Genomic DNA, 56,006 nt, shown 5'->3' with positions numbered 1-56,006 from the left:
CCGCAGCCCTGCTGACCAGCGAACTCGTCACCAACGCCTTCGTGCACGCGGGTACCGGCATCGAGATCGCGTGCCTCCCCGAAGGAGGAGAGGCGGCGGACTCGCCCGGACTGACCGGCGTGACGGTGGAGGTCACCGACAGCCAACCCACGAGCTCGGTTCCGCGGGAGCAGCCCGCCGGCGGCGAGGACCGCGGCTTCGGTCTCCGGATCGTCCACGCACTCGCCGAGTCCTGGGGCGTGACCTATCGGCGCACCTGCAAGAGCGTCTGGTTCCGGGTGACCGCCGCCCCCGACGAGTACGGGCCGGTGGCAGGAGCCGATCCCGAGAGCCTGCTGCGGGAACCGGTCGTGCGGGAGATGGCGGTCCGGGAGGAGCGCCGGGCGCCCAGGGAGTTCCTCCAGGGGCGGCGCGGCGCCTTCCTCGCCGAGGTGAGCGAGCTGCTGGCCGGGCAGCTCGACGAGGACATGGTGGCGGCCCTCGCCGGGCAGCTGCTGGTGCCCCGCCTCGCCGACTGGTGTGCCGTGTGGCTGACCGCCGCGCCCGCCCGCATGCGGCTCTCCCGCGTCTGGCACGTCGACGAGCACCGCATCGGCCCCCTCCGGAACGCGCTGCAGGGCGAGTCGCCGCTGACCGGGGCGAGCCCGGCCGGGACGCCCTGGCCCTGGCCGCAGGCGGCGGGCGACGGCGGGTCGGCCCTGGCGTTCCCGCTCGTCGCGGGCGGCGTGTCCCAGGGTGTGCTGGTGATCGGCGTCGGCGAACCGCACGAGATCACCGACCACGTCGCGCGGGCCGTGGAGGACATGGCGCGCCGTGTGGCCCAGGCACTGGTCACCGCGCGGATGTACACCCGCCAGACCACGATCAGCCGCACCCTGCAGCGCAAGCAGCTCCCGCCGTCGCTCGCCAGCATCCCCGGCGTCGAGTCGGCCATCGTCTACGAACCGCACGCCCGCGGCCAGACCGTCGGCGGCGACTTCTACGACCTCTTCCCCCTGGGCGACGACCGCTGGTGCTTCCTGCTCGGCGACGTCCAGGGGAAGGACGCCGAGGCGATGTCGGTCACGGGACTGACCCGGCACCTCGTCCGGCTGCTGGCCCGCGACGGCCGCGGAGTGGAGTCCGTCCTCGGCCGACTGAACGGCGCCATGGCCGAGGAGGGAGCCGAATCGGCGGCCCTCGGCGAGGACGCGGCCGGCCCGCGCTTCCTGAGCCTGGTGTACGGGGAACTGACGCCCGACGTCCGCCACGGCGGTGCCCACTGCACGCTGGCCAGCGCCGGACACCCGCCGCCGCTGCACCTCTCGGCGGCGGGCACCGTCACGCCGGCCGGTCGGCCGCAGCTGCTGCTGGGCATCGACGAGGACGCCGAGTTCACCGCCGACTCGTTCTTCCTCGCTCCGGGCGAGACCCTGCTCTGCGTCACCGACGGCGTGACGGAACGCCGCGCGGGCGACCGGCAGCTGGACGACGACGACGGACTCGCCCGCATCCTGCGGTCCTGCACCGCGATGGGCGCGATGGCCGTCGCCGAACGCATCCGCCGCGTCACGCACGACTTCAGCAGCGAACCCGTCGGCGACGACCTCGCCATCCTCGCCCTGCACGCCTCTCCCCGGTCCGACAGCGCGACCGGTCCGGGCCCGAACGGCTCCGGGCCCGGAGGGTGACGGACCGCCCCCTCGGCGGCCCCCGGACCGTCAGCCGGCGGACTGCCCCTCCTCCAGCCGGAAGCCGACCTTGAGCCCGACCTGGAAGTGCTCCACCCTGCCGTTCTCGATCTGGCCGCGGATCTCCTTCACCTCGAACCAGTCCAGGTGCCGCAGCGTCTCCGACGCCCGCCCGACGGCGTTCCGTATGGCGGCGTCCACGCCCTCGTGCGAGGTGCCGACGATTTCGGTGACCCGGTAGGTGTGCTCGCTCATGGCGTCTCTCCCGTGCGTCGGGGCGCCGTCCGGTGACGGTGGACGGCTCCGCTCCCCGGTTCCCGGATACGCCGCCGCTACGCCGGCGAAATCCGGCCGGGGGCGCGCCCCGGCCGCCGGGGGGCGGAGCGTGGAGAGCGCGCGGACCGTCAGGTGGCCGGCGCGCCCTCCACAGCGGTGAGCAGGGCGAGAGGAGCCGCCGCCGCCCAGGACTGCGGGGAGCACGAGTGCGGGTAGGAGACGGGTTCCGGGTGCTCGTCCCGGCCGTGGCCCGCCAGGACCTCCGGCAGCCGCCAGCCCAGCCGCTCCGCCGCGGCGAGGACGCCCTCCGCGACCCGGCGGACCTCGTCCTTCAGGCCGTACCGGGCCATGCCGAGCGCGATCACCGCGTTGTCGTGGGGCCAGACGCTGCCACGGTGGTAGGTGAGCGGGTGGTACGCCGCCTGACCCGCCGCGACGGTGCGCACCCCCCAGCCGCTGAAGAAGTCCGGCCGCAGCAGGCGCCGGGCCACCGCCGCCGCCTCGCGGTCGTCGAGGATGCCGGACCACAGCAGGTGGCCCGCGTCCGAGGCCAGCGCCGTGGCGTGCCGCCCCGCTCCGTCCAGGGCCAGGGCGGGGAAGTCCTCGTCGGCCATCCAGAAGTCCCGTCGGAACCGTGCGCGCAGCCGGGCCGCCGCGGTCTCCAGCCGTTCCGCCCAGGCCCCGTCCTGCCAGACGGTGCGCGCCAGGCGGGCGGTGCGGCGGAGCGCGTCGTAGGCGTAGCCCTGCACCTCGGCGACGGCCGGTGCCCCCGTGGCCGGGGTGCCGTCGGCCGAGCAGATCGCCCCGGGGGAGTCCTTCCAGTTCTGGTTGGCCAGTCCGCTGCCCGCGGCCGGCTCGTAGACGAGGTAGCCGCGGTCGTCGAGGCCGCCGTGGTGGAACATCCAGTCCACGGCGGCGCGGGCGTTGCCCTCCAGCCGCTGCGCGGTCGCCGTGTCGCCGGTCTCCTCGGTGAACGCGTCGAGCAGCACCAGGAACAGCGGTGTGGCGTCGACGGTGCCGTAGTAGCGGCCGAAGGGGACCTGGCCGAAGTGGGCGAGTTCGCCGTGCCGGACCTCGTGCACGATCTTGCCGGGCTGCGCGGCGCGCGACGGGTCGGTCGTGGTGGCCTGGGAGGCGGCCAGCGCGCCGAGTGTGGCCGAGGCGAGGGACGGCCGGTACGGCAGCGCGAACAGCGAGGTCAGCAGCGAGTCGCGGCCGAAGAGGTTCAGGAACCACGGCACGCCCGCCGCGGGGGCGAGGAGGCGTTCGCCGTCCGGCCCGGCCGAGGGCACCAGCAGGCCCGCGAGGTCCGCGAGGCCCTGGTCGCAGGCCTGCCGCAGTTCCGCCCAGTCGGTGTGCGCGTGGGGCGACGGCGCCGCGGCGACGAACTCGGCCACGGTCCGCGCGGTCCGGGCGCGGGCCGAGACGGCGTCCTCCCCGGTCGCCTCCCCGGACGGGGTGACGGGTTCCGCGTGCGGCCGGGCGGTCGCCCGCAGGTCCAGGTGTGCGCTGCCGTGTGCGGGGAGGGCGAGCGTCCACTCCAGTCGGTGGGTGCCGTCGTCCAGTGGGGTGACGGTGTCCGGGGCGGGCGAGGCGGACACCGCGGTGTGCGACTCCCACTCGCCCCGCCGGTAGGTGAACCGCGCACCGTCGGGACGGGCTTCGGACGTGACCGCGGCACCGGGCCGGTCGAACGCGTGGTCGCCGCGCAGCGCGAACAGGTCCGCGAAGTCGGCCCCCACGGTCAGTGCCACGCGCACGGTGGCGGCCCGTCCGACGGTCGTCGTCACCCGCAGCTGTTCCAGCAGCGCCCCGGCGGCGACCGTCTGCTCCCGGTGGACGGTGCAGTCCGGGGGGAGGTCCCGGCGGAAGGGCGGGCTCAGCACGGCCGCCCCGCCGCTGCCGTCGCTCCGCAGCGGCACCAGCACGTCGGGCGCGGCGCCGTCCAGGGTCAGCGACCAGCGGTGGAGGTGCCGGGCGTCCTGCAGGAACAGGCCGTCCGGGAAGGTGCCGTTCCGGCCGGTGATGTCACCGCTGTCGCCGAGCACGGCCAGGGTGCCGTCGTGGACGAGCAGACGGGAGTCCGACGAGTCGGGTGTCACGGGTTCTCCTTCGCGTTGCCCGGGCCGGCGGGTGCGCCGGCGAGCAGGTCCAGGGTGAGGGCGGCCGTCCAGCCGAAGTCGCGGGTGCCGCGTGCGTCTCCCGTGAAGGGGTCGACGTATTCGGCGAACCCCGAGGCTCCCGCCGTCTCCAGCACCGCGTGGCGCAGCCTGTCGGCGAGTGCGGTCCGTCCGTGCTGCCGCAGGCCGCGTTCGAGCAGCCAGTTGACGTTGAACCAGGCCGGTCCGCGCCAGTAGCGGTCCGGGTCGAAGGCGTCCCCGCGCAGGTCGTGGCTGGGGACCATCCGGACGCCTCCCCCCAGGCCGAAGTGGGGGCCGGTGAGGGTGTGGACCAGGGCCCGGGCCAGGTCGTCGGGCAGGGTAGGGGCGGCCAGCGGCAGCAGTCCGGCGGCGCCGCGTTCCGGCAGGAGCGTGTCGGCCCGCAGGTCGCGGCAGTGGAAGAGCTCGGTTGCCGGGTCCCACAGCCTGTCCACCATCGCCGCCGTGAGTTCCCGGGCGCGCCGCTGGTGGCGTGCAGGGTCGGCTCCGAGGTTGCCCCGGCCCGTGTCGCGAACCTCCCGCGCGATGTGGGCCAGGGCGTCCTCGGAGGCCGCGAGCAGCGCGTTGGTGCCGGGGTCCTCGACGGCGAAGGCGTGCCCGGGGCGTGCGCCGTCCGGGCGGGTGTCGCGGTAGCCGCGGTCCCGGTAGTCGGCGGCGAGCCGGACGTAGCGGCCGTAGTCGAGGTCGGTGGGCCGGTCCGACACCTCGCCGTGGTCCAGGTCGGCGCGGCGGAACGAGCGGAGGTCGACCGGTTCCACCCGGTGCAACGGGCCGTCCCAGGCGGGGCTGTTGTCCATGCCCGGCTCCCAGGGGTGGACCGCGGCGACCAGTCCGCCGCCGCCCAGGTCCCGGTGTTCGGCCAGGTAGCGGTGCCACGCTTCCAGGCGTGGGTGGAGCCGCTGGAGGAAGCCGCTGCGACGTGAGGACTCGGGGTCGGCCCGGTGGACCAGCCAGGCCGCCAGCGCATGCACGGGTGGCTGCACGATGCCGGACGTCTCGACCGTCCGCGGCGCTCCGCTGCCGGCACCTGCCGTGGAGGACTGCCAGAACTCGGGCCCGGGGAAGTAGGAGCCCTGCGGGACGGCGGGGTTGAAGACGATGTGGGGGATGCGGCCGTCGCCCCACTGCGCCGCCGTCAGCGTCTCGAGTTCGAGCCGGGCGCGCCGTACCGACAGGTGGCGGAGGCCGATCGCGATGAACGCGGAGTCCCAGCTCCACTGGTGCGGGTAGAGGCCGTGGGAGGGGACGGTCGAGGTGCCCGTCCAGTTGCGCAGCAGAACCCTCCGGGCTTCCTGCCGGAGCGCGGCACGGTCGGCCGCGGCGGGGAGCGGGGGAGGGGTGCTCGGGAGGACGCGTGGCACGGGAGCTCCGCTTCGTGGGGCCGGCTCGTGGGTCCGCGTCACTCTAGAGTTCTGTCTGCTCATAACGCAAAACCCTTGCGGTAACGTCTTTTCGTGAGACGGAACCGCGCGCCGCGTACGGCCAGGGCGGCGCGCGGGCGGACAGAGCGGGACGGGACCGGGGGTTCACGGGGACATGACGGAGAACCAGGCCAGCGCGGGACACCTGCTGCGGCTGATCCGTACCGGGGCGGCCACCACGCGCCGCGAGTTGCAGCGCACCACCGGTCTGTCCCGGTCCACCGTCGGTCACCGGCTCGACCGGCTGTTCGGCGCGGGCTGGATCCGCGAGGCGCCGCCTGGGGCGCCGACAGGCTCACGGTCCGGTGGACGCCCCTCCGTACGGCTGGAGTTCGACGGTTCGCACGCCGTCGTGCTCTCCGCCGATCTGGAGACCCGGTATGCCCGCGCGGCGGTGCTGGATCTCGACGGGACGGTGCTCGCCGAGCACCGCGGCGCCGTGCGGATCGAGGACGGCCCCGATGCGGTGCTCGACCGGCTGGGGGAGTGGTTCCGCGCCCTTCTCGACGGGGCGGCGATTCCGCAGGGGCGTGTGTGCGGGGTCGGGCTGTCCGTCCCCGGCCCCGTGGACTTCCTCTCCGGCAGGGTGGTCCAACCTCCCATCATGCCCGGCTGGGACGGCTGCCCCGTCCCGGAGCGGATGCGCCGGGCGTACGCCGCGCACGTCGGCGCCCCCACCGTGGCAGGTGGGGCGCCGCTGCCGGTGCTGGTCGACAACGACGCGAACCTCATGGCCTTCGCCGAACAGCGCGCAGGCCACCGGGAGTGCGCCGCGTTCCTGCTGGTCAAGGTCTCCACCGGGATCGGTGCGGGACTGGTCGTCGACGGCGGTGTGTACCGCGGCATCGACGGCGGCGCCGGGGACATCGGACACATCCGGCTGCACGAGGCGGCGGACGCGCTGTGCATGTGCGGCTCCCACGGCTGCCTGGCGGCCGTGGCGAGCGGACGTGCGCTCGCCGGGCAGCTCACCGCGGCCGGGGTGCCCACGGCCTCGGTCGCCGAGGCGGGAGCGCACCTTGCCGCCGGTCGCCCCCAGGCGGTGCGGCTGGCACGCGAGGCCGGCCGCCGACTGGGCGAAGTACTGGTCACGGTGGTGACGGTGCTCAACCCGGGGGTGCTGATGATCGCCGGAGAGCTGGCCGGAGCGCCGTTCCTGGCCGGCGTGCGCGAACTCCTCTACCGGCGGGCGATGCCGCGTACCACCGCGCACCTGGACGTCGTCACCCCGCGACTCGGGGAACGTGCCGGGCTCCTCGGCGCCGCCGCGATGGTCGTCGAGCACCTCTACGCGCCCGACCGGGCCGACGTCCGTCTGGAGGAATCGGGTCGGTGAGCGGAGCCGAGGGCGGTGCGCCCGCGGGTCCGCATCGTGGGATTCCGGCCGGCGACAGCGCGTGATTATCCCCACTTTGATAACAGGCTCGCTCAAATGAGCGCTCAAATGTGACCGTCACCTCTACAACGAGCAGTGCGCGACTTTGCCGATCCTTGATTCCGAAGTCGAATGCCGAACCTCCTTGAAGAGGATATGCATCACTTCAGGGTGATCTCCTGTGCGCGAAAAGTGGCTGATCGATTCAATCTTTGAATCATCGACCTCGAACACGCGTACTCGTGAGTCACTTTTGATCACTCGGCAAACGGGTGCCTGCACCCGCATGGCATACCGATGGACGTACTCCGAAGCCTTCGAAATGGGTACGCTCCCCGCCGTCAGGGCAACCGTTCGCGAGGAGTCGAGTCCTGTGTCGGAACACGCGGTGAACACACCACCCCAGCAGGGTCAGAAGCTCGTCTACGACTTCACCGAGGGCAACAGGAACCTCAAGGACCTCCTCGGCGGCAAGGGGGCCAACCTCGCCGAGATGACCAACCTCGGCCTCCCCGTGCCTCCCGGGTTCACGATCACCACCGAGGCCTGCAAGGTCTACCTCGACTCCGGCGAGGAGCCGCCCGCACTCCGCGACGAGGTCGGCGCCCACCTCCGGGCCCTCGAGGACCGGATGGGCAAGATGCTGGGCCAGGCCGACGACCCGCTGCTCGTCTCCGTCCGCTCCGGCGCCAAGTTCTCCATGCCCGGCATGATGGACACCGTCCTCAACATCGGCCTCTCCGACGACTCCGTGGAGGGCCTCGCGGCCCAGGCCGGCGACGAACGGTTCGCCTGGGACAGCTACCGCCGCCTCATCCAGATGTTCGGCGAGACCGTCCTCGGCATCGACGGCGAACTGTTCTCCGAGGCCCTGGAGCAGGCGAAGAAGGCCCACGGCGCCCGCACCGACGTCGACCTCCCGGCCTCCCGACTCGTCGCACTCGTCGACGAGTTCAAGGCCATCGTCGCCAAGGAGACGGGCCGCGACTTCCCGCAGGACCCCCGCGAGCAGATGGACCTCGCCGTCCGCGCGGTCTTCGACTCCTGGAACGGCGACCGCGCCAAGCTCTACCGCCGCCAGGAACGCATCCCCCACGACCTCGGCACCGCTGTCAACATCTGCTCCATGGTCTTCGGCAACCTCGGCCCCGACTCGGGCACCGGTGTCGCCTTCACCCGCGACCCGGCCAGCGGCCAGCAGGGCATCTACGGCGACTACCTGCAGAACGCGCAGGGCGAGGACGTCGTCGCCGGCATCCGCAACACCGTGCCGCTCGCCGACCTCGAACAGCTCGACAAGGCGTCGTACGACCAGCTGCTCCAGATCATGGAGAAGCTGGAGAACCACTACCTCGACCTCTGCGACATCGAGTTCACCATCGAGCGCGGCAAGCTGTGGATGCTGCAGACCCGCGTCGGCAAGCGCACCGCGGCCGCCGCGTTCCGCATCGCCACCCAGCTGGTCGACCAGGGCCTCATCGACGAGGCCGAGGCGCTGCGCCGCGTCAACGGCGCTCAGCTCGCCCAGCTGATGTTCCCCCGCTTCGCCGCCGACGTGCAGCTCGACACCCTCGGCCGCGGCATCGCCGCCTCCCCGGGCGCAGCCGTCGGCAAGGCCGTCTTCGACTCCTACACCGCCATCAAGTGGTCCCGTTCCGGCGAGAAGGTCATTCTGATCCGCCGCGAGACCAACCCCGACGACCTGGACGGCATGCTCGCCGCCGAGGGCATCCTCACCAGCCGCGGCGGCAAGACCTCGCACGCCGCCGTCGTCGCCCGCGGCATGGGCAAGACCTGCGTCTGCGGCGCGGAGGAACTCGAGGTCGACACCAAGCGCCGCCGCCTGACGACAGCCGCGGGCACCGTCGTCGAGGAGGGCGACGTCGTCTCCATCGACGGCTCCTCCGGCAAGGTGTATCTCGGAGAGGTGCCCGTGGTGCCGTCGCCCGTCGTGGAGTACTTCGAGGGCCGCATGCACGCCGGAGCGGACGACGCCGACGAACTGGTCAAGGCCGTGCACCGGATCATGGCCTACGCCGACCGGGTACGGCGGCTGCGCGTGCGGGCCAACGCGGACAACGCCGAGGACGCCGGCCGCGCCCGCCGCTTCGGCGCACAGGGCATCGGCCTGTGCCGCACCGAGCACATGTTCCTCGGCGAGCGCCGCGCCATGGTGGAGCGCCTCATCCTCGCCGACCACGAGAACGAGCGGGACGGCGCGCTCGCCGAACTCCTCCCGCTGCAGAAGAAGGACTTCGTCGAACTCTTCGAGTCCATGGACGGCCTGCCGGTGACGGTACGCCTGCTGGACCCGCCGCTCCACGAGTTCCTGCCGGACATCACCGAACTGTCCGTGCGCGTCGCGCTGGCGGAGTCCCGCAAGGACCACAACGAGAACGACCTGCGCCTCCTGCAGGCCGTGCACCGGCTGCACGAGCAGAACCCGATGCTCGGGCTGCGCGGCGTGCGCCTGGGCCTGGTCATCCCCGGCCTGTTCACGATGCAGATCCGCGCCATCGCGGAGGCCGCGGCCGAGCGGATGACCGTGGCCAAGGGCGACCCCCGCGCCGAGATCATGATCCCGCTCGTCGGCACGGTGCAGGAGCTGGAGATCGTCCGCGACGAGGCCGACCAGGTCATCGCGGAGGTCGAGCAGGCCTACGGCGTCAGCCTCGGCCTCACCATCGGCACCATGATCGAGCTGCCGCGGGCCGCACTGACCGCCGCTCAGATCGCGGAGTCCGCCGACTTCTTCTCCTTCGGCACGAACGACCTCACCCAGACGGTGTGGGGCTTCTCCCGCGACGACGTGGAGGCCAGCTTCTTCACCGCCTACCTGGAGAAGGGCATCTTCGGCGTCTCCCCGTTCGAGACCATCGACAAGGACGGCGTCGGGTCCCTGGTGCGCAGCGCGGTCGAGGCCGGCCGGGCCACCCGCCCGGACCTCAAGCTCGGGGTCTGCGGCGAGCACGGCGGCGACCCGGAGTCCGTGCACTTCTTCCACGAGGCGGGCCTGGACTACGTGTCCTGCTCCCCGTTCCGCATCCCGGTCGCCCGCCTGGAGGCGGGCCGCGCCGCCGCCAACGGCGGCTGACCGGCCGGGACTCCGGGACCGTCCGCCGCAACCCCTTCACCCTCACCCGCGGTGCACGGCGGTCCCGGACCGCGGAAGGGGGCGGTGCCTGTGCGGAGGCGCCGCCCCCCTTCGCACGTCCGGATGCTTCGCGGGGCGGCTCTCCGGAACGACCGTGCGGGGCAGGGGTTCAGGCCCCGACGACGTGCCAGTGCTCGGTGATGCGCCCGGCCCGCACGCGGTAGGTGTCGGAGAACGGCACCGGGCGCGGGCCCCCGTGGAGCGCCGACTGCACCACGACATACCCCGCTGCGGACACGGCCCGCACGGGACGGAAGGCACCGTCCGGCATCTGCTGCCACAGGGCCCGCAGCTTCGCCGCGACGCCGTCCCGGCCGGGTGGCCCGTCGGCGTCGTGGTCGACGAAGCCGGGAGCCAGGAAGCGGTCCACGGCCGAGACGTCGCGCGCCCCGCCGAGCACCGTCGCGAAGAAGTCCAGGACCAGTTCGGCGTCGCGGGTCGCGCCGTCCGTGTCGGCGAAGATCATGATGCGCACGGTACTCGTGCGGGTCTTCCCGGAGCCTGCAACCGGCCGGTCGCGTCGTCCCGCTCCGCACGAGTGGGTGGGGGCCGGACCCCTCGCGGACGGATCATCACACTGCGCAATGAGTGGTCGTCACACCGTCACATGCGGTGTACGCTGCCGACGGAAACGGGTTGCCCCATTCCGAACATGAGGCGGCCTCCGTCGGTGCTACCAACACCGGTCCGGAGGCCTACACCCCAGAGGACTTACAAGGAGTCCCTGAAATGCTCAGGCATGTTATCGCGCCTGCGCGGTCGTTCGCGCAGATCCCGCACGCCATCCTGCGTCATCCGCGCCTGTCGTCCGACGCAAAGAACCTGCTCGCCTGGCAACTCTCGCTCCCGCCGGGCGAGAAGCAGTGCCTGAGCGACACGGCCCGGCGAGCCGGGATCAAGAAGTGCGCCTTCCAGCGCGCCAAGCGGCAACTCCTCGACGAGGGCTATGTGCACCAGTGGACGGTCCAACGGGAGGGCGGCCGCTTCGCCACCGTCCAGCTCGTCTCCAACACCGTGCTCTCCGCGGCCGAGGCGCTCGCCGCCCGCGACGGACTCCGGCCCGCACCCGGTGCCACCCGCCTCACCGCAGCCGCGGACAGCGGCGGTGCACGACCGAGTGCCGCCGAACCGACCGCCGGTGAGCCGACCTGTCGGCCCGTCGGTCGTCAACCGGAAGAAGACACCGGGGAGAACACCACCCGACCAACCGGGCCCGCGCACCCGCCGGAGGACGGCCCACCGCCGGACGAACCCGCCGTGGACGGCGGAGAAGGCGTCGACGAGGCCACGTCGCGTCCCGGCTCCGGCGGTCTCCCGGACGCCGAGATGCTGCTGCTGTCCCTGCGCCGCGTCGACCCGCAACTGGCCATGCCCGTACGTACAGCACGCAACTGGGCACCCCTGGCCGCGAAGTGGCTGGACAGCGGACTGTCGCCGCTGCGCATCCGCCACACCCTCACCGAAGGCCTGGACAGCGCCCGCAGACCGCTCGGCGCCCTGCGGTGGCGCCTCGAACACGCGCTGCCCCAGGCGCCACCGCCTCCGCCGTCCGTGCCGCAGGCTCCCGCCCCCGTGCGGACTCCGCGGGTGCCGCGCATGCGCGAGTGCCGCACCCGCCACACCCAGCCCCGCCTCTTCACGCCGCTGCCCGGCAGCGACGAGGAGCACTGTCCCGACTGCCGTGCCCGGGCGGCCCGGGAGGCCGCGCCGGCACCGCCGGTGGAGAGCTCCGGCTACGCGGCGTTCGTCGCCGCACGCCGGGGGAAACACTCCTGAAACACTGCGAAAACCCGACCAATCGGGAGGAAACGGTCGGGCGGTGCGCACTCCGTGCTGCTCAACGCTCCCTTTCGGGGGCTCCTCAGCCGCCGGGTCGGTCCCTTAACATGAACGGCCGATGATGCGAAGTTGTTTTCGGTCATCCTTGACGGATCCGGTACGAAGGGCGGAAGCAGTGGTGACACCGGCCACGGCGCGCACAGCGGGGCCTGTGCCACCGAGGCGGTCGAGACCGGCCTGCGCCGCAGCGATGCTGCTCACCCGCGGCGGCGGCACGGACACCGCACGGGTGCAGCATGCAGTTCCCGGGTATGCCGCCAAGCTGTGCACGAGGGGCGCAGGTGTCCGGTTCCCCGATCCGGCCGCCGGTCTTCCCCGGTCGAGGGCCGCGCTCCACCGTCCCCACTGGCTGCCTGCAGGGCGCACCTCGCGTGCGGACCGGCGGCGCCACTACCCAGAACACAGAGGGCATCTCGTATGAATGCACTTCCGCTGCTGTTGATCGGCCTTGCGATGTTCGCGGGCGGATATCTCCTCTACTCGAAATTCCTGGGCAACCGGGTCTACAAACTCGACGCGTCCTTCGCGACCCCCGCGCACGAGATGAGGGACGGCGTGGACTACGTCCCCACCAACAAGTTCGTGCTGTGGGGCCACCACTTCACCTCGGTCGCGGGCGCAGCGCCGATCGTCGGCCCCGCTGTCGCCGTGATCTGGGGCTGGGTGCCCGCGTTCCTGTGGGTCACCCTCGGCACCGTGTTCTTCGCGGGCATGCACGACCTGGGTGCCCTGTGGGCCTCGGCGCGCAACAAGGGCCGCTCGATCGGCGCGCTCTCCAGCCGCTACATCGGCGGCCGGGGCGCGAACCTGTTCCTCGTCGTGATCTTCCTGCTGCTCCTGATGGTGGTCGCGGCCTTCGCGGTGGTCATCAAGAACCTGCTGATCTCCACCCCCTCCGCGGTGATCCCCGCCTGGGGCGCGGTCGTGGTGGCGCTGCTGGTCGGTCAGGCGGTCTACCGCTACCGGATGAGCCTCGGCCTGGTCACCGTGATCGGTGTCGCGGCGCTCTACAGCCTGATCCTCCTCGGCGACGCCTTCCCGGTGGAACTGCCCGACCCGATCCTGGGCATGTCCCCGGCCACCTTCTGGATCATCGCCCTCTTCGTCTACGCGGGCATAGCCTCCATGCTGCCCGTGTGGGTGCTGCTCCAGCCGCGTGACTACATCAACGGCGTCCAGCTCTTCGTCGGGCTCGGCGTCCTGTTCCTCTCGGTGCTGTTCAGCGCCCCGGCGATCGTCGCCCCCGCCGTCAACGACGCCGTGCCCGCGGGCACTCCGAGCCTCATGCCGCTGCTCTTCGTCACCATCGCCTGCGGCGCCATCTCCGGCTTCCACGGCATGGTCTCCTCGGGCACCAGCTCCAAGCAGCTCGACAAGGAGACCGACGCCCGCTTCGTCGGCTACTTCGGCGCGGTCGGCGAGGGCATGCTCGCGCTGGGCGCGATCATCGCCGCCACCGCGGGCTACCGCACGATGGCCGACTGGAAGGCCGTCTACAGCGCCTTCGGCGAGGGCGGCGTCGGGGCGTTCGTCGACGGCGGCGGCGCGATCCTCAACGGCGGTCTGGGCCTGCCGGTTTCGCTCAGTTCGACGGTCCTGGCCACCATGGCGATCCTGTTCGCCGCCACCACCATGGACACCGGCGTGCGCCTGCTGCGCTTCGTCGTCCAGGAGGCCGGCGACGTCGCCAACGTGAAGATCACCAACGGTGTCGGCACCCTCGTCGCGCTCGCCGTCGGCGTGGGGCTGACCTTCAGCCAGGGCGCCGGGGGCGACGGCGGCCTCCGCATCTGGCCGCTGTTCGGCACCAGCAACCAGCTGCTGGCCTCCCTGACGCTGTCCATCGTCGCGGTCATGCTGATCCGCAAGCGGCGCAACCCGATCCCGGCGCTGGTGCCGCTCGCGATCGTGTTCGTGATGGCGTTCTGGGCCGCCCTCGTGCAGCTCGGCGACTTCTACGACACGCAGGACTGGCTGCTGCTGGTCATCGACCTCGTCATCATCGTCGCCGCCCTCTGGGTCGCCTTCGAGGCGGTCGTCGCGATGCGGCGTGCCGCGCAGGAACCGCCGGAGGCGCTCGACGCCGACGTGACGGAGAAGGCGGAGTCGAAGGCGTGACACCGTCCCGCTGGGCCTCGTTCCGGGCCGGGTTGGAGGAGTTCTACGCCGGTCCCTACCGGCGTACCTTCGCCCGCGCCCGGCGCGAGGAGGACGACCTCTTCCGGATGGTCGTCCTCGCGGAGGCCCTGGGCGTGCCCGACCCGGCGGCGTACTACACCGCCGAGCTGATGCCCGCCCTCTACGAGGACTTCCACGCCTGGCACCGCCGGATGGGCATGGACCGCTCACCACTGGAGCATGTCGCGTGCTGCTAGACCTCCTCACCTCGCGCCGCGTCGTCTTCGTCGGCGGCAAGGGCGGCGTCGGCAAGACGTCCGTCGCCGCGGCGCTCGCCCTCGGCCGGGCCCGGGCGGGCGCCCGCGTGCTGCTCGTCTCCACCGACCCCGCCCACAACCTCGGCCACCTCTGGGACCGGAGCGTGGGCGACGAGCCGCAGCGCCTCGCCGGCCCCGAGGACCTCGCCCCCGGGGCAGGAGAGGCCGCGGGGCGCGCGGGCCGCGTCGACGGGCTGGAGATCGACCCGGAGCGCACGGTCGAACAGCACCTCTCCGCCGTCGCCGGAACCATGCGGCGACTCCTCCCCGAGCGGATGCACGCACCGGCCGCCCGCCACCTCGAGCTGGCCCGGCAGGCGCCCGGCACGCACGAGTCGGCCGTCCTGGAACGGATCGCCGAAGCCGTGGAGCTCGGCGAGCAGGCGTACGACCTCGTCGTCTTCGACACCGCGCCCTCCGGCCACACCCTGCGGCTGCTCGCTCTCCCCGAACAGCTCACCTCCTGGACCGAGACCCTGCTCGCCAACCGGGACCGGTCCGAACGGTTCGGCGCCGCGCTGCGCGGCCTCGGCGGCGACCAGGAGACCGACCGCGACGCCGAGCTGCGCCGGATCCTGCTGCGCCGCCGCGACCGCTTCGCCCGGCTGCGCCAGACGGTGACGGACCCGGAGCGGACCGGGTTCGTCGTCGTGCTCACCGCCGAACGTCTGCCGATCGCCGAGACCGTGGAGGTCTACGGGCAACTCACCGGCCTCGGCGTCGACGTGACCGCGCTCGTCGCCAACCGCCGTTCCCCCGCGGACGCCGGTGAGCTGCTCGCCCGGCGCCGGGAGCAGGAGGACGGGCACCTGGTGCGGCTGCGGCAGCAGGTCCCGGACGTGCCGCTGCTCGACGTGCCGCTGCTGCCGGGGGATCTGGTCGGCACGGAGGCGCTCACGGCGCTGGCCGACCGGCTCGGCCACGCCGGTCCCTGAGGGCGCGGAGCATCCGCCGCTGTCTGCGGGCTCGTTCACCGCCCTTGCGCGGTCGGCCGGACGGGCCGGACTGCGTGCGTGGCCCTCAGACAGCGACCACGTGCACATCCTTCGGTGCCAGGACCGTCAGGCAGGCGTGGATGTCGCCCGGGTCAGTGGTGAAGACGACCGCGCTTCCGTGCCGGGCCGCTGCCAGGGCCACCCAGGCGTCCACCGCGTCCGGCCGCTTCTTCGCCGGCAGGGCGGCCTGCCCCAGAGCGAAGCCGATGCGACGCCAGTCCGTAAGGTCCGGCCCGGTCGCGCAGGCCAGACACTCGGGACGGCCTGTCTTCGTCTTCCGCATGGGCGGCTCGGACGTACGGGACTGAGGGACCGTGCTGTCCTTCAGAACCCCGGACAGGGCGTGCACCAGCGCCGGGCGGGGCCGCCACACCTGGGCGAGGACCGGTCCGAGCACCAGCGCCCGGTGCGGGACCGAGCGCAGTCCCTCATGAAGAGCCACCGCCTTCGCCTTGCGGTCGGGACGACGTGCGTGTCGAGCAGGAGTCGCATCACTGCACCCCGAAGGCGTTCGCGATGTCCTCGGGGAGCTCGTCGAAGTCGTCCGCTATGCGGATCGCGCCACGGAGCGATCCCCGCCCCGTCCGCTTCACCTGCGGGCGCAGCGGGACGACCTTTGCCACCGGCTCTCCCGCCTTGCTGATCACGACCTCCTCGCCGGTCGCGACCTGCTCGAGAATCCGTGACAGATGTGTCTTCGCCTCGTGCACGTTGTACTGGTGTGCTGCTGCTTCCATAAGCGGCCTCATCGTGGCCCTGCCGGGATTCCCGGGAAGGACTAAGCGATGGACCAAGTCCACCCGGCCCATGGACGTCGCTCGCTTGCTCGGGTTCGGCGAGGCACGGCACAGGGAGCGGTGGACGTCGGCGACGTCACCGATCCGTAAGACGCCGGCGCCCCCGGAGCGCGGGCGGGCGATTATCGTCCGAGTACCGAACCGCGACCCCGGGAGTCCCCATGCACAGGCAGTTGTCCGCCCCGGCCCTGCTGGCCGCCGTCGCGCTGACCCTGGCAGGCTGCGGAGCGCCGCAGAACGCCGGCACGGACACCGGCAAAGGCGGCACGCCTTCCGCCACCGCGCCGAGCAGCAGCGTCCCCGCCGCGCCGGAGGGCGAGAAGGACGGCGACACGGCCGCCGTTCCGGAGACCCTGCGCTTCAACGGCACCACCGTCAGCGGCGCGCGGTTCGACGCCGCGAGGCTCGCGGGCAAGCCCACCGTGCTCTGGTTCTGGGCTCCCTGGTGCCCCAAGTGCAAGGCGCAGGGGCCCGCGACGGCCGACGTCGCCGAGAAGTTCGAGGGCCGCGCGAACGTTGTCGGCGTGGCGGGCCTGGACGGGCAGGCGGCCATGAAGGACTTCGTCGCCTCGGCCGGCGTCGACGGTTTCCCGAACCTGGCGGACGAGAGCGGCGACGTCTGGCGGAAGTTCGAGATCACCCAGCAGAGCACCTACGTGATCCTCGACGCGAACGGTGAGGAGGCCTTCACGGGCAACCTGCCCGCGGGCAAGGGGCTTTCCGCCGAGGTCGACAAGCTGGTCGGCTGATCGGCCGTGTCCGACCTGCCTCTGGCGCTCGCCCTGACGGCGGGCATGCTGGCCGCCGTCAACCCGTGCGGTTTCGCGCTGCTCCCCGCCTATCTCTCACTCCTGGTTCTCGGCGACGACAGCCCCGACCGCCCGGCGGCCGTGGCCCGCGCGCTCGCCGCCACCGCCGCCATGACCGCCGGGTTCGCCGCGGTTTTCGCTCTCTTCGGGCTGGCTGTCGCGCCGGTGGCGGGCCAGGTGCAGGAGCATCTGCCCTGGTTCACCGTGGTGTTCGGTGTGCTGCTCGTGCTGGTCGGCGGCCGGCTGGTCGCCGGTGGCACCCTTCCGTCCCTGCTTCCCAGGCTGCGACGCGCACCGGCGGTGAGCCGGTCGGCGGGCTCGATGGCGCTGTTCGGCGGGGCCTATGCCCTTGCCTCGCTGGGCTGCACCATCGCCCCGTTCCTCGCCATCGTGATCTCGGCGTTCCGCAGCGGCTCGACGTTCGGCGGCGTGCTGCTGTTCGCGGCCTACGCCCTCGGCATGGGTGTCGTCGTCGGTGCGGCGGCCCTGTCGGTGGCACTCACCCGCACCGCTTCGGTCGGCGGCCTGCGCAGGCTGGGACCGGTGGCCTCGCGACTCGGCGGCGCTCTGCTGCTCCTCGCCGGCGGCTACGTGGCCTACTACGGCTGGTACGAGATCCGGGTCCTCCGCGACCCCACCACCACCGACCCGGTGATCGACGCGGCGGGCGCGTTGCAGAGCGGCGCCGCCGACCTGCTGGACAGCGTCGGGTTCCCGGCGCTCGCGGCGCTCTGCACGGTGCTGCTGGGCGCCGCCCTCGTGGTGGCCCGCCGCCGTCGGCGGGTCTCCGGGCCGGACACCGCAACGGCGTCCGGCCCGGAGACCCGCTGAGCGCCGGTCCCTCGGCGTGAGGAGCCGGCCGCGGGTGTCAGCGCGTCACGGCGCCTGCCGGCGGTTCGTCACGGCGGGCACCGTGCTGAGCGCCAGCACGGCGAGGAGTGCGGCGAGCGCGAACGCGTAGAAGCCCCAGGGGTAGGCGATGCCTGCTGTCACCAGCGCGCCGCCCAGGAAGGGCCCGACGATCGCCCCGAGACGCCCCACCCCGGCGGACATGCCGAGCGCCGTGCCCCGGATCTCCGGCGGGTACAGCTGCCCGACGAAGGCGTAGACGAGCACCTGGGCGCTGAACACGAACATGCCGGCGAGCAGGACCGCCGCGTGGACGAGCAGCGAACTGTCCATCCTGACGCTGAGCACGGCCAGGAAGACGGCCGCGAGCCCGAACCACAGCAGGACGGTCGGCTTGTTGCCGCGCGAGTCGGAGATCAGCCCGGCGACCAGGAGTCCGATCACGGCACCGATGTTGAGGACCAGCAGAAGGGTCAGTCCCGCGTCGAGCGAGTAGCCGGCCTCCTCCATGATGGTCGGCAGCCAGGTGTTGAGGCCGTAGACGAGCAGCAGTCCCATGAACGAGGCGATCCACAGGCCGAGGCTGATGCGCAGGTAGCGGCCCTTGACCACCGCGGTGCTGGTGGTCCGCCGCTCGGCCGTGCCGGTCTCCCGCCGGGCCACGGCGTCCAGGTAGGCCCCCGACTCGGGCAGTTTCGCCCACATCACGGGCAGCGAGAGCAGGCCGAGCAGGCCCCCGATGACGAACATGGCCTCCCAGCCGAAGGCGGGTATCACCACGAGCGCGAGCAGCGCGGTCAGCACGGCTCCCACGTGGTAGCCCGTCATCATGCGGGTGACCGCCGCACCGGCCCGTCCGGAGCGGGCGTACTCGGTCATGAACGCGAGCGCTGTGGGCAGGCAGGCGCCCAGTCCGAGGCCGGCCAGGAAGCGGAGCACCGCGAAGGACGCCACGTTCGGGGCGACGGCGACGGCAAGCGTCAGCACCGAGAACAGCGCGATACACGCGATGAGGCTTCTGCGCCGCCCGAACCTGTCCGTGAGCGGGCCGATCGTGACCGCGCCGATGCCGACGCCGACCAGCCCGACGGTGGCGACCATCGTCAGGGAGGCGCTGTCGAAGCCCAGCGCCCCGGTGCTGTCGAGGGTGGGGATGACCGCGCCCAGGACGACGAGGTCGAAGCCGTCGAGGGCGACCGCGAACCAGCAGAGGGCGATCGGCCACAGGCTGTGACTGCGGGGTGGTGAGGATGTCGCGGTGCTGGACATGCGGGGACTCCTTCGTCGTCGGGGATCGCACGTCGTCGGGGCGGGCGCCGTCGGGAGGGGACGGGGGTTCAGAAGCCGATCGGCAGCCCGGCATAGTTCTCGGCCAGCCCGGTGGCGCCTGCCTGGCCGGTGGCGACCCACCGCAGCTGCGACTGCTGCAGGCGGGCGTCGAACGGGTCGGTGGAGGCGTGCAGCATCGTCGTCATCCACCAGGAGAAATGGGTGCAGCGCCACACCCGGCGCAGCGCGGTCGCGGAGTAGGCGTCGGCGAGTCGCGAGTCGTTCTCGCGCAGCAGGGCGGTGAGAGCCGGCGCCAGCAGAGCGGCGTCGGCCACCGCGAGGTTGAGTCCCTTCGCGCCGGTGGGCGGCACGATGTGTGCGGCGTCCCCGGCGAGGAACAAGCTGCCGTGGCGCATCGGTTCCATGACGAAGCTGCGCATCGGGAGCACGCTCTTCTCGGTGATCGGGCCGGGGGTGAGCTGCCAGCCGTCCTGGCCGTGGCCGAGCCGCGCGGCCAGTTCGTCCCAGATCCTGTCGTTGGGCCAGTCCGCGAGGTCGGTGTCCGGGGGGACCTGGAGGTAGAGCCGGCTGACGTGTGCGGAGCGCATCGAGTGCAGGGCGAAGCCGTGGGGATGCCAGGCGTAGATCAGTTCGTCGGTGGACGGTGGCACGTCGGCGAGGACGCCCAGCCAGGCGTACGGGTAGGCGCGTCCCCAGGTCTGCTTGGCCTTCTCCGGCACGGCGGCCCGCGACGGGCCGAACGACCCGTCGCAGCCCACCACCGCCCGTGCCTCGACGCGGACTTCGGTGCCGTCGGAGTCCAGGAAGGTGACGGAGGGGCGGTCGCCGTCGATGTCGTGGACCTCGGTTCCGGTGACCTCGTAGTGGATCTGCTGCCCGGCGACGTCCCGGGCACGGCCGAGATCCTTCTGCAACTCGGTCTGGCCGTACACCCACACGCTGCGGCCCACCAGGTCGACGAAGTCGAGACGGTGCCGCTCGCCCGGCCACTGCAGGTGGATGCCGCGGTGCTCGTCGCCCTCCCGGCGCAGCCTCCCGCCGAGCCCGACCGCGTCGAGCAGTTCGACGGTCGAGCTCTCCAGGATGCCGGCGCGCACCCGGGACTCGACGTGGCTGCGGGAGCGGGTCTCGACGACGACGCTCTCGATTCCCTCCCGGCCGAGCAGATGGGAGAGGAGGAGCCCGGCCGGGCCGGCTCCGATGATGACCACCTCGGTACGCATGCGCGTCAGTACAACGTCGCCGAAGTGACGTACGCCACCAAGGTCTTCTACTCAGTGGAAGAGGCCACCAGACTCCGCTGGATTCCCTGCGCCGCCACGTTCAGCGCGGTGACCAACTGCCCCCGTCCGCGCCGCAGGTTCGACACCACGATGCCGAGCGCGGCCACCACGGCCCGGTCCGCTCCGCGTACCGGCACCGCCACCGAGCAGGCGCCGAGGCTCATTTCCTCCACGGTCTGCGCGAACCCCCTGCTGTGCACGTGCCGCAGGTCCGCGAGCAGCCGTCCCTGCTGGGTGACGGTGTAGGGCGTGACGGGAGCGAGGTCCGCGAGGACCGCGTCCCGCACATCGTCGGGCGCGTGGGCCAGAAGCACCTTGCCGACGCCGGTGGGGTGCATCGGCAGCCGCGTCCCGACGGTGCTGACGACCGGAACGGAGGCGTGGCCCATCAGCCTGTCGACGTAGAGGACCTGGGTGCCCTCCCGGACGGCGAGGTGCACCGTCGCCCGGGTGGCGGCGTAGATGTCGTGCAGGAACGGCGAGGCGATCTGCTGGAGGTCCGAGGGGCTCGGCGCGAGCAGCCCGATGTCCCACAGCCTGCGGCCGATGACGTAGTTCCCGGACGGCTGCCGCACCAGGGCACCCCATGCCACGAGTTCCGCCACCAGCCGGTGCGCGGTGGGCGGCGCCAGCCCCGCCCGGCGGGCGAGCGCACTCAGCCCCAGGCTCCGGTGCTCCCCGTCGAAGGCGTCCAGCAGCGCCAGCAGACGCGAGGCCACGCTGGCACCCGGACGCGAGGTGTTCCCCGCCATGTGCTTCCTCTTCCGCTCAGTGAAAGGCGAGTGTTCCACCGCGGGGCGGGCCGCGCCTAGGGTCTCGCAGCATGAGCGGACGAGCTGACGCGGCCGACACCTCCCAGTCGGACATCGACACCGAGATCGAAGCGATCCGCGCCGCCTCCCGGGCGAGCGGCACCGCGGAGACCCAACCGCGCCTGGACTACCCGCCGTACCGGAGCAGCATCCTGCGGCACCCGACGAAGGATCCGCACCCCGTCGCGCCCGGCACGCTCGAACGGCACGCCCCCGTCTTCGGGCAGCAGGACGTCGATCCGCGCGAGGCCGACCTGACGCTGCACCACGCCGGTGAACCCATCGGCGAACGGACGGTCGTGACCGGCCGGGTGCTCGACGGCACGGGCCGCCCCGTGGCCGGCCAACTCGTCGAGCTGTGGCAGGCCAACGCCGCCGGCCGCTACGTCCACCAGCGGGACCGTCACCCGGCGCCGACCGACCCCCACTTCACCGGCGCGGGCCGGTGCCTGACCGGGCCGGACGGCCGGTACCGCTTCACCACCGTCAAGCCCGGGCCCTACCCGTGGCGGAACCACCGCAACGCCTGGCGGCCGGCACACCTGCACTTCTCGCTGTTCGGCACCGCGTTCACCCAACGGCTGGTCACGCAGATGTACTTCCCCGGCGACCCGCTCCACGACCTCGACCCGATCCTCCAGTCGATCACCGACCGGCGCTGCCGGGACCGGCTCGTCGCCGCCTACGACCACGACGTCACCCAGCACGAATGGAGTACCGGCTACAGCTGGGACATCGTGCTCGGCGGCAGCGGCGCGACCTGGACGGAACCGGAGGAGAACCGGTGACGGGCGCCCGGCTCCCGACCACCCCGGGCCAGACCGTCGGCCCCTTCTTCGGCTGCGCCCTGCCCTACCCCGACGACAGCGCCCTCGTCCCCGCGGGAACGCCCGACGCCGTACGCCTCACCGGCCGCATCCTGGACGGCGCAGGCGATCCGGTGCCCGACGCCCTGATCGAGATCTGGCAGGCCGACCCCGACGGGCAGATCGTGCAGCAGGCGGGATCGCTCCGCCGCGACGGAACCACCTTCACCGGCTGGGGCCGCGCCGCGACCGACAGCACCGGCCGCTACGGCTTCACCACGCTCGCCCCGGGACCCACCGACGACACACAGGTGCCGTTCTTCGCCCTGACACTGTTCGCCCGCGGCGTCGGCACCCGGCTCTTCACCCGGGCCTACCTCCCCCGGCCCGCCGAACTCCTGGCCGCCGACCCGCTGCTGTCCTCCCTCGACCCCGCCCGCCGCAGCACCCTGCTGGCGTCGCACCGGGGCACCGACCTGGTCTTCGACATCCGGCTGCAGGGACCGAGCGAGACCGTGTTCCTCCACTACCCGGAGCTCCGGCCATGAGCAGCCTCTTCGCTCCCGGCGACGAACGCGCGGGGTCCGTGATGAGCGACGCCGCTCTGCTGCGCGCCCTGCTGGACGTCGAATCGGTCTGGCTCGCCGTCCTCGTCGACGCAGGAGCGGCCCCGGGCGACGCGGCCGCCGACCCGGCCGCGCTCGTCGACGGCAACGACCTCCCCGCGCTCGCCCGCGAGGCCGAACAGGCCGGCAACCCGGTGCCCGCCCTGGTGCGGCTGCTCCGCCACCGCCTCTCCGAACGCTCTCCCCTCGCGGGCCGCTGGCTGCACCGCGGCCTGACCAGCCAGGACGTCCTCGACACCGCGCTCACGCTGTGCCTGCGCGACGCCGCCGACCGAATCCTCCTCGACATCGCGCGCCAGGCCGAGGCGCTGAGCACGCTCGCCGACCGCCACCGCACGACGGTCCAGGCGGGACGCACCCTCACCCAGCACGCGGTGCCCACCACCTTCGGCCTCTGCGCCGCGGTGTGGCTCGGCGGCCTCCTCGACGCCGCCGACGACCTCGCCACCGCACGAGCCGCCCTGCCCGCCCAGGTCGGCGGCGCGGCCGGAACGTCCGCGGCCGTCGTGGAACTCGCCCGCGTCGCGGGGCACACCGAACCCGCCCGGACCGCCCAGTCCGCGGCCCGCATGCTCGCGGAACGCCTCGGCCTCGCCCCGGCACCGCCCTGGCACACCGCACGCCGACCCGTGACCCGGCTCGGCGACGCCCTCGTCGCCTGCCTCGACGCGTTCGGGGCCGTGGCCGGCGACGTCGCGCTGCGCAGCCGCCCCGAACTCGGCGAGCTGACCGAACCCGCGGCCGACGGCCGCGGCGGCTCCTCCACGATGCCGCAGAAGCAGAACCCCGTACTGTCCGTCCTCGTCCGCGCACAGTCCCTCGCCGGACCCTCGCTCGGCGCGACCCTGCACACCGCCGCCGCGGCAGCGGTCGACCAGCGCCCCGACGGCGCCTGGCACGCCGAATGGCCGGCGCTGCGGACCCTCGCCCGCCGCTGCGCCACGGCCTCCTCCCTGACCGGCGAACTCGTCACCGGACTCCGCGTGCATCCGGAGCGGATGCGGGCGACCGCTGCCGCCGCCGGCGAAGAGCTGCTCGCGGAACAGCGGTCGCTGCGCGCGCTCGCGGAACCGCACGGCTCCGCCGGCACAGGCACCGGCCCCACCGAGTACCTGGGCCTGTCCGACGAACTGATCGACGGGGCCCGCGCCCGTGCCCACCACTTCCTGGAGAACCTCTCGTGACCCCCACCCGGCCGGCGGTGACCGACTTCGGCGGCGACCACGACCGGCCGCTGCTCGTGCTCGGCCCCTCGCTCGGCACCACCGCGGCCGCCCTCTGGGAGGCAGCGGCCGCCGAACTCACCGGCCGCTTCCACGTCGTCGGCTTCGACCTCCCCGGACACGGCGGCAGCGAACCCGCCCCGCAGCCCACAATGCCCGGCCTCGCCCGGGACGTGGTGCGGGCCGTGGACGATGCCGGGGCCGAGGGCAGCACCTTCCACTACGCCGGGGACTCCATCGGAGGAGCGATCGGCCTCCAACTGCTCCTCGACGCGCCGGAACGCGTCCGATCAGCCGGACTGCTCTGCACCGGCGCACGGATCGGCACGACGGCCCAGTGGCGCGACCGGGCCCGCACCGTACGCCACCACGGCACCGAAGCCCTGCTGGAGACGGCCCCCGCACGCTGGTTCGGCCCCGGCTTCCGCACCGCGCAGCCCCGCCGCGCGCAGGCCCTGCTCGACTCGCTGCGAGCCACCGACGACCACAGCTACGCCGCCCTGTGCGAAGCACTGGCCACGTTCGACGTCCGTAGCCGCCTGGCCGGCATCGCCGCACCGCTGCTCGCCGTCGCCGGGTCCCACGACGCGGCCACGCCCACCTCGGGGCTCCGCCACCTTGCCGAGGGCGTCCCGCGCGGGCGGCTCGTCGAACTCGACGGCGTCGGCCACCTCGCCCCCGCCGAACGGCCGCGGGAGGTGGCGGCGCTCCTCGCGGACCACGCCACCGCGCCCGCGGCCGCCGACCCGACGACCGGGGCGGTGCGTGCGGCCGGCATGCGGGTGCGGCGCGAAGTCCTCGGCGACGCCCACGTCGACCGCGCCTCGGCCGCCGCCACCGACTTCACCACCGACTTCCAGCAACTGATCACGCAGTACGCCTGGGGCGGCGTGTGGACACGGCCCGGCCTCGCACGGCGCGACCGGTCGCTGATCACGCTGACCGCCCTGGTGGCCCGCGGACACCACGAGGAACTCGCCCTGCACGTCCGGGCGGCGCGGGCCAACGGCCTGACGGCCGACGAGATCAAGGAACTGCTCCTGCAGACGGCCGTCTACTGCGGCGTCCCCGACGCCAACACCGGCTTCCGCATCGCGCAGCGGGTGCTCGACGACATGGCGGAACCCGCGACCCCCCAACCCCCGCCGGAACAGGAGAGCTGATGCCGTCCCGCTTCCGCCCGTTCCCTCCCGGAGCCACTCCCGACGTGTGCGCCGCGCCCCAGGGGGCCGCACGATGAGGGAGATCTGCGACGACGCCGCCACCGCCGTGCGCGGGGTCCGGGACGGCTCCACCGTGCTGATCGGCGGGTTCGGCCGGGCCGGACTCCCCTTCGCGCTCATCGACGCCCTCCGCGAATCCGGGGCGGGCGACCTGACCGTCGTCAACAACAACGCCGGCAACGGCACGACAGGACTGGCCGCGCTGCTCGCCGCAGGACAGGTCCGCAAGGTGATCTGCTCCTTCCCCCGGCAGAAGGACTCCGACGTCTTCGACGCCCTCTACCGCGCGGGGAAGGTCGAACTCGAGGTCGTGCCCCAGGGCAGCCTCGCCGAACGGATCCGCGCGGCGGGCGCCGGCATCGGCGGCTTCTACACCCCGACCGGGTTCGGCACCCCGCTCGCCGAGGGCAAGGAGACCCGCAGCATCGATGGCCGCGACCACGTCCTCGAGCTGCCGATCCGCGGGGACGTCGCCCTCGTGCGCGCGCGGGCGGCCGACCCGATGGGCAACCTGGTGTACCGCAGGACCGCACGCAACTTCGGCCCGGTCATGGCCGCGGCCGCGACCCTGACGGTGGCCGAGGTGACCGAGGTCGTGCCGCTGGGCGCACTGGACCCCGAGGCCGTCGTCACCCCAGGAATCTACGTGGACCGGGTGGTGAGGGCCGGACCGTACCCGGCCGGTGAGGAAGGGGCCGCATGAAGGAGAACACCGTCCGCGAGCACACCGATCGCGGCCCGCTCGACCGCGACGGGATCGCACGGCTGGTCGCCCGCGACATCCCGCGCGGCGCGTTCGTGAACCTCGGCATCGGCCGGCCGACGAAGGTCGCGGACCATCTCGTGCCGGAGCAGCAGGTCGTGCTGCACACCGAGAACGGCATGCTGGGCATGGGCCCGCCCGCGCACGGCGACGACATCGACCCCGACCTGATCAACGCCGGGAAGGCACCCGTCACCGAGCTGCCCGGCGCCTCGTACTTCCACCACGCCGACTCGTTCGCGATGATGCGCGGCGGGCACCTCGACGTCTGCGTCCTGGGGGCCTACCAGGTGTCGGCCGGCGGTGACCTCGCGAACTGGCACACCGGCGCGCCCGACGCGATTCCGGCGGTCGGCGGGGCGATGGACCTCGCGACCGGCGCGAAGGACGTCTACGTGATGATGTCGCTGTTCGCCGGGGACGGCACGGCGAAACTGGTCCGGACGTGCACCTACCCCCTCACCGGTGTCGGTTGCGTCTCCCGGATCTACACCGATCTGGCGGTCTTCGAGATCACCGGAGGCGGAGTGGCGGTGCGTGAGACGTACGGCATCGGCGTGGACGCGCTCGCAGCCCGCCTGGAGGTGGAGCTGCGCAGCGCTTGACATCCTCCTTCGGCCGTACCGACGGCAGCGGGCGGCCCGCGGCGGTGTGCCGGGGCCGCCCTGCGGCGGGAGTGCCGCTCAGTCCAGTTCGAGCAGCAGGTCGCCGCCCTCGACCTGCTGCACCTGCCCGATCGCGAGCCGGGAGACGGTGCCGGACCGCTGGGCCGTGATGGAGGCCTCCATCTTCATCGCCTCGATGGTGGCGACCGTGTCGCCCTCCGCCACCTCGTCGCCCTGGCCGACCTGGAGGGTGACCGCGCCGGCGAACGGCGCCGCGACGTGGCGGTGGTTGTCCGGGTCGGCCTTCTCCGCGACCTTCACGTCCGTCGCGACCGACCGGTCGCGGACCGACACCGGCCGCAGCTGCCCGTTGAGCGTGGTGAGCACCGTGCGGTGACCGGTCTCGTCGGCGTCGGAGATGGCCTCCAGCTCGATGAGCAGGGTGACGCCCGGCTCCAGCTCGGCCGTGTGCTCCAGATCCGGCTCCAGGCCGAAGAAGAAGTCCTTGCTGCTCAGCACGGAGGTGTCGCCGTAGGCGTCGCGGTGGGTGCGGAACTCCTTGTCGGGCCCCGGGAAGAGCAGCCGGTTCAGGGTGCCGCGCCGGTCCTTGCGCAGCCCGTCCCGGTCCTCCTCCGACAGCGGCACCGACTCCGCTCCGGGCTTGCGGCCCTGCAGGGCGCGGGTGCGGAACGGCTCCGGCCAGCCGCCGGGCGGGTCGCCCAACTCGCCGCGCAGGAAGCCGATCACGGAGTCCGGCACGTCGAACCGGCCCGGCTCGGCCTCGAAGTCCGCCGGCTCGACGCCCGCGCCGACCAGGTGCAGCGCGAGATCGCCGACCACCTTGGACGACGGCGTGACCTTCACCAGCCTTCCCAGCATCCGGTCGGCCGCCGCGTAGCAGTCCTCGATCAGTTCGAACCGGTCGCCCAGCCCCAGCGCGATCGCCTGCTGACGGAGGTTCGACAACTGACCGCCGGGGATCTCGTGCCGGTACACCCGGCCGGTGGGGGAGGGGAGCGCCGCCTCGAAGGGCGCGTAGATCTTGCGGACGGCCTCCCAGTACGGCTCCAGGTCGCCGACCGCGCCCAGGTCCAGGCCGGTCGCCCGGTCGGTGTGGTCGGTCGCGGCCACCAGCGCGGACAGCGAGGGCTGGCTGGTCGTGCCCGCCATGCTCGCGACGGCCGCGTCCACCGCGTCCACGCCCGCGTCGATGGCGGTGATCAGCGTCGCGAGCTGGCCGCCCGCGGTGTCGTGGGTGTGCAGGTGCACCGGCAGGTCGAACCGTTCGCGGAGCGCCGTCACCAGCTTCCGCGCGGCCGGCGGACGCAGCAGGCCCGCCATGTCCTTGATGGCCAGCACGTGCGCCCCGGCCTCGACGATCTCCTCGGCGAGCCGCAGGTAGTAGTCCAGCGTGTAGAGCTGCTCGGCCGGGTCGGACAGGTCGCCGGTGTAGCAGAGCGCGACCTCGGCGAGCGAGGTGCCCGTCTCCCGGACGGCCTCGATGGCGGGGCGCATCTGCGACACGTCGTTGAGGGCGTCGAAGATGCGGAAGACGTCCATCCCGGTCTCCGCGGCCTCCGCGACGAAGGAGTGGGTGACCTCCGTCGGGTACGGCGTGTAGCCGACGGTGTTCCGGCCGCGCAGCAGCATCTGGGTGCAGATGTTGGGGGCCGCCTCGCGCAGCGCGGCCAGCCGCTCCCACGGGTCCTCGGCCAGGAACCGCAGCGCCACGTCGTAGGTGGCCCCGCCCCAGCACTCCAGGCTCAGCAACTGCGGGACGGTGCGCGCCACGTGGGGGGCGACGGCCAGCAGGTCCCGGGTGCGCACCCGGGTGGCCAGCAGCGACTGGTGGGCGTCGCGGAAGGTGGTGTCGGTGACGGCCACGGCCTCCTGCTGCCGCAGCCGCTCGGCGAAACGCTCCGGGCCGAGTTCGCGCAGCAGCTGCCGCGAGCCGTCCGGTGCCGGGGCGTTCAGGTCGGCGGCCGGCAGTTTCAGGGCGGGGTCGGCGACCTCCGGCCGCGGGCCGTGCGGGCGGTTCACCGTGACGTCGGCCAGGTAGTGCAGCATGCGGGTGCCGCGGTCGGCGGGCTTGCGGGCGTGCAGCAGCTCCGGGTGCTCGTCGATGAAGGAGGTGCTGATGCGGCCCGCCTCGAAGTCGGGGTGGTCCAGCACCGAGGCGAGGAAGGGCAGGTTCGTCGCCACACCGCGGATGCGGAACTCGGCGATGGCACGCCGCGCGCGCCGTACCGCGGTCGTGAAGTCCTGCCCGTTGCAGGTGAGTTTCACCAGCATGGAGTCGAAGTGCGCGCTGGTCTCCGCACCCGTGTGGGTGGTGCCGCCGTCCAGCCGCACGCCGGGACCGCCCGGTGAGCGGTAGGCGCTGATGTGGCCGGTGTCGGGGCGGAAGCCGTTGGAGGGGTCCTCCGTGGTGATGCGGCACTGGAGCGCCGCACCGGAGGTCCGGATGTCCTCCTGCACGAAGCCCAGTTCGGGCAGGGTGGCGCCGGCGGCGACACGGAGCTGGGAGATCACCAGATCGCGTCCGGTGACCTGCTCGGTGACGGTGTGCTCGACCTGGATGCGCGGGTTCATCTCGATGAACACGTGGCGGCCCCGCTCGTCGAGCAGGAACTCCACGGTGCCCGCGTTGACGTAGCCGATGTGGCGGGCGAAGGCCACGGCGTCGTCGCAGATCCGCTGCCGCACCTCGGGGTCGAGGTTCTGCGCGGGCGCGATCTCGATCACCTTCTGGTGGCGGCGCTGCACCGAGCAGTCGCGTTCGTAGAGGTGGACGACGTTGCCCTCGGCGTCGGCGAGGATCTGTACCTCGATGTGCCGCGGGTTGACCACGGCTTCCTCGAGGAAGACGGTCGCGTCGCCGAACGCCGACTCGGCCTCGCGCATGGCCGCCTCGATGGCCTCGCGCAGCTTGTCCGGCTCCTCGACGCGCCGCATGCCGCGCCCGCCGCCGCCCGCGACGGCCTTGACGAACACCGGGAAGCCGATGTCGTCCGCCCCAGCCGTCAGGGTGTCGACGTCGTCGGACGGTTCGGAGGAGCGCAGCACGCTCACCCCGGCCTCCCGTGCCGCGGCCACCGCCCGTGCCTTGTTCCCCGTCAGCTCCAGCACGCGGGAGGGCGGCCCGACGAACGCGATGCCGCTCTCCTCGCAGGCCCGCGCGAGGCCGGGGTTCTCCGACTGGAAGCCGTAGCCGGGGTAGATCGCGTCGGCGCCGGCCTTCCGGGCCGCACCGATCACGTCCTCGACGGACAGGTAGGCGCGCACCGGGTGTCCGGCTTCGCCGATCTGGTACGCCTCGTCGGCCTTGGCCCGGTGCAGCGAGTTGCGGTCCTCGTAGGGGTAGACGGCGACGGTGGAGACGCCGAGTTCGTAGGCGGCGCGGAACGCCCTGATGGCGATCTCGCCCCGGTTGGCCACGAGCACCTTGCGCAACATACGGCTCCCTGCTCTCTTCCGGACCGGATGCGGTGATCGTAGAGGGTGACAGCCCCCGTGACACGGGTGGCACTCAGTGCCATTTGTCACGGTGCCGGGCGAGGATGCCCGGCCGCCCGGGCGGGTACCTGCTTCTCCCGTGCCGCGGCGCTCCGGTGGCGACTGGGCCGTTCCGGCGAGTGGCTCCGGGCGCGGCGGAGCCCGGCCGTCAGGCCCGCGTGTCGCCGGCGCCGGCCGCGTAGGCGGTGAAGGCCGCCCAGCCGGAACGGGAGACGGCGAGGCCCGGACGGTCGGTGTCCTTGGAGTCCCGTACGAACACGGTGTCGGCGGCGGCCGCGACCTCGACGCACTCCGGGCCGTCGTTGCTGCTGCGGCTGCTCTTCGTCCAGTGCAAAGCCGAGCTGTCGGCGGTGGTGGTCCTGAGCGTCATGTCTCTCCCCGCACTTTCTCGATGAAGGCCAGCGATTCACGCGGTGTGAGCGCCTGCGATCGGATGATCCCATACCGCATCTCCAGAATCTGGACTTCTTTCGGCCGGGTGATGATCCGATTCGTGAGCTGCGCTTCGGTGTGGCCCACCGATCCGCCACCGCCGAGCTTGATCAGCTCCATCGGGCCGCCCAGCCCCGCGTGGTCGCCGCGGTCCGTCGGCATCACCTGGAGCGTCACGTGCCGCAGGCGCCCGACCTCCAGCACGCGTTCCACCTGGCGGCTCAGGCAGCCGCGGCCACCGACCGGACGCCGCAGCGTCACCTCCTCCAGCACGAAGGTGAACATGGGCGGCCTCGCCTGACGGAGGATCTCCTGCCGCGCCATGCGGGCGGCGACATAGCGGTCGACCTCCTCCTCGGAGAAGGCCGGCCACCGCATGCCGTACAGCGCCCGCGCGTACTCCTCCGTCTGCAGCAGCCCGTGCATGTTGTGGTTGGCGTAGAGGTTGAGCTCCACCGCGCCGGTCTCCAGCTTCGCCAGGTCACGCACCTTCTTCGGATACCGCGCCTCGGCGACGTCCTTGCGCAGCGCGGAAAGCAGGCCGTCCGCCCGCAGCGCCTCGTCGGCCCGGCCGAGGAAATCCGGCTTCGGCACCCGCCGCCCGCGCTCCACGGAGGAGACCTGTTCCAGGCTGTAGCCGATCGCCGCACCGAGCTCCGCCTGCGTCATCCCGGCGCGTTCGCGCCACAGTTTGACCAGCCGGCCGACCATGCGGACCACGGACGCCGAGTCGTCCTCCTCCCACAGTGCCGCCTCGCCCACCTCGTGCTCCGTGCCCTGCTCCACCGCCCACCTCCAGGTCCCGACCGTGCCCGACTCCCGCATCCCCGGCGCGTCGCGCTGTGCAACCCGGACAGGAACGCACCGCGGTCGTACGGTGACCCCGCGTACGGGCGGAAGTGCTGTTCAGGCTAGGAAGGTCCGCGCAGGCTGTGTGGGGTGATTCGTGGAAATTCCCCCGCAACGGGGTGTCAGTTCTCCGTGCAGCTCTCCGCCACCCGGCGCGGCGCGCGGCTCGCCCGCCGACTCGCCGTGCAGCAACTCGCCGAGTGGGGCCTGCCGTACGACTCCGCCGGGTCGAGCGCCGCCGCACACGTGGTCGCCGAACTGGCCGTGAACGCCGTGCAGCACGGCCGCGTCCCCGGCCGCGACTTCCGGCTCCGGCTCGTTCTTGCCGACGGCCACCGGCTGCGCATCGAGGTGACCGACACCCGGTGCGACCGGCTGCCGCCCGGGCCTCGGCAGCCTGCCGACGACCTGGCGGAGACCGGCCGCGGGCTGGTCATCGTGCGGGCGCTCGCCGACCGTTGGGGCGCCGAGATCGGCCCCGTGCCCTGCAAGACGGTATGGGCGGAAGTGGACCTCGACGCGACGGGGTGAACGAGAAGGAGGGCCGGTGTCCGCAGGTGGCTCGCCTTGATGTCGCCGTCGTCGGGCAGGCGGCCTCGGGGCGGCTTGCGCATCCCTGCGTCATGAGCGTCCCACCGAGGCCGTTGTTTCAGGGGCAGTGAGCTCGCCGAGGATTCGGCGTCACGGCAGCCCGCCGAGGGTGAGAAGCCTGCCACAACAATGACGCGGACCCGCGCGCGGCCGGGTCGCGGGCCCGGCCGCTATGGCACCACCCCGCTGACCCGAACCCGGCCCCCTGGCCGTGCAGACCAGCACCCCGGAACGGCCTGGAAGCCACCAGAACGCGCGACGCGTCAGCGCCCCGGCAGCCCGGGCCAGCCGCAGGCGAGCCACACGCCGACGGTTGCCTCGTCGGATGGGACGGCTGCCTCGGCGGACGACCGGGAAGTACGTGTGTTCGGATGGTCGCTCATGGCAGCGGAACCCGGTCTCAGCAGGCGAGAGCGCCAGTATGCTGGCCACGTACCGCCCGTCGAGGTCACACTGAGACTTGCCGGTCGGGATGAGGAGGTGAGAGGGATGAGCGTTGCCATCGATCACATCGGGCCCTGGACAGTCGCCGACGTCCTGGCACTGCCCGAAGACCGCACCATGCGCTACGAGCTGCTGGGGGAGTCCCTCGTAATGTCGCCCGCGCCCGGCGTCCGCCACCAGCGAGCCTCATTCCGCCTCCACGTCGCGTTGGACGCGGCCGCGCGGGCCGTCGGTGCCCCGGTGGAGATCCTGGAGGGCGTCAACGTCGTCCTGCCGTCCGGATTGGTCGTCCCTGACCTGGTCGTGGCCGACGCCGGCGCGACCGCCGAGGACCCTGTCACCGTCGACCTCGATGCCGTCCAGCTCGCCGTCGAACTCGTCTCCCCGGGCAACCGCACCATGGACCGCAAGGTCAAGCCCATGCTGTATGCGGAGGCCGCCATCCCGCACTTCTGGCGACTCGAGTTCGACCCGGCCCCGATGCTCGCCGTCTACGAACTGGAAGGCGGGCGGTACGTGGAACGGACGACCGCCCTCGCGGGCGTGACCACCCACCTGGACGCCCCGTTTCCCGTTGCAATCGACCCGGCGGGTCTCTCCCGGCAGTAGATGCCGTCTGACGGCAACCAGACCCGCCAAACGGCATACACCAGCGGACTTCCACGGACACACGGATTGGCGCTGACCTGCAAAACGCAGGTGATAAGCCCGCGACCAGCACACGTACTGTGTACTCGCTGGGCAGACGCCGGTTCTGGTTCATAACAGTGGAGGATGCCTTCCCGCTCTCCGGGACTGGAGCAGTCAGCGGTTCCAGTTCGGGAATTAGTCCCTCTTGCTCGATAAGAAGGGAATGGAGCACATCCTCACTCGTTATCACCCGAAGTATTGGGATGGCTCGGTAAAGAAAACGCAGTCCTTCTGCGATTCGAGTATGAGTGTTGATGATGTCCAAGGTGCTATCGGTCAAGTCATGCGGCGGAACCGCGATACACTGGTTCAGCGAGGCAGTCAAGACATGTATCAGATTCGCGGGAACGTCAACGGCGTCAATTACGTACTCGGCATGAAGAGAGGTTGAGTGGGCCAGTTCTATCCGGAATGACCATCATCGAAGGGCCTGAGACGTGGTTGAAATTGAGACGTTCCTGAAGGGCGCGGACGGGGGGTTCGTGCAGGTGGAAGCCTGCCGTACCCCGCCGCCCGACCTTGACTACATTGAAGGTGCCATTCGGTTGTCCGTTGATGGATTGGAGATCATCGGCACTGAAGAGTGGGACTACGTTGACCAGCTCTGGTGTTATATCGCCGAGATGGTGACGAAAATGCAGTCGTCGGGTTACGCGGAGACATATTTCCCGGATCAGCCGATCAAGCTCTCTTTTCGGGCCGCAGGGTCTCGCGTCTTGGTGACCGCCAAGATTGGCGAAGAAACGAAGACGGTGAATGCTTCATTCGCAGATTTCCTGGGGGCTGTCAAAGCGGCTGGAATGATCTTCTTCAGGGAGATGTCCGAGCTTGTCCCGGCTAATTCGTATGCCGAGGCGCAGCAGGAGCTGTCAGTTTGAACGAGCCAGAGGCCCCGCCGGGAATTCTTGAATTCGGCGGGGACTCTGGGGCTCTTGACGGCAGTAGTTGACGGCAACGTCAACGGACGGGGGCTGCGCAAGGCGGCGGTCGTTGCCGTCGGAGCGTGCCGCCTTGGGGTACCCCGGGCTGCCGAGCGCGGTGCTGAGTGTGTCGATGGCGTCGTGCTGGAGGCGGAGCCGGACGTGGGCGTAGACGGTGGCGGTGACGAGGATGTGGGCGTGGCCGAGGAGTTCCTTGATAACGACGAGTTCGACGCCCGGAGCAGAGTGGCGGTCGAGTGGCGGAAGTCGTGAAATCGGATGCGGCGGGGGCCGGCCTTGCGGAGGAGCGTTGTGAAAGCGACTTCGGCTTCTGGAAGCGCTCTTCCGGGAACCCTGAGGAAGTCTTCGACAACCTTGCTGAGGGTGCCACCCGACCTTGTCGTGAGCCCTGACGGATTGCGGTTCCGTGAGGAGTTGCTGACAAGGTGGCCAGATGTGGACGACGTTCTGGAGCCGTCTCGATTCGCGGTCGATCGTCAGCCTGGCGATCTCCTTGCGGGCGTGGTCGTAGTCGAAGCGGGCGCGGGAGAGCAGGTGCTGCAGCCGGTGCGGATCCGGATGCCCGAGCGCCTCGGCGAGGGTCCAGCAGTTGCGGGTCTCCCGCTCCAGCAGCAGACCGGCGGTCAACTGCCGGGCCGCCTCACGGCTTCCCACCGCGCGAAGCAGCCTGAGATCGCGTCCATCGCGGCCCCGAACACATCCCATGCCCCGAACCACCCCTCCGTACCCGTCTTGAACTGGGCAAACCCCCGAACTGCAACCGCCGTGTCAGAGCCCGGAAGGCTCGTCCGGCAGTTCTTCGGCCCCGTTCAAGGGGCCCCGCCCCGGGCGCGGCCACCCCGCCGCCCGCCCGTCGGCGTGCCGCAGGCAGGGCAGTCGGGGCGTGCGGCGAACCGGTGCAGCACCGGCTCACCGGGCGTCATGAGGTTCAGGCCGAAGCGGAACCCGGGCCGCACGGGCGGAACCCCGGTCAGCAGCGTGAGGCTCGCGTGGGCCAGCAGGAGGCCGGACAGTCCGGCCGTCACCGCGCTGGCGGGGTTCCACGGCATCCGCGGGGAGGCGAGTTCCTCGTCGCTCCCGCAGGGGAGCCGGAGGTCCCGCCGCTCGACCTCTCCCGCCCGCAGGCACTCCCAGCAGGCGCCCCGTCCCGGTGCGTGCACTCCCACCGTCACCAGCGGGCCGCGGTAGCCGGCATCCACCCAGGGCGTACCCGAGGCCAGACACGTCCGGTTGGCCCACCTGCGGATCTCCGGCGGCCGGTCGGCGGCCACCACCAGCAGGTCGTAGCCGCGGTCACCCCGGTCCCGGCCGTCACCGCTCTCCCCTCCGCGTACCCGGCCCGACCCGGACGGGGCGTCCAGCAGCGCGGCGAGACCGTCGGCGTCCGCGACCTCGCGCTGCTCCCCGGTGACGACCACATCGGAGTTGAGCGCGCGGAGCGTCGCGAGCGCCGCGTCGACCTTCGGTGCACCGATGTCCTTCTCCCGGTACAGCGGTTGCCGGTTCAGGTTCGACAGCTCCACCACGTCCGGGTCGACGCAGTGCAGGTGCCCGACCCCCGACGACACGAGCGCCTCGGCCGCGTACCCGCCCGTCCCGCCCACTCCCACCAGGAGCACCCGGGCTTCGCGCAGCGTGCCCTGGACGTCCCAGGGGCCCGTCCGCGGAGTGAGGTCCATCCAGCGCGCCAGGGTGGCGCCGCGGCCGTACCGCTCGCGCTCCCGCCGGGTGAGGTCCCTCGGCGGCGCTGCGCCCGCGTCCTCGACGAATCCCGCGGCGAGCAGGTCCTCCATCGCCTGCACGACGTCCTCGGCGGAGACGCACGGGTGCGCCGCGGCCACCTCGTCGCGGACGCCTCGCGGTGTGCGGGAGCCGTCCATCGCCTCCACGAGCGTCCAGATCCAGCCTCCGGGGTCCGCCACCTCCGCACCGATGCCGTGCACGACGCTGCCGATCCGCACGTTCCCTTCCGACGTGCGGTACGCCCGGTGCTCCGGCTTCACCCGTGGCCGTCGCATCGCCCCTGTCGTCACTCTCACCGGCGCCCCCTCCGCGACGTGAAGCAACCTTGACACCCTGCACACCCCGGAAGACTCTTGACAAGACGTCGCCGCCCGAGCTGCGGCGACGCGCGCATCCGGGTCACCGACGTGCCGGAAGGGGGGAATCATGGCGAAGAGAATCGAACTGCGCCCGCTGGACAAGAAGGAGACGACGGGGGACAGCAACCAGCAGGGCAGCTGACGTTCCGTCCCACGGCCGCGGTACCGCCGAGCCGCGACCGTGGGTTCCGGCCGGTCTTCCGGCATCGCCCGGGACTCCCCCCACTGTTCGACCGGAAGACTGGTGGTGAACCACTCGTGAACGGGCCGGTCCCCCCATCCGCCCCGGTGCCCCGCAGGCCTGCCTGGGACCGGCACCCCACGGTCGACGAAGTCGTCGACGCCGCGCGGACCCTGGCCGCCGAGCGCCCGGAACTGTGCCGCATGCGCGACATCGGCGCCTCCCGCGCCGGCGAACCGCTGCGCCTGCTCTCCGTGGGCCGAGGGAGGCACAACTGCCTCGTCGTCGCAGGGCCGCACGCGAACGAACCGGTCGGCGGCGCGACCGCCGTGGCACTCGCACGGCGCGTCGTGGACGACCCCTCCCTCCACACCGAGGCGGAGGCGACCTGGCACTTCCTCCTCTGCCTCGACCCGGACGGCACGCGCCGGAACGAGAGCGCACCGTCCGTTCCGGGGACCTTCCTCGGGGAACACCTCGGCTTCTTCCGGCCCACGGGCGCGGAACAGCCCGAGTGGGCGCCGGCCGTACGCAAACCCGGTGACGCACTCCCCGAGTCGCGCGCCCTGTTCGCACTCATCGAGGACCTGCGGCCGTTCCTGCAGTGCTCGTTGCACGGGCACGACATCGGCGGCAGCTGGGTACAGCTCACCCGCGACCTGCCCGGACTGGGCGAACCGTTCGCCAAGTCCGCCGCGATGGCCGACATCCCCGTCGAGCACGGGGCCTTCGACACCCTGCTGTGGTCCTCCGCCGAACCCGGCGTGTGCCTGGCGCCCCCCTCGCGGGTGCGTGAGCGGTTCCCCGCGCTCGTCGAGGACGTCGACCGCTCCACCTGGGGCGCACCGCACCGCTACGGCGGCCTGACCGCGGCCGTCGAGGTGCCGACGTGGGCCAGCCGCCTGGTCGAGGACGCCGCTGCGCACCCCGCCCCGTCCGCCGCCCTGCGGGAATGCGCCGCGCGGCTCCGGGACGGCGGCAGAGCGGTACGCGGACTCCTCGCCGAGGCACACACCCATGGCGGTCTGCCGGACGGGCCGGTGCACCGGGCGGTGCAGGCCGCACTGGCGGGATGCGACGGCCTGGCACACGAGTGGGAGCACCTGGCGGGCCACGATCCGTACGAGGTGCTGCCGATGCTGACCGAGGGCCACCTGCTGTCGTCCGAGGGGCTGGCGCGGCGTCTTCCGCTCCGGGCGGCCGTCATGCTCCGGCGCCTCGTGGACACCGACGGCGGGGCGGCCGTCCGGCACCTGCGGGACCGGGCGGGTGCCTTCGCCGCGCTGCAGAGCCGGGCGCTGGAGCGGAGGTTCCGGGCCCGCCCGGTGCCGGTCGGGCATCAGGTGCGCCACCAGGGGCAGACGGTCGTCGAGGTCTTCCGGCGGGCGCTCCCTCCGCGGTGACCGCGGTGACCGCGGTGCTCCGCTGCGGGGAAGCGGGCGCCGTCAGCGGTCGCCGGACTTCCGCAGCCGGTCCAGTTCCGCGCGGTGCGGCACCGCCGCCTGCGCTCCGGGGCGGGTGACGGTCAGGGACGCGGCGAGGACGGCATCGGCGACGGCGGTGTCCTCGTCGCTGCCGTGCGCGAGGGCGGCCGCCAGGAAGCCGGCGAAGGCGTCGCCCGCGCCCACGGTGTCCGTCGCCCGCACCCGGGGAGCCGGGTGGGCACGAGGAGGTCCGCCCCGGGACGCCAGGGCGCCGCGCGCGCCGAGCGTCGCCACCACCAGGCAGTCGTTGCGGCGAGCGAGGTCGCGGACGCGGTCCTCGGCCGACGCGTTGCCGCCGCCGTGCGGGTCGGCCGCGGCGAGCAGGCGCGCCTCGTGCTCGTTGACGAGCAGCACATCGACCTCGGCGAGCGGGAGGGCACCGTTCTCCGGTACCGGCGCAGCGTTGAGCACCACGGTCGCCGAGCGGGCAGCGGCCGACCGGACGACCCGCCGCACGACGGGCAGCGGTACCTCGCACTGCACCAGCAGCACGTCGTCCGGGCCGAGGTGTGCGCATGCGGCTGCGGCGTCCTCCTCGCCGAGCGAGGCGTTCGCGCCGGAGGTGACGGCGATCAGGTTCTCGCCACCCTCCTCGACCAGTACGACGGCGGTGCCCGTCGGGGCGTCCGGGCAGCGGCGCACGCTCCGGACGTCCACGCCCGCCCGGGTGAGGGCGTGCACCAGCAGGTCGCCGCCCTCGTCGGTGCCGCAGGCCCCGACCATGCGCACCGCGGCGCCCGCGCGGGCACAGGCGACGGCCTGGTTGGCGCCCTTGCCGCCGGGAAGGCGCTGCAGGGTGCCGCCCGCGACGGTTTCACCGCGGCCGGGCAGCCGGGGAACGGTCGTGACGAGATCGAGGTTGAGGCTGCCGAGCACGGTGACCTCACCCATGCGCGCACCTCCCTCCGCCGCCCCGTCGCCCGAACCGGCCCTCCCGCGCGGCCGTCACGGGGCGGGCGGCAGTCCTGCGGCGCGGACCAGCGCCTCCACGGTGACGTGCCCCGCCGACAGCGCGGACGGGTCCTGCGCCGGGAGGCACCTGCCGTGCTCGGGGCTGTACTCGGTCATCACCACGCCCGCGTGGTCCGAGTCCGTCTCCGTCAGCGTGACGGCGTGCCCGTTGCGGGCGAGCGTGTCGCGGAACGCGCGGGACTCCTCCACCGGGACGGTCGGATCGCCGGTGCCGTGGAGCAGTTCCACGGGGACGGGGAAGCGCAGCCCCGACTCCACGTCCGCCACCGGGGAGGGCAGGTCCATCTCCGGCTTGTCCGGGACGTACCGGCCCGCGACGCCGACGAAGGCGGTGGGGACCCACCCGCCCGCCCGCTCGGGGCGCAGCAGGAGTCCGGCTCCGGCGAGGGCGCCGAGCGACCACCCGGCCAGCACCACGTGGTCCGTGTCCCCGCCGTATTCCGCTGCCCGGTCCCGGGTGAAGGCGATCGATTCGGTGAGGTGCTGCCAGCCGCCGTCGTCCGCCTCGGAGCTCCAGTCCGGTACGAGGACGATCATCCCCCGGGACGCCGCAGCGCGGGCGAGGGGCGCCATGGCGTCCCGTTCGCGCGGACCGCGACCGTGCCACAGCAGGACGACGGGCGCGGAGTCGGGGACCTGCGGCCGGTGGACGTCGAGCCGTTCGCCGCCGGCGCCGTAGACGATTCCGTTGTCCTCGTGCACCACCCGGTCGGTCATGCCGCGACGGTACCAACACTCGGCCGCCCGAGGCGGCGTTCGTATTCCGGCCGCAGGACGGCCCGGCCGACGGCGCCGTGGCCCCGCAGCGCCGGTACCGCCGAGGGTGGAACGCAGAGATGTGCGAGGAGTCGACCCCGGGAGTGAAAGGTGATCACTCGATCGGGTGACACTCCGGCGGTAGCGCCGTCCGACGGCCGCGACGCCGCGAACCATGCGTGGTGGCCGGAGAACCGGCCGCCACGGTCCCGCACCCGGGGCCGTACACGTTTCTGCGAAAGGACTGTGCAGCATGACACGTCTGGCGAAGTCCGCCTCCCTCGCTGCGGCCGCGGGCGCCATGATCCTCGCGGGCGCCGGAGGCGCCGCGGCGGACAGCGGTGCGCAGGGCGCGGCCATCGGCTCGCCGGGTGTGCTGTCGGGCAACGTGGTCCAGGTCCCGGTCCACATCCCCGTGAACGCCTGCGGCAACACCGTCAGTGTGATCGGTCTGCTGAACCCCGCGTTCGGCAACGCCTGCGTCAACGGCGGCGGCAGCTACTGACCCGCCCCGGGGACGGTGCCGCACGGCGCCGTCCCCGGCCCCGTGCCGCCGCGCGCGCCTCCGGTGCGCAGCCCCCGGGCACCGGCCGGGCAGCGCGGAGGCGACACGACATCGGGCGGCACCCGGAAAGGGGTGCCGCCCGATGCCCGTGCGGAGCCGGGTCAGCTCTCCCGGCGGTCGCGGATCTCCTCCGCGAGGGCCTCCTGCGCCTCGCGCGCGGCCGGCAGCGACGCCATCCGCGGCATCAGCTGCGAGGTCAGCAGCGTGGTCAGCGCCGAAGTGTCGGTGCCGGCACCGGAGCTGTCGGTGCGGACCACGACCGGCTGCGGGGCCGAGCCCGCGAGCTTCGCCCCCACCTCCAGCTGGCGGCGCGCCAACTCGTACTGCAGGACCGCGCGGTTGTCCCGGTAGGCCTGCGCGAGACGCCGCTGCGCGCGGGCCTCGTTCTCCGCGGAGATCAGACCGCTGCGGCCCCGCGTCTCGATCTCGAAACGCACCTTCTGCGCCTCGGTCTCCTGCTCCTCCAGCAACTGGGCGACCCGCTCGCGCGCCTGGTTGAGCGCCGCCTTCACCTCGACGATGCGGGCGTCGCGCACCTTCTTCGCACGCTCGATGTCCATGCCGAGGCTGTCGATGCGGCGCTTGCGGGTCAGGCCCCACTCCTGCTCGTACGCGGTGCGCTCCTTGGCGACCCGCTCACGCGTCGACAGGTGCTGCTGGTACTGCGCGGGCAGCTGCACGTCCGGAATGTTGGAGCCGGTGATGCGGACGCCGTACCGGTCGAGCTGCCGGTTGAGCAGGTCCTGCATGTCGGCGACGTCCGAGCCGCGCAGGTCGTACGCCCGCTCGGTCTGCACCTGCCGGCCCCGCTGCCGGATGGCGTCCTGCACGGCGCTGGAGAGCACGAGGTCGAAGTTGCCCGCGCCGATCGACCGCACGAACTGCACGGCGTCGACGATGCGGAACTTCAGGAAGAACTCGATCGACCGCAGCGGCACGTTCTCCCGCGTCGGGCAGGCCACGACGGGCGCCGAGTACGGGATCTCCGTCGCGGTGTCCACGACGAAGTCGACCCGCGACCACGGGTGCCAGAGGTAGTGACGGCCCGGGTCCAGCGTGCGGACGATGGCGCCGTAGCGGGTGAGGATGCCGTTCGTGCCCTGCTCGATCTCGACGATCGACGAGCGCCACCACCACAGGCCGCTCACGAGCAGGAACAGCACGCCCAGCACGTACGCGACGGTGGCGAGGGCGCCGAACGCCACCTCGCCGGCCCCGGTGTCGGCGTCCTGCAGGGTGAGCATGACGCCGGTCAGCAGGGAGAACACCGCGAGCCACATCGGCAGCATCCACCAGACGCGCCGGGTGTGCCGGGGGATGATGACCGGCACGATCGTGCCCGCCTCGCCGCCGCGCAGCAGGCGCGGGACGTCGCTCCAGGGAGCGACCTCCTCCGTGATGACCGACCTGCGGTTCTGCGTGGCGCTCACTGGTCCCCCTCCTCGCTGTCGTCGACGCGCGGCGCGTGGGTCACGGCGCCGTCCGCGGCGGATTCCGCCTGGCCCTCGTCGGCGACGGCCGCCGTCGGGTCCGTCTCGCCCGGCACGGTGGGCCGTTCCGCCTCCCGCAGGGCGCGGATCTCCGGTTCCCGCTCCGCGATACGGGCCGAGACCTCCTCCAGCCGGGACCGCACGGCGGCCATGTCGTCCTCGGAGAACAGCTCCTCGCCGCGCTCACCGATCAGTTCGTGGGCGAGTGCCAGGAAGTCGACGCCCGCGGCGCCGTCGGCCTGGCCGGAACCACCGATGCGGACCAGGCGTGGCAGGTGGCCCGCCACGCCCTCGAGGGTGTCCAGCACCTGCTGCCGGTAGCGGTACTCCAGGATCTCCGGGGCCTCCGCCGCGGTCACCGCACGGATGTCCAGGGCCTGCGCCTCCAGCAGCGCGGCGTTCGCCTTCGCCTCCGACTCCGCCTGCACGTACCGCTGGTTGGCCAGCGCGTGGGCGCGGTTGGTCTCGCGCTCCACCGCGGTGTCCATCTGCGCCTGGTACTGGGCGATCTCCGCCTGGATCGCGGACAGCGTCTCCTGGCTGCCGGCGAGCTCCTTGGTGAGGTCGCCCTCGTCCTGCTCCTTGCGCAGCTGGAGCGCGTACTCGTGGGTGTAGGCGTCCTTCGCCATCCGCACCATCTCGGGCGCGGCGAGGTCCATCCGGTAGCCGCGGTCGGACGGTTCGGCGTGCGTGATGTTCGCGTTCGTCAGTTCGACCGCCGGGAGGAACTGGTGGTTGAGCTGCTCCAGGAGCCGCCCGGTGTCCTCGCCGACCATGTCGTAGATCCCGGAGGCCTCCTGCTCGTAGATGAGGCTGCGGATGGTCTCGCTGACGGCGTTGTTCAGCTTCTCCTCGAAGCCGCGCACCGCGCCGAGGGTGTAGACGAACTCCTCGGGGTCCCGGATCCGGAACTGGATGAACAGGTCGATGGAGGCCTTCACGCCGCCGCGGGTCGGGGCCTCCCGCACCGGTGCGTTGAACGGGTACTCGCGGGTGGTGTTGACGATGTAGGACACGCGCTTGAAGGGGCTGATGAGCACGACCCGTCCGGGCCCGACGATCTTCTCCAGCTTCCCGAAGCGCGTGATCAGGGCGTGGCTGCCGTCCGGCACCATCACCATGCCCTGCCGCCACCACACGAACGCGACGGCGCCCACGGCCATCACCCAGTAGTGCAGCCCGAACAGGGGATGGGTGAGCGTGCCGATGCCCGTCGCCCCGGAGGTCGCGGCGGCGATCGAGGACCCGATGATGCCGATGACCAGCAGCAGCGACACCGGCAGCATGCTCAGGAACGACCGGCCGCGCGGAATCACCATCGGGCAGATCGCGTGGACCTTGCGGCGGCCCTCGCGCTGCTGCCTGCTGCGGTTGAGCGCCTCACCGGCCTCGCTGAGCGGAACCGTCTCCTCGGACATCACCGTGTCGATGTCGCCGGCCTGTTCCCTGGCCGCCGGGAAGTCCGCCGGATCCATCCCGTCCTGGCGGGGCGGCCCTTCGCCTTCCGAAGTCTCCTCCGGGGGCGGCGCCTCGCCGCCGCCCGCGCCGGCGTAGCGGCGCAACTCGCTCTCCGCGACGGAGCGCGGGTTCTCGCCCTGGGCGACGGCCCGGGCGGCCCTTCGTAGTGTCTGGCCGTGTGAAGCCACGAACTCCCCCTGTCGTGTGATCTCGGTCTGCGGCTCCCCATCCCACACCATGCATTCCAGCCAGAGACAGCGGGGCGCGCCGATCGTGACGCGACCGGTACGGGACGAGGGGAGGCGCGGACGTCTCGGCTCTCCTTCTCCGACGCACCCGGGCCTTTCAGGGTTGAGAGGGGTGGTCCGGACGGAGGCGTCGGCCGCCACGGAAGGGAGCGGGCGCCGGTTGCGTGGTGGGGGAGTGGCCGGAAACGACACCGCCCGGCGTCCCCTTCACGGGGAGCCGGGCGGCGTGCGATGCGCGGGGCGGTCGGGTCAGAGGGTGACGCCGTTCGCCCGCAGGTACTCGACCGGGTCGATGTCCGAGCCGTAGTCCGGGCCGGTGCGCACCTCGAAGTGCAGGTGCGGGCCGGTGCTGTTGCCGGTGGTGCCGACGGCGCCTATGGCCTGGCCGGCCTCGACCCGCTGACCGGCCGAGACCGACAGCGAGGAGAGGTGGCCGTACTGGCTGTAGCGGCCGTCGTCGTGCTGGATGACGATCTGGTTGCCGTAGGCACCGCCCCAGCCGGCGGAGACGACCGTGCCGTTGGCGGCGGCCTTGACCGTGGTGCCGGTGGCGGCGGCGAAGTCCACACCGGTGTGGTAGCCGCTGGACCAGCTGCTGCCCGCCTGGTGGTACGGGGTGCTGGTGGGGGCGTCGACCGGTGCGGAGAAGCCGCTGGCCGCCGAGTCGGCGGAGGTGGTCTCGGTCTCGGTGGATCCGGCCTTGCTCTCCGACGCCTCGTTGCCGGAGTCCTTGCTCCCGGCCTTCGTGTCGGCGGTCTTCTTCGCGGAGCTCTCCGACGTGCTCTTCCCGGTCTTGCCCGAGTCGCCCTTGCCGGATTCGGCGGCGTTCAGCGTGAACTCCTGGCCGGGGAAGATGAGGTCGGGGTTGCCGCCGATGACCTCGCGGTTGTCCTCGTACACGGTGTGCCAGCCACCGTCGACGTCGTGGGAGCGAGCGATCTGGAAGAGCGTGTCGCCGCTGACCACGGTGTAGCTCGAGGGGGCGATCTTCCGCGAGTCCTCGGAGCGGGAGGCCTTCTTCGGGGCGGATCGGGCGGTGTCCTCGGACTGCGGGGCGGCCGAGGCCGCGTCGCCGCTGCCGTCCGGGTCGACATCCGGGGCGCCGCTGTTCTGCTGCAGGCCGGCCTGCGGGCCGCAGACGGGCCAGGCGCCCGGCCCCTGCTGCGCCAGCAGCTTCTCGGCCGCGGCTATCTGCTGGTCCTTGGTGGCCAGGTCGGCGCGCGGCGCGTACGCGGTACCGCCCGCGGCCTCCCAGCTGGACTGGGTGAACTGCAGGCCACCGAAGAAGCCGTTGCCGGTGTTGATGCTCCAGTCGCCGCTGGACTCGCACTCCGCGACCTTGTCCCAGGTGTCGACGGAAGCTGCCTGGGCCCCGCCCGCGGTGGCGAGGGGGAGGGCGATGCCGGCGCCGCCCGCGGTCAGGGCGAGAGCGGTGGCGCGGCGGGCGAAGCGCTGGGTCTTGGGGCGACGATGACGTCCACGTGCAGACATGCTGATGGTCCTCTCCGACGCCTGCGAGGTGAGCTGTCGGGTTCGGGCTGGAGTTGCCCGGTCGCCTGCGCGAGCGCCACGAGCGGCGCGCTCACTGCGACTTCACCCCTAGCCGTTCCGGGCACACGGACTCCCGGCGCGGCACTTACCTGGGTCCCCCACTCCTGCCGTTCATGGGTCACGGGTGGCACCTGCACCGGGCGGCAGGACTCGGCGTCCCGGTTCAGGTCCGCCGCTCAGCGCGACGGCGTGGGAACCAAAGCACATCGGTTTCGCCGACGGCAAGAAAACGGACAGCGCGGAAGATCGTCACAAAGGCTTCACGGGCTCTCGACGCGACGGTCCGCTCCGTTCCGTTTTCGCTCGGTTGTGTCGATCTTCCCTCTTGTGGCGCGAAGTGGGCGCGTGACCAGGGATGTTGAGAAGGGCCCATCGAAAGGGCGGGCGCGAATGACTCCGTATCGTGACCGCGGTGTTATTCGCGTCACGCCCCCAATGGCAAACCCGTATCTACGGGTGCGGAGTGATGCAAAACGGGCCAGACGGGCAAAAGGTGCCTTCTGTCTTTTCGTCGCTTCCACTCCACAAAGGTGGCAACTGGCGCGCGTTGGCGTGAAACGGGGCTCGGGTGCCGTCGCGTCAGCCGAGGGCGTCGAAGCGCACCCCGGTCAGGTCCTCGGAGAGACCCCACAGCCGTTCCGCCGTGGAGTCGTCCCGCGTCCACGGAGCACGCCACGACCGGCCCGGCCCACCGCGCAACCCCAGGACCCTCGGCCCGGTGAAACTGTCGGGCACGACCTCCTCCGACGTCGCCGCGTACAGGGTGGCGGCGGCGCCCAGCTCGGCGGGGGAGCCGACCGCCGCGTTCGCCAGGCGCATGAACCGCTCCCCGACGCGGTCACCGGCCAGGCGCGGCCCCTTCGTCTGCAGTTCGGTCGCCGAGTACCCGGGGTGGGCCGCTGCGGCGATCAGGTCCCGGCCGTTGACGCGGCGCGCCAACTCGTGCGTGAAGAGCAGATTGGCCGTCTTGGAGCGGCCGTACGCCATCCAGCGCCGGTACCGGCGCTCGCAGTGCGGATCGCGCAGGTCGACGTTGCCCAGGACGTGCATGAGGCTGGAGACGGTCACCACCCGCGCGCCCTCCGCCGCCAGCAGCCGGTCCATGAGCAGGCCCGTCAGGGCGAAGTGGCCGAGGTGATTGACGCCGAACTGCATCTCGAAGCCGTCGGCGGTCCTCGCATGCGGGACCGCCATGAGGCCCGCGTTGTTCACCAGCAGGTGCAGCGGCTCGTCCGGGAGTGCCGCCGCGAACGCCCGGACGCTCTTCAGATCGGCGAGGTCGAGCTGCCGCAGTTCCGCATCGGCCTCCGGCACCTCGGACAGCAGCCGGGCCAGCGCCTGCTCGCCGCGGCCCCGGCTCCGGCATCCCAGCACCACGCGGCAGCCCCGCCGCGCCAGCTCGCGGGCGGTGACATAGCCCAGACCGCTGTTGGCCCCGGTCACCACCGCGGTGCGACCGCCCTGCCCGGGGATCCTCCGTGCCGTCCAGCCCATGACGTCTTCCGTTCCTCGTCCGTGCGGCGCGCCGTCCTGCGGCCCGGCCCCGGCCTGCCCGCGTCCTGCGGGCACAAGCCTATGACCGGCTGACGGGCGCCGCGACAACCACCCGTGCGGCATGCTGGAGGCATGTACTCCGAGCGCCCGTCGCGACTCGGCGGCGGCACCGTCGTGTGGGCGCGGACGGTCACCGCGCAGGCGGCCCCCGGGCTGGTGCTGCCCGACGGATGCATGGACCTGCTCTGGAACGACGGCCTGCTCGTCGCGGGGCCCGACACCACCGCGTACGAGACCGCCGAAACGGCCGGCACCCGCTGGACGGGCGTGCGGTTCGCCCCCGGGACCGGGCCCGCGGTGTTCGGCGTGCCCGCGCACGAACTGCGCGACCAGCGGGTGCCGCTGGAGGCGCTGTGGCCGTCCGCCGAGGTGCGGCGGCTGGCCGAGGAGGTGGCGGCCGCACCCGACCCCGGGGTTGTGCTGGAACGTGTCGCCTGGCGACGGGACGCCCCCGATCCGCTGTGCGCCCCGCTGGTGGAGGCCCTGCGGCAGGGGCATGGTGTCGCGACGGCCGCCGAGGCCACCGGGCTCAGCGAACGACAGCTGCGGCGGCGCTCCCGGGAGGCATTCGGCTACGGACCCAAGACCCTTGCCCGCGTGCTGCGCATGCGGCACGCGCTGCGGCTGGCACGCGGCGGCATGCCCCTCGCCGAGGTGGCGGCGACCGCCGGGTACGCCGACCAGGCCCACCTGTCGCGGGACGTGCGGGCCCTGGCGGGTCGGCCCCTCAGCCGGCTGCTGGAGCCTCGCTGAGCGGCGCGAACAGGTCGACGGTGTTGCCGTCCGGGTCCTTCACGACGGCATAGCGCTGCCCCCAGAAGGCGTCCCACGGGGACCTGTGCCCGGTGTACCCGGCGCCGGTGACGTCGGCGTACACCGCATCCACGTCCGCCGGGGAGTCGCAGCGGAACGCCAGACTCAGGCGGCCGGTGTTCTGCCGCGGAGTCGGCCGCGACCACGCGGAGTCGAACGAGCCCACGGTGTCGTCGGTGTCCCAGGCCATCCGGAGGCCGCCCGGCAGCATCGCCTCCACATGGGGCTCGGCCTCCGCCCCGGCGGGGAGGTCCAGGCCGAGCCGACGATAGAAGGCGAGAGAGGCGGGAAGGTCGGCGGTGACGATGCCGACGAGGTCGAATCGAGGTGTCATGGGGCCGACGCTACGGCGGTCGGGGCGCGCAGGTCTTGAACGAATCGGCCATCCGGCGCCACCTGCGTCCCGCGAGCGGCGCCGGGGTGCGGCAGGGTGCGACGGCGGCACCGATCGCGATGCAGGTCGTAGACCTTGCCGCAGCGTCCGACCCGGAGTTTCGAGAACCCAGTCTGTGTTCAGCCGAAGTCGCTTATGCCGGGAGTCGGGTGGGTGCTGAGGGAATCGTCGTATGTCGGCATGTTTGTGCCGTGGGGTGATTGAGGGTCCAGCAGCCTGTTCGTCGGGTCGAAGTCGGGTGAACCGGTCGCGGGTGCGACAGGATGCACTATCCCATGCTGCAGTGGCGAAGGCAGACTGCCTGGAGCCGCCTGCGTGTTGGTTTCTGTTTCGGTCTCCTCGAAATTCTGCGAAGCGCGTTGCTCGTTCCAATCATGGTTCTTGGCGCAGGACCGCAGGTTGTCGCCGGCTGCACGAGTCCGGGCATGCAGTCCATCGAGCGCCGGTTTCCAGCTGGCCGCGATCTCTCCCAGTGCTGCGCCGATCGACCAGCCGGTGAGCGAACCGCCTGCGGTGTCCGCTTCCTTGATGGCCTTATCGGCGGGTTCTTTCATGGTGTGCGCTATGTCGTCGCAAGCTCCGGCGGAGGCGCGCAGTTCGGTCGGATCGGCGTTCAATCCCTGAGACACGCAGGTTCCTCTCCTCGTGCGACCTTCAGTGGCTTGGCAGATCAGGGGTTTCGCGGATTTACATCTGCTGCTGTTCGACGCCCGGCGGGAGCATGCAGGGGGTGCGCACCCCGAAAGAAAGACGCTGTGGTCCGGTTTGCCCGGAGCCCACGGTGTGGGCTGTGATCAGGTAGGAGTTCTCCACGTTGCGCATTTGCAGCGTCGCTGATTCGTAGGAGTTCTTGAATTGCCGGTATCCAAGTACTTTGTAGCCGTGCTGCGGGAGTTCGTGGCGGAGTTTCCTGACAACGCGAGTGTGCTCCGAGGTGGGAGCTGGAGAGTAGATGTAGTAGAAGAGACTGTACCGGCCGTCCTCGGCGACTTCATCGTTTACTCCGACGCAGTTCTCCCAGTTTACGTGAGCCGTCGGTGGAAGGAGATCGACGTCGGTGAGTCGTGCCATATAGGTGGTGTAGTCCTCCGCCCACTTCAGTGCTGCATCCTTCTTCATGCGGGGAAGTGGGGCGTTGGGGTCATCGCTCTGGGACACGCAGCCTCCGATCGACGCCAACGTGAACACAGCAAGCAACGTGTGCAGGAGTCGGCTACAAGCCGGGGATGATCCGCGTGTTTCCCGACGTGTCGGCCCCCTCCTTGGGAGCTTCCGACGGCGGTTTACCGGCGATGACTGCTCCCTGATTGTCGAGCGAGACACTTCCACGATCCCAGTAGCCGCTGTGCCCCTCGGTGTCGACCACAAAGTTGTTGCCCCCAAAGCTCTCGTCCATCGGATCCGGACCGAGTGTGAGGCCGGACGCGTGGTTGCTGACGGAGTCGTCCTCTGCTCCTCCGATCCACACGTGCTCGGGGTCCATCTGCAGATCCTCTGCCGTGCCTACCGTCATGCCGGGGCTGCCCACCACCAGAACGTCGTCCGCGCCCAGCCCCTGGCCTCCTGCGGCTGCGGCTCCGACCACCGAAGAGCCGTAGCTGTGCCCGAGAACGGTGGTGTGACTCGGGGAACCGTCATGTGAAGCCTGTGTTCCGGCCACGAACCGACGAAGGTCCGGGGCAGCGTCGTCGGCCCGCCCGGTGCCTGCGACGCTCACGTTGGCGTCGCCTCCCGTGGCCTCGGGTGCGTCGTAGCCGAACCAGGTGACCATGGCCACGTTCCCGCCGCCGGCGTGCTCCTCTGCAGCGCCCTGCAGTCTGTCGATCCGTTCGAGCTGGCCCGGCACGCTCTCCATCGTGGTGTTGGTGCCGGGCACCAGAATTCCCGTGTGCGCGGCGGTGTCCGGGTTGCCCTGCGCGACGATCGCGCGACCGTCCTCCTTCGAGTCGTATCCGAGCAGATACAACTCCTTGCCGTCCTGCGCGCTGTCTCCGGCCTCGAGCCGTTCGCTGAGCAGCGCTGCGTTCCACAGTCGCTTGTTGATCGCCCCTGAGTCCTCGCCGGGGAAGGCTTCCCGGGTGTTGCCCTCTCGCAGGAGATTGAGTTCCTGTTCCAGGGCGGTGCGGTTGGCATCGTTGCGGGTCTCTGTGGGGAGCCCGTCCGTTGCGCCGATCTGTTTCGGGTACAGCGCCTCGTACTCCTGGCGCTGCTCAGGGCTGAGGGCCTGCCACCATGTGGCTGCGGCCTTCGGATCATCTTCGGGTATCTGGGGGTCCTGGACCCCGATGGCCTTCATGGCCCGCTCGGTGTCTTCGGCCGATTCCGCCACTGCGTCGTGGCCGTACGGGTCGGTGAGAATGTCCCCGTTCAGAACAGCGAGGGCCTTCTTTCCGTCGTCGCTGGCCTTGTGGGCGTCGGCCAGTGCGTCGTCGATGCGCCCGCGATACGTGCCGAGCTGACCGCTGCGATCCATGATCATCTGTTGTGCGTCGGGATCATTGTGTGGCAGGCCGTCGGTCGTCGGATCGCTCACCCAGCCGTCGTCGTCGACCTCGTAGTGATTCTCCTCCGCACTACGCACAGCGCTACGTAGATCTGTCTGTGCTTGTTCCATCCAGAAGCGAGTCGTGTCGAGGACCGTTGCGATGGTCATGGCTTCTGTCTCGACAACGCCGATCCGGGATTCGACATTCTCCAGGTAGTACATCCCTGCATCCGCGTCGTCACCTTTCCACGTGTGGTGCAGGGGCCCGGTGACGTGTCGCCGGTGACGGTCGGTGAGCGCATCCATGGTTCTCGACAACTTCCGCCATGCTTTGACGGCCGCTTCCAGATCAGAGAAGTCCTGACTCATCAGGCGGGAGAACTCAGAAGCCATGACGGCTCCGGTTGACCATCGTCGCCCTTCGGTCGGGACGCAGCACATCGCGACAATGCCTCATAAACGATCCCCCGTTGCTTCGCTGCAATTCCCCAGCGGTGCTGCCGTCAGCCTAGCAGGGGGACCTCGCGGCGGGTTGGGTTCTCCTCTGCCATGCCGAAGCCTGCGGGAAGCAGGCTGTGGATCCCTGCGCTCGTCAGGCCGTTCGATGCTGTTGAGCCACGGCGAGCCGGCAGTCGCGGACCGCTCCGGTACTCCGACGGGCCCGCGGGGCTACGGTGGCCGCATGGCCGACAACGTCCCGGAGACCCTGACCGTCCTGACCACCATCGACAGCGCCGAGAAGGCCGAGACGCTGGCCCGCGGTGCGATCGAACGCCGGGTTGCCGCCTGCGCGCAGATCAACGGGCCGGTCACGTCCGTGTACCGCTGGGAGGGGACGGTCCAGGCGGACCCGGAGTGGCAGGTGCTGTTCAAGACCGCGGCGGCCCGCTACTCCGCGCTCGAGGCATACCTGGGCGAGGCGCACGACTACGACGTCCCCGAGATCATCGCCACCCGCGTCGTCGAGGGCGGAGCGGACTACCTGCGCTGGGTCGTGGAGGAGACGACCGACCCCGGCGCGACGCTCCCCGCCTGACGGGCCGAGGACCTTACGGATTCCTGACGTCGCGCAGCCGCGGCGGAGTGGCGGTCCCGGACAGGACCGCGGGCGCCGTAGCGTGACGCCATGCGTGTACTGGTCACCGGCGGAGCAGGGTTCATCGGATCGCACATCACGGAGGCGCTGACCGCGGCCGGCCACGAGCCGGTCGTCCTCGACCTCGCGGGCGAGGGCGTCGACGTGGTCGCGGACGTGCGCGACCGCGACGCCGTCGCCGCCGCGGTCCGGGGCGTCGACGCCGTCTGCCACCAGGCGGCCGTGGTGGGCCTGGGCAAGGGCTTCCAGGACGCGGCGGACTACGTGGGCGTCAACGACCTCGGCACCGCCGTGCTGCTGGAGGAGATGGAACGTGCCGGCGTGCGCCGCTTCGTGCTCGCCGGATCCATGGTGGTCTACGGGGAGGGCCGCTACGCCTGCGCCGAGCACGGCGTCGTCCGCCCCGGACCCCGTGCCGTGGAGGACCTGGACGGCGGCCGGTTCGAACCGCCCTGCCCCCGCTGCGGCTCGCCGCTGGAGCCCGGAATGGTCGCCGAGGACGGCCCCGTGGACCCGCGCAACGTGTACGCCACGACCAAACTGGCACAGGAGTACCTGGCGGCCGCCTGGGCACGGGCGACCGGGGGCAGCGCGATCAGCCTGCGGTACCACAACGTCTACGGCGACCGGATGCCGCGCGACACCCCGTACGCCGGAGTCGCCTCCTTCTTCCGCTCCGCGCTGGAACGGGGCGAGGCCCCCCGGGTTTTCGAGGACGGCGCGCAGCGCCGTGACTTCGTCCACGTCACCGACGTGGCAGCAGCCAACGTCACCGCCCTCGAGGCGCTGGAGGGCGGCATGCACACGGGGGCGCTGCGGGCCTACAACACCGGCAGCGGCCACCCGCACACCATCCTCGACATGGCGACCGCCCTGGCCGAGGCGTACGGCGGCCCGCACCCGGTGGTCACCGGCGAGTACCGGTTGGGCGACGTCCGGCACATCACGGCCTCGTCCGACCTGCTGCACGAGGAACTCGGCCTGCGGGCACGCGTCGGATTCGCCGAGGGCATGAAGGGATTCGCCGCCGCCCCGCTGCGTTCCGTGCCGCCCGCCGCCGCACGCTCCTGACCGTCGCCCGGCCGGGGACGTCCGCTCGCGCGGGCGTCCCTCAGCCGGTGGCGTCCGTGGACGCCCGGCCGCCGCGGCCCAGCAGCCCGCTCGCCACGAACGCCAGCGCCGAGGCGACGCACAGGCCGGCCGCCAGGAGCAGCCAGCGTTCCAGGAACACGCCGTGGTCGAGCGTCGTGTACGACTCGTAGGGCTCCGGGCCGCCGAGGACCAGCGGGTACCAGGTCAGCAGCAGCACCAGCGAGACGAGCACCGGGAAGCGGACGAAGTTCACCGCCCGCGCGGGGGCTTCCCTTCCCCGGCGGCGCAGCACGCGCTGCAGACCGACGTCGGCGCCGCTGTACAGCGGCAGCAGCACCAGGTCGTGCAGCACCGCGGCCCCCGCGAACCAGAGCACCAGCCCGAGGACTTCGCTGTTCTCCACGAGCCGCACCCCCGCGTACGCGGTCAGGGCGAACGAGGCGAGCAGCAGCAGTGTGCGCAGCGGAGCCGCCGCGGAACGGCCGGTCATGCCGTGCCCTCCTGCTTCTCGAAGGTGAGCCGGGAGACCCACTTGGTGTTGTGGACGCCCGGGTTGGCCGGGACGATGATCCGTGCCGGGTAGCCGTGGTCGAGGGACAGGTCGGCGCCGTTGACGCGGAGTGCCAGCAGCGAGAGCGGGTCCCGCACCTGGTTGTCCCGGAGTCTCGCGGACCGGAAGGACCCGCTGAGCTGCAGGGACTCCACGAACACCCCCGGCGGGGCCGTGTCCTCGCCCACCAGCGCGGCCAGGTCGGACAGCCGCACCCCGCTCCATTCCTGGTCGTCGGTGGACCATCCCTCGACGCAGGCGATCGGCAGCCGTGCGGTGTGCTGCGGCAGCCGCAGCAGCTCGGCCCGGTCGAGCACGACCTTCCGGCCGCCGGTGCCGCGCAGCGTCAGCCGCCACTGCGGACCGACGTCGACGTCCCGGATACCGCGGGCCTGCGCCGTCTTGTTGATCTGGAATCCGTTCGGGCCCGGGCCCGGGTCCTGGCTGCGCGGCGCCAGCAGCGCGGTGCCGCGCAGCGAACCGCCGATGCTCTGCCCGGCGGTCACCCCGAGCATGACCAGCGACCCCAGCGACACCATGCCGAGCGCCCCGCGCCGGGAGACGGTCGCCGCGGCGGGAGCGGGGGAGACCAGGCCGGTCGCGTCGGGCGGTTCGGGCTCGGTGCGCCGCGTGGGCGTCCGCAGTTCCTCGCGCAGGCTGCGGCCCCGCAGCGAGCGTCGCACCGTCCCCAGCCGCAGTGCCACGTGCACCACCACGGCGGCGATGAAGACCCAGGCGCCGTAGAAGTGGAGCGGGTAGAAGGAGCCGGGGAAGACGTACTCCAGCTGGATGTTGAGGACACCGGTCGCGAACTCGAACAGGGCGCCGCCGACGAGGAACAGCAGCGAGATGCGTTCGAGTGCGTGGTTGACGGACCGCACCGGCGGCCAGGCGAACAGCCGGGGGATCACCGACCACAGCTTGGCGAGCAGCACGGGGATGAGGACGAGCCCCAGTGTCACGTGCACGCCCTGGGTGAGGCGGTACAGCCAGTACGGGTGGGTGGGCCAGGCGAAGAGGTAGAACCCCAGCAGCCCCTTGTCCGGGGTCTTGTCGTTCGGTGCCCCCAGCCCGGGGTTGTAGGCGGCGTAGGACAGCAGCCCGGTCACGGCGACCGCGGCGAGGCCCACCAGGAGGACCAGCCCGAGGACGGAGGTGAGCCAGGGGCCGCGGATCGGGCTGCGCCAGAACTCGGGCCGGGCCGGTCCGGGCGGCGGCCGGCGGGGTGTGGCGGGGGCGGGTTCACCGTCCGCGGCTACGGGGGCGGCCGCCGCCGCGGCAGGCGGAGCCGGCTCCGGCTCCCGCTGCTGCTCCGCTTCCTCACGCGGGGCTTCGGGCTCCTCGGCCGGTGGGGACGCCGGTGCGTGAGCGTCGGGCGCGGGGGCCGCTTTCTCCTCCTCTTCCTGCTCCGTCGCCTCGCTCTTCTCCTCACCCCGGCCCTCACCCTCGCCCGCGGGCTGCTTCGGCGGTTCCGGTCGCGCGGGCTGTGCGGGCTGTGCGGGCCGTTCGGGTGTGGGCGACGGCTCGGCTCCCGCCGGGCTCCGACCCTCCGCCCCGTGCTCGCCCTCCGGTGTGCTGCCCGCCGAGTCGCCCTCCGGCGGTGGGGTGGCCTCCTGCGGCGACTCCTCGCCGGAGGGGCCGCCGCGGGCCTCCCTGCCGTTCCCCTCGTGGTCCGGCCCCGGGCCGGGCCCGTTGTCGCGGTCGCGGTCTTCGTCGTCCATCTTGTCCCTCGCACGGCAGACCCGGAAGCGGGCTCCCTGCGACGCTATGCCACCCGGCCGCGGTTTCCCGGGAGGCTGCCGATGACGAAACCGTGACGCCCTGCCACGACCCCCGGGGATCTGACGGTCCGGTGACACCCGCTCCCGCGTCGCGACTGCGCCCTCCTGCCGTGTCTACGGTGACCACGTGAGTTCAGTGCATCAGGACCCGGAGACCTCCGAGGTCTCCCCGCCCTCCCGCTCCCGCCCGGCACGCCGCCTGCCCGGCCGTGCCGCCCTCGTCGACCTCGCCGCGCCCGCCGTGGCTGTGGTGCTGTTCGCGGTCGCGTCCGTCATCGGGTGGCACCTCCACCTGACGTACGACGTGCTGCACCTGCCGTGGCCCCCGCTCTACGCCCATTGGCGCCCGCACATGGGTCCCGGCACACCCGCCGCGCTCGTCGTCGCCGTGCTCGTCGCCGCGTACGGGCCGTCCGTGGCACGGCGCCTGCAGTGGCGGACCCTGACCCGGGTCTCCTGGGCCGGATCGCTGGCGTGGTGCTGGTCGCTCGCTCTCGTCGACGGCTGGGACAAGGGTTTCGCCCGCAGGCTGACCACCTCGTACGAGTACCTCCAGGAGGTCGACGGGGTCCACGACATCGGGCACTTCCTGCGCACCTTCACCGACCACATCCTGATGGGCTCGCCCGACAACTGGGTGGCCCATGTGGCGGGACACCCGCCGGGCGCCCTGCTCACCTACGTGTTCCTCGACCGGATCGGCCTCGGAGGCGGGGCGTGGGCCGCGGTGTTCACCATCGCGGTAGCGTCCTCGGCCGCCGCGGCCGTGCTGGTCGCGGTGCGGGCGCTGTGCGGCGAGGACACCGCGCGCCGCGTCGCGCCGTTCGCCGTGCTCTCGCCCGCCGCGGTGTGGCTCGCGGTCTCCGCCGACGGCTACTTCACCGGCGTCGCCGCCTGGGCGCTGGCGCTGCTGGCCCTGGCCGCGACACGCGGCGCGGGACGCGGCCGCCTCCTCGCCCTGGCGTCCGGAGTGCTGTTCGGCCTCTTGTGCTACTTGTCGTACGGCCTGGTGCTGGTCGGGCTGATCGCCCTGGCGGTGCTGATCGTCGCCCGCACCTGGCGACCCGTCCCGTGGGTCCTGCTGGGCATGTTGCCGTGGTTCGTGGCCTTCACCGCGGCGGGCTTCTGGTGGTTCGACGGCTACACCACCTTGGTGGAGCGCTACTACCAGGGGGCCGCCGGCGTCCGGCCCTACGCGTACTTCCTGTGGGGCAACCTCGCCGCGAACGTGGTGACGGTCGGACTGGCCGCCGCCGCAGGGCTGCGGCGCGCCGCCACCGAACTGCCCGGCGCGGCACGAAAGCTGCGCAGCGGCACCGCCCCGGCCGGAGCGGCGGCGCTCGCCGTACTGGTGGCGGGCGGGGTCGCCGCGCTGCTCGTCGCGGACGTTTCGGGGATGAGCAAGGCGGAGACGGAACGCATCTGGCTGCCCTTCACGCTGTGGCTGGTACCCGCCGCCGCGCTCCTGCCGGCGCGCAGCCACCGCTGGTGGCTGGCGGCACAGGCCGCGCTCGCCCTGACGGTCAACCATCTGCTGTTCACCGGCTGGTGAGGCGGGTCC

Annotated in this window: 49 protein-coding genes, 2 pseudogenes and 1 riboswitch (1 of these 52 running past the window's edge); of the genes and pseudogenes, 24 read left to right on the top strand and 27 right to left on the bottom strand. The window is 72.2% G+C overall.

The features are described 5' to 3' along the window. Positions 1–1,670, top strand: partial view of a SpoIIE family protein phosphatase gene (locus ACL06G_RS09660; protein ID WP_412785970.1) — the 3' portion only. 181 nt of this gene lie to the left of the window's left edge; the window shows 1,670 of its 1,851 coding nt (coding positions 182–1,851); the start codon falls outside the window, past its left edge; its stop codon occupies positions 1,668–1,670. A gap of 30 nt (positions 1,671–1,700) precedes the next feature. On the opposite strand, the gene ACL06G_RS09655 is transcribed toward ACL06G_RS09660, so the two are convergent. The 3 genes from ACL06G_RS09655 to ACL06G_RS09645 all read right to left on the bottom strand — a co-directional run bounded on the left by ACL06G_RS09655 (position 1,701) and on the right by ACL06G_RS09645 (position 5,529). Continuing rightward, complete coding sequence (locus tag ACL06G_RS09655; protein WP_412785971.1) at positions 1,701–1,925, bottom strand: dodecin; 225 nt, start codon at positions 1,923–1,925, stop codon at positions 1,701–1,703. A 149-nt stretch (positions 1,926–2,074) separates the two neighbouring features. Then, a complete protein-coding gene (locus ACL06G_RS09650; protein ID WP_412785972.1) occupies positions 2,075–4,048 on the bottom strand; it encodes an amylo-alpha-1,6-glucosidase in 1,974 nt (657 codons plus the stop codon). Further along, the gene (locus ACL06G_RS09645; protein ID WP_412785973.1) at positions 4,045–5,529 is read right to left on the bottom strand and encodes an amylo-alpha-1,6-glucosidase; all 1,485 of its coding nucleotides are present in this window, start codon (positions 5,527–5,529) and stop codon (positions 4,045–4,047) included. The genes ACL06G_RS09650 and ACL06G_RS09645 overlap by 4 nt, the downstream gene beginning before the upstream one ends. A 112-nt stretch (positions 5,530–5,641) precedes the next feature. On the opposite strand from ACL06G_RS09645, the gene ACL06G_RS09640 reads away from it, so the two are divergent. Next, a complete protein-coding gene (locus tag ACL06G_RS09640) occupies positions 5,642–6,862 on the top strand; it encodes an ROK family transcriptional regulator (RefSeq protein ID WP_412785974.1) in 1,221 nt (406 codons plus the stop codon). Between the two features lie 361 nt (positions 6,863–7,223). Continuing rightward, positions 7,224–9,995, top strand: coding sequence for a pyruvate, phosphate dikinase (gene ppdK / locus ACL06G_RS09635; protein ID WP_412785994.1), 2,772 nt, complete (start codon positions 7,224–7,226; stop codon positions 9,993–9,995). A 169-nt stretch (positions 9,996–10,164) separates the two neighbouring features. On the opposite strand, the gene ACL06G_RS09630 is transcribed toward ppdK, so the two are convergent. Further along, positions 10,165–10,521 (bottom strand): nuclear transport factor 2 family protein, encoded by a 357-nt coding sequence (locus ACL06G_RS09630; RefSeq protein ID WP_412785975.1) that lies wholly within the window; start codon positions 10,519–10,521, stop codon positions 10,165–10,167. Between the two features lie 263 nt (positions 10,522–10,784). Between ACL06G_RS09630 and ACL06G_RS09625 the strand changes: the two genes are divergently transcribed. From ACL06G_RS09625 to ACL06G_RS09610, 4 genes are all read left to right on the top strand, one after another. Then, positions 10,785–11,831, top strand: coding sequence for a hypothetical protein (locus tag ACL06G_RS09625; protein WP_412785976.1), 1,047 nt, complete (start codon positions 10,785–10,787; stop codon positions 11,829–11,831). A gap of 480 nt (positions 11,832–12,311) precedes the next feature. Next, positions 12,312–14,012, top strand: a complete 1,701-nt coding sequence (locus ACL06G_RS09620) for a carbon starvation CstA family protein (RefSeq protein ID WP_412785977.1) — start codon at positions 12,312–12,314, stop codon at positions 14,010–14,012. Continuing rightward, a complete protein-coding gene (locus ACL06G_RS09615) occupies positions 14,009–14,269 on the top strand; it encodes a cory-CC-star protein (RefSeq protein ID WP_412785978.1) in 261 nt (86 codons plus the stop codon). The genes ACL06G_RS09620 and ACL06G_RS09615 overlap by 4 nt, the downstream gene beginning before the upstream one ends. Then, positions 14,260–15,264 carry an ArsA family ATPase gene (locus ACL06G_RS09610; protein ID WP_412785979.1) on the top strand — a complete coding sequence of 335 codons (1,005 nt, stop codon included), beginning with the start codon at positions 14,260–14,262 and terminating at the stop codon, positions 15,262–15,264. The genes ACL06G_RS09615 and ACL06G_RS09610 overlap by 10 nt, the downstream gene beginning before the upstream one ends. An 85-nt stretch (positions 15,265–15,349) precedes the next feature. Here ACL06G_RS09610 and ACL06G_RS09605 read toward each other — a convergent pair whose 3' ends face one another. Both ACL06G_RS09605 and ACL06G_RS09600 read right to left on the bottom strand, forming a co-directional pair. Then, the gene (locus ACL06G_RS09605) at positions 15,350–15,766 is read right to left on the bottom strand and encodes a hypothetical protein (RefSeq protein WP_412835737.1); all 417 of its coding nucleotides are present in this window, start codon (positions 15,764–15,766) and stop codon (positions 15,350–15,352) included. Between the two features lie 49 nt (positions 15,767–15,815). Continuing rightward, complete coding sequence (locus tag ACL06G_RS09600) at positions 15,816–16,061, bottom strand: type II toxin-antitoxin system Phd/YefM family antitoxin (protein WP_412835736.1); 246 nt, start codon at positions 16,059–16,061, stop codon at positions 15,816–15,818. A gap of 221 nt (positions 16,062–16,282) precedes the next feature. Here ACL06G_RS09600 and ACL06G_RS09595 point away from each other — a divergent pair, with 221 nt between their 5' ends. Both ACL06G_RS09595 and ACL06G_RS09590 read left to right on the top strand, forming a co-directional pair. Further along, positions 16,283–16,870, top strand: coding sequence for a redoxin domain-containing protein (locus ACL06G_RS09595; RefSeq protein WP_412835735.1), 588 nt, complete (start codon positions 16,283–16,285; stop codon positions 16,868–16,870). A gap of 6 nt (positions 16,871–16,876) precedes the next feature. Next, positions 16,877–17,761 (top strand): cytochrome c biogenesis CcdA family protein, encoded by an 885-nt coding sequence (locus ACL06G_RS09590; RefSeq protein WP_412835734.1) that lies wholly within the window; start codon positions 16,877–16,879, stop codon positions 17,759–17,761. A 45-nt stretch (positions 17,762–17,806) separates the two neighbouring features. On the opposite strand, the gene ACL06G_RS09585 is transcribed toward ACL06G_RS09590, so the two are convergent. From ACL06G_RS09585 to ACL06G_RS09575, 3 genes are all read right to left on the bottom strand, one after another. Then, positions 17,807–19,048 carry an MFS transporter gene (locus ACL06G_RS09585; protein ID WP_412835733.1) on the bottom strand — a complete coding sequence of 414 codons (1,242 nt, stop codon included), beginning with the start codon at positions 19,046–19,048 and terminating at the stop codon, positions 17,807–17,809. Positions 19,049–19,116: 68 nt separating this feature from the next. Further along, a complete protein-coding gene (locus ACL06G_RS09580; RefSeq protein WP_412835732.1) occupies positions 19,117–20,292 on the bottom strand; it encodes a 4-hydroxybenzoate 3-monooxygenase in 1,176 nt (391 codons plus the stop codon). 47 nt (positions 20,293–20,339) lie between these two features. Next, a complete protein-coding gene (locus ACL06G_RS09575) occupies positions 20,340–21,104 on the bottom strand; it encodes an IclR family transcriptional regulator (protein WP_412835731.1) in 765 nt (254 codons plus the stop codon). Positions 21,105–21,175: 71 nt separating this feature from the next. Between ACL06G_RS09575 and pcaH the strand changes: the two genes are divergently transcribed. The 6 genes from pcaH (at position 21,176) to ACL06G_RS09545 (ending at position 26,410) form a co-directional block, all read left to right on the top strand. Continuing rightward, a complete protein-coding gene (gene pcaH / locus ACL06G_RS09570) occupies positions 21,176–21,952 on the top strand; it encodes a protocatechuate 3,4-dioxygenase subunit beta (RefSeq protein ID WP_412835730.1) in 777 nt (258 codons plus the stop codon). Next, a complete protein-coding gene (gene pcaG / locus ACL06G_RS09565) occupies positions 21,949–22,518 on the top strand; it encodes a protocatechuate 3,4-dioxygenase subunit alpha (protein ID WP_412835729.1) in 570 nt (189 codons plus the stop codon). The genes pcaH and pcaG overlap by 4 nt, the downstream gene beginning before the upstream one ends. Then, on the top strand, positions 22,515–23,780 hold the full coding sequence (locus ACL06G_RS09560) for a lyase family protein (protein ID WP_412835728.1): 1,266 nt from the start codon (positions 22,515–22,517) through the stop codon (positions 23,778–23,780). Before pcaG ends, ACL06G_RS09560 begins: the two co-directional genes overlap by 4 nt. Continuing rightward, positions 23,777–24,982, top strand: a complete 1,206-nt coding sequence (gene pcaDC, locus ACL06G_RS09555) for a bifunctional 3-oxoadipate enol-lactonase/4-carboxymuconolactone decarboxylase PcaDC (protein ID WP_412835727.1) — start codon at positions 23,777–23,779, stop codon at positions 24,980–24,982. Before ACL06G_RS09560 ends, pcaDC begins: the two co-directional genes overlap by 4 nt. Positions 24,983–25,055: 73 nt before the next feature. Beyond that, on the top strand, positions 25,056–25,745 hold the full coding sequence (locus ACL06G_RS09550) for a 3-oxoacid CoA-transferase subunit A (RefSeq protein ID WP_412835726.1): 690 nt from the start codon (positions 25,056–25,058) through the stop codon (positions 25,743–25,745). Next, the gene (locus ACL06G_RS09545) at positions 25,742–26,410 is read left to right on the top strand and encodes a 3-oxoacid CoA-transferase subunit B (protein ID WP_412835725.1); all 669 of its coding nucleotides are present in this window, start codon (positions 25,742–25,744) and stop codon (positions 26,408–26,410) included. Before ACL06G_RS09550 ends, ACL06G_RS09545 begins: the two co-directional genes overlap by 4 nt. A gap of 78 nt (positions 26,411–26,488) precedes the next feature. Here the strand turns inward: ACL06G_RS09545 and ACL06G_RS09540 are convergent, their stop codons facing one another. The 3 genes from ACL06G_RS09540 to ACL06G_RS09530 all read right to left on the bottom strand — a co-directional run bounded on the left by ACL06G_RS09540 (position 26,489) and on the right by ACL06G_RS09530 (position 31,069). Continuing rightward, on the bottom strand, positions 26,489–29,866 hold the full coding sequence (locus ACL06G_RS09540; protein WP_412835724.1) for a pyruvate carboxylase: 3,378 nt from the start codon (positions 29,864–29,866) through the stop codon (positions 26,489–26,491). 208 nt (positions 29,867–30,074) lie between these two features. Then, positions 30,075–30,296 (bottom strand): DUF397 domain-containing protein, encoded by a 222-nt coding sequence (locus ACL06G_RS09535; protein WP_412786914.1) that lies wholly within the window; start codon positions 30,294–30,296, stop codon positions 30,075–30,077. Continuing rightward, positions 30,293–31,069, bottom strand: a complete 777-nt coding sequence (locus ACL06G_RS09530; RefSeq protein ID WP_412786929.1) for a helix-turn-helix domain-containing protein — start codon at positions 31,067–31,069, stop codon at positions 30,293–30,295. The genes ACL06G_RS09535 and ACL06G_RS09530 overlap by 4 nt, the downstream gene beginning before the upstream one ends. Positions 31,070–31,339: 270 nt before the next feature. Between ACL06G_RS09530 and ACL06G_RS09525 the strand changes: the two genes are divergently transcribed. The 3 genes from ACL06G_RS09525 to ACL06G_RS09515 all read left to right on the top strand — a co-directional run bounded on the left by ACL06G_RS09525 (position 31,340) and on the right by ACL06G_RS09515 (position 33,810). Beyond that, positions 31,340–31,738: an ATP-binding protein gene (locus ACL06G_RS09525; RefSeq protein ID WP_412786913.1), complete on the top strand. Its 399-nt coding sequence runs from the start codon at positions 31,340–31,342 to the stop codon at positions 31,736–31,738. Between the two features lie 549 nt (positions 31,739–32,287). After that, the gene (locus tag ACL06G_RS09520) at positions 32,288–32,851 is read left to right on the top strand and encodes a Uma2 family endonuclease (RefSeq protein WP_412786912.1); all 564 of its coding nucleotides are present in this window, start codon (positions 32,288–32,290) and stop codon (positions 32,849–32,851) included. 518 nt (positions 32,852–33,369) lie between these two features. After that, a complete protein-coding gene (locus ACL06G_RS09515) occupies positions 33,370–33,810 on the top strand; it encodes a hypothetical protein (protein WP_412786911.1) in 441 nt (146 codons plus the stop codon). Positions 33,811–33,889: 79 nt separating this feature from the next. Here ACL06G_RS09515 and ACL06G_RS21600 read toward each other — a convergent pair. The 3 genes and pseudogenes from ACL06G_RS21600 to ACL06G_RS09505 all read right to left on the bottom strand — a co-directional run. Then, a pseudogene (locus tag ACL06G_RS21600) lies at positions 33,890–34,172 on the bottom strand (tyrosine-type recombinase/integrase); the annotation flags it as partial. A 169-nt stretch (positions 34,173–34,341) separates the two neighbouring features. Further along, positions 34,342–34,571: pseudogene (locus ACL06G_RS21595) on the bottom strand (transposase); the annotation flags it as partial. 111 nt (positions 34,572–34,682) lie between these two features. After that, positions 34,683–35,891, bottom strand: a complete 1,209-nt coding sequence (locus ACL06G_RS09505) for a HesA/MoeB/ThiF family protein (RefSeq protein ID WP_412786928.1) — start codon at positions 35,889–35,891, stop codon at positions 34,683–34,685. Positions 35,892–36,263: 372 nt separating this feature from the next. Here ACL06G_RS09505 and ACL06G_RS09500 point away from each other — a divergent pair, with 372 nt between their 5' ends. Then, positions 36,264–37,559, top strand: a complete 1,296-nt coding sequence (locus tag ACL06G_RS09500) for a M14 family zinc carboxypeptidase (RefSeq protein ID WP_412786909.1) — start codon at positions 36,264–36,266, stop codon at positions 37,557–37,559. A gap of 42 nt (positions 37,560–37,601) precedes the next feature. Here the strand turns inward: ACL06G_RS09500 and ACL06G_RS09495 are convergent, their stop codons facing one another. Both ACL06G_RS09495 and ACL06G_RS09490 read right to left on the bottom strand, forming a co-directional pair. Continuing rightward, a complete protein-coding gene (locus ACL06G_RS09495) occupies positions 37,602–38,531 on the bottom strand; it encodes a ribokinase (protein WP_412786908.1) in 930 nt (309 codons plus the stop codon). A gap of 54 nt (positions 38,532–38,585) precedes the next feature. Next, positions 38,586–39,329, bottom strand: coding sequence for an alpha/beta hydrolase family protein (locus ACL06G_RS09490; protein ID WP_412835722.1), 744 nt, complete (start codon positions 39,327–39,329; stop codon positions 38,586–38,588). Between the two features lie 292 nt (positions 39,330–39,621). On the opposite strand from ACL06G_RS09490, the gene ACL06G_RS09485 reads away from it, so the two are divergent. Continuing rightward, positions 39,622–39,873 (top strand): chaplin, encoded by a 252-nt coding sequence (locus tag ACL06G_RS09485; protein WP_412786906.1) that lies wholly within the window; start codon positions 39,622–39,624, stop codon positions 39,871–39,873. Positions 39,874–40,034: 161 nt separating this feature from the next. Here ACL06G_RS09485 and ACL06G_RS09480 read toward each other — a convergent pair whose 3' ends face one another. From ACL06G_RS09480 to ACL06G_RS09465, 4 genes are all read right to left on the bottom strand, one after another. Continuing rightward, complete coding sequence (locus ACL06G_RS09480; RefSeq protein ID WP_412786905.1) at positions 40,035–41,363, bottom strand: SPFH domain-containing protein; 1,329 nt, start codon at positions 41,361–41,363, stop codon at positions 40,035–40,037. Then, positions 41,360–43,120, bottom strand: coding sequence for an SPFH domain-containing protein (locus tag ACL06G_RS09475; protein WP_412786904.1), 1,761 nt, complete (start codon positions 43,118–43,120; stop codon positions 41,360–41,362). Before ACL06G_RS09475 ends, ACL06G_RS09480 begins: the two co-directional genes overlap by 4 nt. Positions 43,121–43,378: 258 nt before the next feature. After that, positions 43,379–44,620, bottom strand: coding sequence for a peptidoglycan DD-metalloendopeptidase family protein (locus tag ACL06G_RS09470; protein ID WP_412786903.1), 1,242 nt, complete (start codon positions 44,618–44,620; stop codon positions 43,379–43,381). A gap of 3 nt (positions 44,621–44,623) precedes the next feature. After that, a riboswitch (cyclic di-AMP (ydaO/yuaA leader) is annotated at positions 44,624–44,816 on the bottom strand. 443 nt (positions 44,817–45,259) lie between these two features. Further along, positions 45,260–46,174 (bottom strand): oxidoreductase, encoded by a 915-nt coding sequence (locus ACL06G_RS09465; RefSeq protein ID WP_412786902.1) that lies wholly within the window; start codon positions 46,172–46,174, stop codon positions 45,260–45,262. 132 nt (positions 46,175–46,306) lie between these two features. On the opposite strand from ACL06G_RS09465, the gene ACL06G_RS09460 reads away from it, so the two are divergent. Then, positions 46,307–46,987: a helix-turn-helix domain-containing protein gene (locus ACL06G_RS09460; protein ID WP_412786901.1), complete on the top strand. Its 681-nt coding sequence runs from the start codon at positions 46,307–46,309 to the stop codon at positions 46,985–46,987. Here the strand turns inward: ACL06G_RS09460 and ACL06G_RS09455 are convergent. The 4 genes from ACL06G_RS09455 to ACL06G_RS09440 form a co-directional block, all read right to left on the bottom strand. Next, the gene (locus tag ACL06G_RS09455; RefSeq protein WP_412786900.1) at positions 46,962–47,381 is read right to left on the bottom strand and encodes a VOC family protein; all 420 of its coding nucleotides are present in this window, start codon (positions 47,379–47,381) and stop codon (positions 46,962–46,964) included. The two genes, ACL06G_RS09460 and ACL06G_RS09455, sit on opposite strands and share 26 nt — an antisense overlap. A gap of 179 nt (positions 47,382–47,560) precedes the next feature. Next, positions 47,561–48,070 carry a hypothetical protein gene (locus ACL06G_RS09450; protein WP_412786899.1) on the bottom strand — a complete coding sequence of 170 codons (510 nt, stop codon included), beginning with the start codon at positions 48,068–48,070 and terminating at the stop codon, positions 47,561–47,563. A 58-nt stretch (positions 48,071–48,128) separates the two neighbouring features. Continuing rightward, entirely contained in the window at positions 48,129–48,560 is a 432-nt protein-coding gene (locus tag ACL06G_RS09445; RefSeq protein WP_412786898.1) for a hypothetical protein, read from the bottom strand. Positions 48,561–48,654: 94 nt separating this feature from the next. Further along, a complete protein-coding gene (locus tag ACL06G_RS09440; protein ID WP_412786897.1) occupies positions 48,655–50,319 on the bottom strand; it encodes an alpha/beta hydrolase in 1,665 nt (554 codons plus the stop codon). Between the two features lie 289 nt (positions 50,320–50,608). On the opposite strand from ACL06G_RS09440, the gene cutA reads away from it, so the two are divergent. Together cutA and ACL06G_RS09430 are read left to right on the top strand one after the other, a co-directional pair. After that, on the top strand, positions 50,609–50,962 hold the full coding sequence (gene cutA / locus ACL06G_RS09435) for a divalent-cation tolerance protein CutA (RefSeq protein ID WP_412786896.1): 354 nt from the start codon (positions 50,609–50,611) through the stop codon (positions 50,960–50,962). A 90-nt stretch (positions 50,963–51,052) separates the two neighbouring features. After that, on the top strand, positions 51,053–52,093 hold the full coding sequence (locus ACL06G_RS09430; protein ID WP_412835721.1) for an NAD-dependent epimerase/dehydratase family protein: 1,041 nt from the start codon (positions 51,053–51,055) through the stop codon (positions 52,091–52,093). A 40-nt stretch (positions 52,094–52,133) separates the two neighbouring features. Here ACL06G_RS09430 and ACL06G_RS09425 read toward each other — a convergent pair whose 3' ends face one another. Both ACL06G_RS09425 and ACL06G_RS09420 read right to left on the bottom strand, forming a co-directional pair. Next, on the bottom strand, positions 52,134–52,604 hold the full coding sequence (locus tag ACL06G_RS09425) for a hypothetical protein (RefSeq protein WP_412786894.1): 471 nt from the start codon (positions 52,602–52,604) through the stop codon (positions 52,134–52,136). After that, positions 52,601–54,385 (bottom strand): molybdopterin-dependent oxidoreductase, encoded by a 1,785-nt coding sequence (locus ACL06G_RS09420; RefSeq protein WP_412835720.1) that lies wholly within the window; start codon positions 54,383–54,385, stop codon positions 52,601–52,603. Before ACL06G_RS09420 ends, ACL06G_RS09425 begins: the two co-directional genes overlap by 4 nt. A gap of 187 nt (positions 54,386–54,572) precedes the next feature. Here ACL06G_RS09420 and ACL06G_RS09415 point away from each other — a divergent pair, with 187 nt between their 5' ends. Beyond that, a complete protein-coding gene (locus ACL06G_RS09415) occupies positions 54,573–55,997 on the top strand; it encodes a hypothetical protein (protein WP_412786893.1) in 1,425 nt (474 codons plus the stop codon). Positions 55,998–56,006 lie beyond the last annotated feature (9 nt).

It is taken from the genome of Streptomyces callyspongiae (assembly GCF_047200695.1).
GTDB lineage: Bacteria > Actinomycetota > Actinomycetes > Streptomycetales > Streptomycetaceae > Streptomyces.
The sequence above is the reverse complement of the archived record's forward strand: the minus strand, read 5'-3'. Positions and strand labels throughout refer to the sequence as shown.

Coding starts and splice junctions, on each gene's coding strand:
- ACL06G_RS09655 (WP_412785971.1), bottom strand. CDS start 1,925: ATGAGCGAGCACACCTACCGGGTCACCGAAATCGTCGGCACCTCGCAC.
- ACL06G_RS09645 (WP_412785973.1), bottom strand. CDS start 5,529: ATGAGCAGACAGAACTCTAGAGTGACGCGGACCCACGAGCCGGCCCCA.
- ACL06G_RS09640 (WP_412785974.1), top strand. CDS start 5,642: ATGACGGAGAACCAGGCCAGCGCGGGACACCTGCTGCGGCTGATCCGT.
- ppdK (WP_412785994.1), top strand. CDS start 7,224: ATGGGTACGCTCCCCGCCGTCAGGGCAACCGTTCGCGAGGAGTCGAGT.
- ACL06G_RS09630 (WP_412785975.1), bottom strand. CDS start 10,521: ATGATCTTCGCCGACACGGACGGCGCGACCCGCGACGCCGAACTGGTC.
- ACL06G_RS09625 (WP_412785976.1), top strand. CDS start 10,785: ATGCTCAGGCATGTTATCGCGCCTGCGCGGTCGTTCGCGCAGATCCCG.
- ACL06G_RS09620 (WP_412785977.1), top strand. CDS start 12,312: ATGAATGCACTTCCGCTGCTGTTGATCGGCCTTGCGATGTTCGCGGGC.
- ACL06G_RS09600 (WP_412835736.1), bottom strand. CDS start 16,061: ATGGAAGCAGCAGCACACCAGTACAACGTGCACGAGGCGAAGACACAT.
- ACL06G_RS09595 (WP_412835735.1), top strand. CDS start 16,283: ATGCACAGGCAGTTGTCCGCCCCGGCCCTGCTGGCCGCCGTCGCGCTG.
- ACL06G_RS09585 (WP_412835733.1), bottom strand. CDS start 19,048: ATGTCCAGCACCGCGACATCCTCACCACCCCGCAGTCACAGCCTGTGG.
- ACL06G_RS09580 (WP_412835732.1), bottom strand. CDS start 20,292: ATGCGTACCGAGGTGGTCATCATCGGAGCCGGCCCGGCCGGGCTCCTC.
- ACL06G_RS09575 (WP_412835731.1), bottom strand. CDS start 21,104: ATGGCGGGGAACACCTCGCGTCCGGGTGCCAGCGTGGCCTCGCGTCTG.
- pcaH (WP_412835730.1), top strand. CDS start 21,176: ATGAGCGGACGAGCTGACGCGGCCGACACCTCCCAGTCGGACATCGAC.
- ACL06G_RS09560 (WP_412835728.1), top strand. CDS start 22,515: ATGAGCAGCCTCTTCGCTCCCGGCGACGAACGCGCGGGGTCCGTGATG.
- ACL06G_RS09550 (WP_412835726.1), top strand. CDS start 25,056: ATGAGGGAGATCTGCGACGACGCCGCCACCGCCGTGCGCGGGGTCCGG.
- ACL06G_RS09545 (WP_412835725.1), top strand. CDS start 25,742: ATGAAGGAGAACACCGTCCGCGAGCACACCGATCGCGGCCCGCTCGAC.
- ACL06G_RS09540 (WP_412835724.1), bottom strand. CDS start 29,866: ATGTTGCGCAAGGTGCTCGTGGCCAACCGGGGCGAGATCGCCATCAGG.
- ACL06G_RS09535 (WP_412786914.1), bottom strand. CDS start 30,296: ATGACGCTCAGGACCACCACCGCCGACAGCTCGGCTTTGCACTGGACG.
- ACL06G_RS09530 (WP_412786929.1), bottom strand. CDS start 31,069: ATGGTCGGCCGGCTGGTCAAACTGTGGCGCGAACGCGCCGGGATGACG.
- ACL06G_RS09520 (WP_412786912.1), top strand. CDS start 32,288: ATGAGCGTTGCCATCGATCACATCGGGCCCTGGACAGTCGCCGACGTC.
- ACL06G_RS09505 (WP_412786928.1), bottom strand. CDS start 35,891: ATGCGACGGCCACGGGTGAAGCCGGAGCACCGGGCGTACCGCACGTCG.
- ACL06G_RS09495 (WP_412786908.1), bottom strand. CDS start 38,531: ATGGGTGAGGTCACCGTGCTCGGCAGCCTCAACCTCGATCTCGTCACG.
- ACL06G_RS09490 (WP_412835722.1), bottom strand. CDS start 39,329: ATGACCGACCGGGTGGTGCACGAGGACAACGGAATCGTCTACGGCGCC.
- ACL06G_RS09485 (WP_412786906.1), top strand. CDS start 39,622: ATGACACGTCTGGCGAAGTCCGCCTCCCTCGCTGCGGCCGCGGGCGCC.
- ACL06G_RS09475 (WP_412786904.1), bottom strand. CDS start 43,120: ATGGTGTGGGATGGGGAGCCGCAGACCGAGATCACACGACAGGGGGAG.
- ACL06G_RS09470 (WP_412786903.1), bottom strand. CDS start 44,620: ATGTCTGCACGTGGACGTCATCGTCGCCCCAAGACCCAGCGCTTCGCC.
- ACL06G_RS09465 (WP_412786902.1), bottom strand. CDS start 46,174: ATGGGCTGGACGGCACGGAGGATCCCCGGGCAGGGCGGTCGCACCGCG.
- ACL06G_RS09460 (WP_412786901.1), top strand. CDS start 46,307: ATGTACTCCGAGCGCCCGTCGCGACTCGGCGGCGGCACCGTCGTGTGG.
- ACL06G_RS09455 (WP_412786900.1), bottom strand. CDS start 47,381: ATGACACCTCGATTCGACCTCGTCGGCATCGTCACCGCCGACCTTCCC.
- ACL06G_RS09445 (WP_412786898.1), bottom strand. CDS start 48,560: ATGAAGAAGGATGCAGCACTGAAGTGGGCGGAGGACTACACCACCTAT.
- ACL06G_RS09440 (WP_412786897.1), bottom strand. CDS start 50,319: ATGGCTTCTGAGTTCTCCCGCCTGATGAGTCAGGACTTCTCTGATCTG.
- cutA (WP_412786896.1), top strand. CDS start 50,609: ATGGCCGACAACGTCCCGGAGACCCTGACCGTCCTGACCACCATCGAC.
- ACL06G_RS09430 (WP_412835721.1), top strand. CDS start 51,053: ATGCGTGTACTGGTCACCGGCGGAGCAGGGTTCATCGGATCGCACATC.
- ACL06G_RS09425 (WP_412786894.1), bottom strand. CDS start 52,604: ATGACCGGCCGTTCCGCGGCGGCTCCGCTGCGCACACTGCTGCTGCTC.
- ACL06G_RS09420 (WP_412835720.1), bottom strand. CDS start 54,385: ATGGACGACGAAGACCGCGACCGCGACAACGGGCCCGGCCCGGGGCCG.